The organism is Halarchaeum acidiphilum MH1-52-1 (assembly GCF_000474235.1).
Classification (GTDB): domain Archaea; phylum Halobacteriota; class Halobacteria; order Halobacteriales; family Halobacteriaceae; genus Halarchaeum; species Halarchaeum acidiphilum.
Map to the genome: position 1 here is coordinate 1 of NZ_BATA01000016.1, position 40897 is coordinate 40897.

Annotated in this window: 45 protein-coding genes, 1 tRNA gene, 2 rRNA genes and 1 pseudogene; 25 read left to right on the forward strand and 24 right to left on the reverse strand. The window is 68.0% G+C overall.

Annotation, left to right across the window (positions count from 1 at the left end):
• The first annotated feature begins 643 nt into the window (after nt 1-643).
• The 3 genes from AOZ13_RS04415 to AOZ13_RS04425 all read left to right on the forward strand — a co-directional run bounded on the left by AOZ13_RS04415 (nt 644) and on the right by AOZ13_RS04425 (nt 4000).
• Nucleotides 644-3557: ribosomal RNA gene (locus AOZ13_RS04415) — 23S ribosomal RNA — on the forward strand.
• Nucleotides 3558-3676: 119 nt separating this feature from the next.
• Nucleotides 3677-3798, forward strand: a 5S ribosomal RNA gene (rrf, locus tag AOZ13_RS04420).
• Nucleotides 3799-3924: 126 nt separating this feature from the next.
• Nucleotides 3925-4000, forward strand: a tRNA-Cys gene (locus tag AOZ13_RS04425).
• Nucleotides 4001-4231: 231 nt separating this feature from the next.
• Here the strand turns inward: AOZ13_RS04425 and AOZ13_RS04430 are convergent.
• Nucleotides 4232-4513 carry a DUF7553 family protein gene (locus tag AOZ13_RS04430; RefSeq protein ID WP_020222730.1) on the reverse strand — a complete coding sequence of 94 codons (282 nt, stop codon included), beginning with the start codon at nt 4511-4513 and terminating at the stop codon, nt 4232-4234.
• 86 nt (nt 4514-4599) lie between these two features.
• On the opposite strand from AOZ13_RS04430, the gene uvrB reads away from it, so the two are divergent.
• A complete protein-coding gene (gene uvrB / locus AOZ13_RS04435) occupies nt 4600-6660 on the forward strand; it encodes an excinuclease ABC subunit UvrB (protein WP_021779929.1) in 2061 nt (686 codons plus the stop codon).
• Here the strand turns inward: uvrB and AOZ13_RS04440 are convergent, their stop codons facing one another.
• Complete coding sequence (locus AOZ13_RS04440) at nt 6661-7776, reverse strand: SPFH domain-containing protein (RefSeq protein WP_148294559.1); 1116 nt, start codon at nt 7774-7776, stop codon at nt 6661-6663. It lies immediately after the preceding gene.
• 57 nt (nt 7777-7833) lie between these two features.
• Complete coding sequence (locus AOZ13_RS04445) at nt 7834-9624, reverse strand: excinuclease ABC subunit C (RefSeq protein ID WP_020222595.1); 1791 nt, start codon at nt 9622-9624, stop codon at nt 7834-7836.
• Between the two features lie 84 nt (nt 9625-9708).
• Between AOZ13_RS04445 and AOZ13_RS04450 the strand changes: the two genes are divergently transcribed.
• Nucleotides 9709-9969: a hypothetical protein gene (locus tag AOZ13_RS04450; RefSeq protein WP_020222594.1), complete on the forward strand. Its 261-nt coding sequence runs from the start codon at nt 9709-9711 to the stop codon at nt 9967-9969.
• A 1-nt stretch (nt 9970) separates the two neighbouring features.
• Nucleotides 9971-10432: an MPN domain-containing protein gene (locus AOZ13_RS04455; protein ID WP_021779932.1), complete on the forward strand. Its 462-nt coding sequence runs from the start codon at nt 9971-9973 to the stop codon at nt 10430-10432.
• Nucleotides 10433-10536: 104 nt separating this feature from the next.
• On the opposite strand, the gene ftsY is transcribed toward AOZ13_RS04455, so the two are convergent.
• The 5 genes from ftsY to AOZ13_RS04480 form a co-directional block, all read right to left on the reverse strand.
• Nucleotides 10537-11958: a signal recognition particle-docking protein FtsY gene (gene ftsY / locus AOZ13_RS04460; protein ID WP_020221368.1), complete on the reverse strand. Its 1422-nt coding sequence runs from the start codon at nt 11956-11958 to the stop codon at nt 10537-10539.
• 6 nt (nt 11959-11964) lie between these two features.
• Nucleotides 11965-12438, reverse strand: coding sequence for a prefoldin subunit alpha (gene pfdA / locus AOZ13_RS04465; RefSeq protein ID WP_020221369.1), 474 nt, complete (start codon nt 12436-12438; stop codon nt 11965-11967).
• A 91-nt stretch (nt 12439-12529) separates the two neighbouring features.
• The gene (locus AOZ13_RS04470; RefSeq protein ID WP_021779933.1) at nt 12530-13192 is read right to left on the reverse strand and encodes a translation initiation factor IF-6; all 663 of its coding nucleotides are present in this window, start codon (nt 13190-13192) and stop codon (nt 12530-12532) included.
• Nucleotides 13193-13199: 7 nt separating this feature from the next.
• Nucleotides 13200-13481 carry a 50S ribosomal protein L31e gene (locus AOZ13_RS04475; protein WP_020221371.1) on the reverse strand — a complete coding sequence of 94 codons (282 nt, stop codon included), beginning with the start codon at nt 13479-13481 and terminating at the stop codon, nt 13200-13202.
• Nucleotides 13482-13483: 2 nt separating this feature from the next.
• On the reverse strand, nt 13484-13636 hold the full coding sequence (locus AOZ13_RS04480; protein WP_020221372.1) for a 50S ribosomal protein L39e: 153 nt from the start codon (nt 13634-13636) through the stop codon (nt 13484-13486).
• Nucleotides 13637-13741: 105 nt separating this feature from the next.
• On the opposite strand from AOZ13_RS04480, the gene AOZ13_RS04485 reads away from it, so the two are divergent.
• Complete coding sequence (locus tag AOZ13_RS04485; RefSeq protein WP_020221373.1) at nt 13742-14182, forward strand: DUF7522 family protein; 441 nt, start codon at nt 13742-13744, stop codon at nt 14180-14182.
• Nucleotide 14183: 1 nt separating this feature from the next.
• Here the strand turns inward: AOZ13_RS04485 and thpR are convergent, their stop codons facing one another.
• Complete coding sequence (thpR, locus tag AOZ13_RS04490) at nt 14184-14744, reverse strand: RNA 2',3'-cyclic phosphodiesterase (RefSeq protein ID WP_020221374.1); 561 nt, start codon at nt 14742-14744, stop codon at nt 14184-14186.
• Nucleotides 14745-14796: 52 nt separating this feature from the next.
• On the opposite strand from thpR, the gene AOZ13_RS04495 reads away from it, so the two are divergent.
• The 4 genes from AOZ13_RS04495 to AOZ13_RS04510 all read left to right on the forward strand — a co-directional run bounded on the left by AOZ13_RS04495 (nt 14797) and on the right by AOZ13_RS04510 (nt 17607).
• On the forward strand, nt 14797-15555 hold the full coding sequence (locus AOZ13_RS04495; RefSeq protein WP_020221375.1) for a tetratricopeptide repeat protein: 759 nt from the start codon (nt 14797-14799) through the stop codon (nt 15553-15555).
• Entirely contained in the window at nt 15552-15854 is a 303-nt protein-coding gene (locus AOZ13_RS04500) for a DUF424 domain-containing protein (RefSeq protein WP_020221376.1), read from the forward strand. Before AOZ13_RS04495 ends, AOZ13_RS04500 begins: the two co-directional genes overlap by 4 nt.
• Nucleotides 15855-15957: 103 nt before the next feature.
• The gene (locus AOZ13_RS04505) at nt 15958-17205 is read left to right on the forward strand and encodes an aminotransferase class V-fold PLP-dependent enzyme (RefSeq protein WP_020221377.1); all 1248 of its coding nucleotides are present in this window, start codon (nt 15958-15960) and stop codon (nt 17203-17205) included.
• A 186-nt stretch (nt 17206-17391) separates the two neighbouring features.
• On the forward strand, nt 17392-17607 hold the full coding sequence (locus AOZ13_RS04510; protein WP_020221378.1) for a glycine zipper 2TM domain-containing protein: 216 nt from the start codon (nt 17392-17394) through the stop codon (nt 17605-17607).
• Nucleotides 17608-17610: 3 nt separating this feature from the next.
• Here the strand turns inward: AOZ13_RS04510 and AOZ13_RS04515 are convergent, their stop codons facing one another.
• Nucleotides 17611-18078, reverse strand: coding sequence for a hypothetical protein (locus AOZ13_RS04515; protein WP_020221379.1), 468 nt, complete (start codon nt 18076-18078; stop codon nt 17611-17613).
• Nucleotides 18079-18347: 269 nt separating this feature from the next.
• On the opposite strand from AOZ13_RS04515, the gene sufU reads away from it, so the two are divergent.
• Complete coding sequence (gene sufU, locus AOZ13_RS04520; RefSeq protein ID WP_044957402.1) at nt 18348-18773, forward strand: Fe-S cluster assembly sulfur transfer protein SufU; 426 nt, start codon at nt 18348-18350, stop codon at nt 18771-18773.
• Between the two features lie 179 nt (nt 18774-18952).
• On the opposite strand, the gene AOZ13_RS04525 is transcribed toward sufU, so the two are convergent.
• Complete coding sequence (locus tag AOZ13_RS04525; RefSeq protein ID WP_021779935.1) at nt 18953-19537, reverse strand: NADPH-dependent FMN reductase; 585 nt, start codon at nt 19535-19537, stop codon at nt 18953-18955.
• Nucleotides 19538-19693: 156 nt separating this feature from the next.
• Here AOZ13_RS04525 and AOZ13_RS04530 point away from each other — a divergent pair, with 156 nt between their 5' ends.
• Complete coding sequence (locus AOZ13_RS04530) at nt 19694-21073, forward strand: phosphoglucomutase/phosphomannomutase family protein (RefSeq protein ID WP_049933832.1); 1380 nt, start codon at nt 19694-19696, stop codon at nt 21071-21073.
• On the opposite strand, the gene AOZ13_RS04535 is transcribed toward AOZ13_RS04530, so the two are convergent.
• Both AOZ13_RS04535 and samp2 read right to left on the reverse strand, forming a co-directional pair.
• Nucleotides 21070-21510 carry a GNAT family N-acetyltransferase gene (locus AOZ13_RS04535; RefSeq protein ID WP_021779937.1) on the reverse strand — a complete coding sequence of 147 codons (441 nt, stop codon included), beginning with the start codon at nt 21508-21510 and terminating at the stop codon, nt 21070-21072. The two genes, AOZ13_RS04530 and AOZ13_RS04535, sit on opposite strands and share 4 nt — an antisense overlap.
• Nucleotides 21500-21697: a ubiquitin-like small modifier protein SAMP2 gene (gene samp2 / locus AOZ13_RS04540; RefSeq protein ID WP_020222148.1), complete on the reverse strand. Its 198-nt coding sequence runs from the start codon at nt 21695-21697 to the stop codon at nt 21500-21502. The genes AOZ13_RS04535 and samp2 overlap by 11 nt, the downstream gene beginning before the upstream one ends.
• 118 nt (nt 21698-21815) lie before the next feature.
• Here samp2 and AOZ13_RS04545 point away from each other — a divergent pair, with 118 nt between their 5' ends.
• Nucleotides 21816-22781, forward strand: a complete 966-nt coding sequence (locus AOZ13_RS04545; protein WP_020222149.1) for a replication factor C small subunit — start codon at nt 21816-21818, stop codon at nt 22779-22781.
• A gap of 61 nt (nt 22782-22842) precedes the next feature.
• Here the strand turns inward: AOZ13_RS04545 and AOZ13_RS04550 are convergent, their stop codons facing one another.
• Complete coding sequence (locus tag AOZ13_RS04550) at nt 22843-23028, reverse strand: hypothetical protein (RefSeq protein WP_020222150.1); 186 nt, start codon at nt 23026-23028, stop codon at nt 22843-22845.
• A 234-nt stretch (nt 23029-23262) separates the two neighbouring features.
• Between AOZ13_RS04550 and hjc the strand changes: the two genes are divergently transcribed.
• Nucleotides 23263-23754, forward strand: coding sequence for a Holliday junction resolvase Hjc (hjc, locus tag AOZ13_RS04555; RefSeq protein ID WP_020222151.1), 492 nt, complete (start codon nt 23263-23265; stop codon nt 23752-23754).
• On the opposite strand, the gene AOZ13_RS04560 is transcribed toward hjc, so the two are convergent.
• Entirely contained in the window at nt 23755-24387 is a 633-nt protein-coding gene (locus AOZ13_RS04560; protein WP_020222152.1) for an SWIM zinc finger family protein, read from the reverse strand.
• A 117-nt stretch (nt 24388-24504) separates the two neighbouring features.
• Here AOZ13_RS04560 and AOZ13_RS04565 point away from each other — a divergent pair, with 117 nt between their 5' ends.
• Nucleotides 24505-24708, forward strand: coding sequence for a DUF7472 family protein (locus tag AOZ13_RS04565; protein WP_020222153.1), 204 nt, complete (start codon nt 24505-24507; stop codon nt 24706-24708).
• A 90-nt stretch (nt 24709-24798) separates the two neighbouring features.
• Here AOZ13_RS04565 and priL read toward each other — a convergent pair whose 3' ends face one another.
• On the reverse strand, nt 24799-25863 hold the full coding sequence (priL, locus tag AOZ13_RS04570) for a DNA primase regulatory subunit PriL (RefSeq protein ID WP_021779940.1): 1065 nt from the start codon (nt 25861-25863) through the stop codon (nt 24799-24801).
• Between the two features lie 93 nt (nt 25864-25956).
• On the opposite strand from priL, the gene AOZ13_RS04575 reads away from it, so the two are divergent.
• A complete protein-coding gene (locus AOZ13_RS04575; protein ID WP_049933834.1) occupies nt 25957-26538 on the forward strand; it encodes a protein sorting system archaetidylserine decarboxylase in 582 nt (193 codons plus the stop codon).
• Here AOZ13_RS04575 and AOZ13_RS15625 read toward each other — a convergent pair.
• The 3 genes and pseudogenes from AOZ13_RS15625 to AOZ13_RS04590 all read right to left on the reverse strand — a co-directional run bounded on the left by AOZ13_RS15625 (nt 26535) and on the right by AOZ13_RS04590 (nt 28465).
• Nucleotides 26535-27224, reverse strand: a pseudogene (locus AOZ13_RS15625) (uracil-DNA glycosylase). The gene AOZ13_RS04575 and the pseudogene AOZ13_RS15625 sit on opposite strands and share 4 nt — an antisense overlap.
• Before the next feature lie 40 nt (nt 27225-27264).
• A complete protein-coding gene (locus AOZ13_RS04585; RefSeq protein WP_020221892.1) occupies nt 27265-27516 on the reverse strand; it encodes a hypothetical protein in 252 nt (83 codons plus the stop codon).
• Nucleotides 27517-27721: 205 nt separating this feature from the next.
• Nucleotides 27722-28465, reverse strand: coding sequence for a DNA polymerase sliding clamp (locus AOZ13_RS04590; RefSeq protein ID WP_020221890.1), 744 nt, complete (start codon nt 28463-28465; stop codon nt 27722-27724).
• A 351-nt stretch (nt 28466-28816) separates the two neighbouring features.
• Here AOZ13_RS04590 and AOZ13_RS04595 point away from each other — a divergent pair, with 351 nt between their 5' ends.
• Nucleotides 28817-29593, forward strand: coding sequence for a 23S rRNA (uridine(2552)-2'-O)-methyltransferase (locus AOZ13_RS04595; protein ID WP_044957725.1), 777 nt, complete (start codon nt 28817-28819; stop codon nt 29591-29593).
• 87 nt (nt 29594-29680) lie between these two features.
• Here AOZ13_RS04595 and AOZ13_RS04600 read toward each other — a convergent pair whose 3' ends face one another.
• The 3 genes from AOZ13_RS04600 to AOZ13_RS04610 are packed head-to-tail and all read right to left on the reverse strand — an operon-like array spanning nt 29681 to nt 32905.
• Nucleotides 29681-30394, reverse strand: a complete 714-nt coding sequence (locus tag AOZ13_RS04600) for a queuosine precursor transporter (protein WP_020221888.1) — start codon at nt 30392-30394, stop codon at nt 29681-29683.
• Entirely contained in the window at nt 30387-30578 is a 192-nt protein-coding gene (locus tag AOZ13_RS04605; RefSeq protein WP_020221887.1) for a ribbon-helix-helix domain-containing protein, read from the reverse strand. Before AOZ13_RS04605 ends, AOZ13_RS04600 begins: the two co-directional genes overlap by 8 nt.
• 50 nt (nt 30579-30628) lie before the next feature.
• Entirely contained in the window at nt 30629-32905 is a 2277-nt protein-coding gene (locus AOZ13_RS04610) for a twin-arginine translocase subunit TatC (RefSeq protein ID WP_020221886.1), read from the reverse strand.
• Nucleotides 32906-32997: 92 nt separating this feature from the next.
• Here AOZ13_RS04610 and tatC point away from each other — a divergent pair, with 92 nt between their 5' ends.
• A complete protein-coding gene (gene tatC, locus AOZ13_RS14810; RefSeq protein WP_021779945.1) occupies nt 32998-34152 on the forward strand; it encodes a twin-arginine translocase subunit TatC in 1155 nt (384 codons plus the stop codon).
• A 14-nt stretch (nt 34153-34166) separates the two neighbouring features.
• On the opposite strand, the gene larE is transcribed toward tatC, so the two are convergent.
• Nucleotides 34167-34994: an ATP-dependent sacrificial sulfur transferase LarE gene (larE, locus tag AOZ13_RS04620; protein WP_020222672.1), complete on the reverse strand. Its 828-nt coding sequence runs from the start codon at nt 34992-34994 to the stop codon at nt 34167-34169.
• 92 nt (nt 34995-35086) lie between these two features.
• Here larE and AOZ13_RS04625 point away from each other — a divergent pair, with 92 nt between their 5' ends.
• The 4 genes from AOZ13_RS04625 (at nt 35087) to rpiA (ending at nt 39416) form a co-directional block, all read left to right on the forward strand.
• Entirely contained in the window at nt 35087-35419 is a 333-nt protein-coding gene (locus AOZ13_RS04625; protein WP_020222673.1) for a hypothetical protein, read from the forward strand.
• A 39-nt stretch (nt 35420-35458) separates the two neighbouring features.
• Nucleotides 35459-37447 carry a MutS-related protein gene (locus tag AOZ13_RS04630; protein ID WP_021779946.1) on the forward strand — a complete coding sequence of 663 codons (1989 nt, stop codon included), beginning with the start codon at nt 35459-35461 and terminating at the stop codon, nt 37445-37447.
• An 88-nt stretch (nt 37448-37535) separates the two neighbouring features.
• On the forward strand, nt 37536-38657 hold the full coding sequence (locus tag AOZ13_RS04635; RefSeq protein WP_020222565.1) for an ORC1-type DNA replication protein: 1122 nt from the start codon (nt 37536-37538) through the stop codon (nt 38655-38657).
• A 57-nt stretch (nt 38658-38714) separates the two neighbouring features.
• Nucleotides 38715-39416 (forward strand): ribose-5-phosphate isomerase RpiA, encoded by a 702-nt coding sequence (gene rpiA / locus AOZ13_RS04640; protein ID WP_049933836.1) that lies wholly within the window; start codon nt 38715-38717, stop codon nt 39414-39416.
• Between the two features lie 22 nt (nt 39417-39438).
• On the opposite strand, the gene AOZ13_RS04645 is transcribed toward rpiA, so the two are convergent.
• Nucleotides 39439-39606 carry a DUF1931 family protein gene (locus AOZ13_RS04645; RefSeq protein WP_020222877.1) on the reverse strand — a complete coding sequence of 56 codons (168 nt, stop codon included), beginning with the start codon at nt 39604-39606 and terminating at the stop codon, nt 39439-39441.
• A 118-nt stretch (nt 39607-39724) separates the two neighbouring features.
• On the opposite strand from AOZ13_RS04645, the gene larB reads away from it, so the two are divergent.
• Together larB and AOZ13_RS04655 are read left to right on the forward strand one after the other, a co-directional pair.
• A complete protein-coding gene (gene larB, locus AOZ13_RS04650; RefSeq protein ID WP_021779949.1) occupies nt 39725-40492 on the forward strand; it encodes a nickel pincer cofactor biosynthesis protein LarB in 768 nt (255 codons plus the stop codon).
• Nucleotides 40489-40743 carry a GIY-YIG nuclease family protein gene (locus AOZ13_RS04655; RefSeq protein ID WP_021779950.1) on the forward strand — a complete coding sequence of 85 codons (255 nt, stop codon included), beginning with the start codon at nt 40489-40491 and terminating at the stop codon, nt 40741-40743. The genes larB and AOZ13_RS04655 overlap by 4 nt, the downstream gene beginning before the upstream one ends.
• Nucleotides 40744-40897: the final 154 nt, after the last annotated feature.

Consider the following 40897-nt stretch of genomic DNA (forward strand, 5'->3'; position numbering starts at 1 on the left):
CCCCCCCAATTCGCTAGAATAGATCTTTGTGGTAGTAATATGAGTATAACTCATGGCCGAGGGGAACGGGGAATCGACGCGAAGCGGCTACTGTCCGCGCTGTGACGCCGAGCGAACGATCCGCGTGACCGTTCCGTGGCAGGACGATATCTGTACTGAATGCTACAATTCGGTTCCGAGCGAATCGTGAACGGGTATCGGCCATCGATTACCTGAATTGAGGCGCTAAGCCCCCTTCCTCAACGAGCGAGCGGAGCGAGTGAGTAGGGGGGATACAGCGTTCACGAGAGCTTTGCTCTCGTGCGCGAACGAGACGCGAAGCGTCTCGTCAACGCCGCACAGTTCTCAATGCGCGTCTTCGTGATCTGTCTCATGGATGATTGCGTACACAGCGGAGTCAATTCTATCAGATCTACAACCTCACTACTCCGGATCGTGCCTCTTAAGTGTAGGCGGGCAAAACGAAGAGTTGAGTTCGATTCATGCACCAGTCCGCGAGAGCGCGACTGGGAAGGGTCGATGTACGCTCCCGCGTCACCTGCGGGACGTGCGATGACGACCGTGTGTACGTGTAATCCAGGCGCTCACTGGACTCGTCTGCCGTCGTGGCAGAGTCGAGTCTGATTGAACGTCACAACGATTGACAACGTGGCTACTGTGCCGCCTGGTGGATGGCTCGGCTCGAGTGCCGACGACGGACGTGCCAAGCTGCGATAAGCCTGAGGGAGCCGCACGGAGGCGTAGAACTCAGGATGTCCGAATGGGAATCCCTCTAACAATTGCTGTGCGCAATGGGGAACGACCGGAATTGAAACATCTTAGTACGGTCAGGAAGAGAAATCGAATGAGACGCCGTTAGTAACCGCGAGTGAAGGCGGCTCAGTCCAAACTGAAGCCTTCTGGGCGATGTGGTGTATGGGCTGACTTTCATCGAATGAACGATCGTGGGAAGTCTCCTGAAACGGAGCGCGATACAGGGTGACAGCCCCGTATAGCGATCAAGTAGTTCGTGCGTCAGTTCCAGAGTAGCGGGGACCGGAAATTCCTCGTGAATGTAGCAGGCATCGACTGCTAAGACTAAGTACTCCTCGAGACCGATAGTGAACAAGTAGCGTGAGCGAACGCTGAAAAGCATCCCGAGAAGGGAGCTGAAATAGAGCCTGAAATCAGGTGGCGATGGAGCGACTGGGCATGAAAGGCCCTCTGGAGAACGAGGCGCGTGCAAGCGCGTAGTAGGAGTCAGAGGGAGCCGATGTCCGGTCGTACGTTTTGAAAAACGAACCAGGGAGTGTGTTTGTTTGGCGAGTCTAACCCGAGTATCGGGGAAGGCATAGGGAAACCGACATGGTCGCAGCATTGCGAGGACCGCCGTCTTCAAGGGCGGGGAGTCAGACGAACACGACCCGAAACCGAGTGATCTACGCGTGGGCAAGGTGAAGCATGGCGAAAGCCATGTGGAGGCCTGTTAGGGGTGGTGTCTTACAATACCCTCCCGTGACCTACGTGTAGGGGTGAAAGGCCCATCGAACTCGGCAACAGCTGGTTCCGACCGAAACATGTCGAAGCATGACCTTCGCCGAGGTAGTTCGTGAGGTAGAGCAACCGATTGGGGAGTCCGCCTCCGAGAGGAGTCGGCCCCCCTGTCGAACTCCGAACTTACGGACGCCGTGGACGCGAGGAATCCGGTGTGCGGGGTAAGCCTGTGCACCGTAAGGGAGACAACCCAGAGTAAGGTTAAGGTCCCAAAGTACGAGCTAAGTGCGATTGAAGGTGGTCTCGAGCCCTAAACAGCCGGGAGGTGAGCTTAGAAGCAGCTATCCTCCAAGAAAAGCGTAACAGCTTACCGGCCGAGGTTCGAGGCGCCCAAAATGATCGGGGCTCAAGTTCGTCACCGAGACCTTACGGCACCCTTAAGCGGGTGATCCAGTAGGTCGGCGTTCCGTTCGGGTGGAAGCATGGGCGAGAGTTCGTGTGGACCGGATGGAAACGAAAATCCTGGTCATAGTAGCAGCGTTAGTCGGGTGTGAACCCCGACGACCGCAAGAGCAAGGGTTCCTCGGCACTGCTGTTCAGCCGAGGGTTAGTCGGTCCTAAGTCCCACCGTAATTCGAATGGGACAAATGGGAAACTGGTTAATATTCCAGTACTGTTGTGCAGTGAAAGTCGACGCCTCGGGGTATATCGAGCCGGACGATCGTCCGGTCGAATCGTCGAAATCCGTGGAAGCCGTAATGGCAGGAAGCGGACGAATGGCGAGAGAGGGAAACTCGATTCAACCTGGGGCCCGTGAAAAGACGAGCACGACATCCGTACCGAGATCCGACACAGGTGCTCTGGCTTAGAAAGCCAAGGTCTGTCGGGAACAACCGACGTCAGGGAATTCGGCAAATTGGTCCCGTAAGTTCGCGATAAGGGATGCCTGCCTCGGGATGAGGCAGGTCGCAGTGACATGGAAGCTCCGACTGTCTAGTAACAACATAGGTGACCGCAAATCCGCAAGGACTCGTACGGTCACTGAATCCTGCCCAGTGCGGGTATCTGAACACCTCGTACAAGAGGACGAAGGACCCGTTAACGGCGGGGGTAACTATGACCCTCTTAAGGTAGCGTAGTACCTTGCCGCTTCAGTAGCGGCTTGCATGAATGGATCAACGAGAGCTTCACTGTCCCGACGTTGGGCCCGGTGAACTGTACGTTCCAGTGCGGAGTCTGGAGACCCCCAAGGGGAAGCGAAGACCCTATAGAGCTTTACTGCAGGCTGTCGCTGGGACACGGTCGCTGATGTGCAGAATAGGTAGGAGGCATTACACAGGTACCCGCGCTAGCGGGCCACCGAGTCATCAGTGAAATACTACCCGTCAGTGACTGTGACCCTAACTCCGGGAGGAGGACACCGGTAGCCGGGCAGTTTGACTGGGGCGGTACGCGCTCGAAAAGATATCGAGCGCGCCCTACGTCCATCTCATCCGTGTCGGAGACGCGGAGAAGAGTGCAAGAGCATAAGATGGGCTGACAGTATTCTTCACAACGAGGGATGCTGACGCGAAAGCGTGGTCTAGCGAACCTATGAGCCTGCTTGATGCGGGCCATAGATGACAGAAAAGCTACCTTAGGGATAACAGAGTCGTCACTCGCAAGAGCACATATCGACCGAGTGGCTTGCTACCTCGATGTCGGTTCCCTCCATCCTGCCCGTGCAGAAGCGGGCAAGGGTGAGGTTGTTCGCCTATTAAAGGAGGTCGTGAGCTGGGTTTAGACCGTCGTGAGACAGGTCGGCTGCTATCTATTGGGGGTGTATTGGTGCTTGACGAGAACGTTCGTATAGTACGAGAGGAACTACGAACGGTCACCACTGGTGTACCGGTCGTTCGAGAGAGCGCGTGCCGGGCAGCTACGTGACACGGGGTAAGAGCTGAACGCATCTAAGCTCGAAACCCACTTGGAAAAGAAGCACCGGTGAGATCACTCGTAGAAGACGAGGTGGATAGACTCGGGATGTACGCGCCGAGGCAACGAGGCGTTGAGTCCGCGAGCACTAACGATCGAAGCCACACATTCATAGACTCGGGCACTGCCCGCGGCGGGCGAGTCCGGGCGTAATCTGGATTACACGTATACATGGTATCTCGAGACCGATAACTGGTGTTAGCTACGGTTCGATTCCGTAGATCGGCGTTGAGGCGGCCAGAGCGGTGAGGATACACCCGTACCCATCCCGAACACGGAAGTTAAGCTCACCTGCGTATGAGGTAGTACTGGAGTGCGCGAGCCTCTGGGAACACTGATTCGCCGCCTCGCCATTCATAGCCGGGATCGGATTCGGTCCCACGCGCGCTTTCAGACTCGAGGAGCGACGGCTCTCGCGTTCGAGTCTTCGGCGCGTACCGCTACGTTTAAGCGCGCTAGTCCGTTATCCCAATTCGTGCCAAGGTGGCAGAGTCCGGCCTAACGCAGCGGCCTGCAGAGCCGCCCACCGCCGGTTCAAATCCGGCCCTTGGCTCTCCTTCGTTCTTGATCCATACCTGTGGCCGTCGATCGCGTCGGTCGTGACATCGACGGCAGTCGGGGTGTCGTCGAACCGCTCGATAACCCGCCGAAATCGCCGCCGGCCGCCATGAGGGATGGCAGTCGCTTCCGGTGTTTGACACCGACGAACGCACACCCCGCCATCCATGTACTCTTCTGATCACCTATACTTCTGCTCGCGTCTGATCTCCTCGCTGTGCCCGGATCAGACTCCGCTGACGGTTTCTCGATAGGACCTGACGGACGCGAGGGCGTCCTCGACGGCGTTCGGGACGACGTCGTCGTCGTCGTCCGCGTCTGCGGCGATGTCGTGGAGGGCGTGCGTGTGGCGGGCGAGGCGACCGTGGTCGGGACCACGATCGCGATCGGCGAGTCCCGCGAGGGCGTCGGCCTGCTCGCGCAGTCGCCCGGATAGCTCGTCATTCTCACAGTTCGCGGCGGCGGCATCGAGCGTTTCGCTGGCGTCTCGGAGTGCATCGAGTCCCATACTCGATTCGTCGCCGAACGGACACCTAAGCGTTTCGTCGTGCGGCCGGCACGCAACTTACGTAGCTACGTCGCCAAACACGGGCAATGAGTGACGCCGGCCCGCTGCAACCGGATCGCCCGGACGCCGAACGGGAGTTCCGCGTCGACGCGCCGTTCGACCCGGCGGGGGACCAACCGGACGCTATCGAGGCGCTCGCGTCCGGCTTCGAGGCGGGAATGGACGCCCAGACGCTCCTCGGTGTGACGGGCTCGGGGAAGACGAACACGGTCTCGTGGGCGATCGAGGAAGTTCAGGAGCCGACGCTCGTCATCGCGCACAACAAGACGCTCGCGGCGCAGCTCTACGAGGAGTTGAAGAACCTCTTTCCCGAGAACGCCGTCGAGTACTTCGTCTCCTACTACGACTACTACCAGCCGGAGGCGTACGTCGAGCAGACGGACACGTACATCGACAAGGACGCCTCGGTGAACGAGGAGATCGACCGTTTGCGCCACTCGGCGACGCGCTCGCTCCTGACCCGCGACGACGTCATTGTCGTCGCCTCGGTGTCGGCCATCTACGGGCTGGGGGATCCGTCGAACTACGTGGACATGTCGCTCTCGGTCGAGCGCGGCGAGACGTTGGAGCGCGACGAACTCCTCTCGCGCCTCGTCGATCTGAACTACGAGCGCAACGACGTGGACTTCACGCAGGGGACGTTCCGGGTGCGCGGCGACACCGTGGAGGTGTACCCGATGTACGGGCGCTACGCCGTCCGCGTGGAGTTCTGGGGTGACGAGGTCGATCGGCTGACCAAGCTCGATCCGCTGGAGGGCGAGGTGGTCTCGGAGGAACCCGCCGTTCTCTTCCATCCGGCGGAGCACTACTCGATCCCGGAGGAGCGTTTGGAGAATGCGATGGCGCAGATCGAGGCGGACATGGAGGAGCGCATCGCTCACTTCGAGCGCGAGGGCGACCTGCTCGCCGCCCAGCGCATCGAGGAGCGCACGACGTTCGACTTGGAGATGCTTCAGGAGGCCGGCTACTGCTCCGGGATCGAGAACTACACGCTCTACTTCTCGGGTCGCGAGATGGGCGATGCACCCTACACCCTCCTCGATTACTTTCCGGACGACTTCCTCACCGTCATCGATGAGTCCCACCGCACCGTCCCGCAGATCAAGGGCCAACTCGCGGGCGACAAGGCGCGCAAGGAGAGTCTCGTGGACAACGGTTTCCGGCTTCCGACCGCGTACGCGAACCGTCCGCTCTCCTTCGAGGAGTTCGGGGAGAAAGCGGATCGAACGCTGTACGTCTCGGCGACGCCGGGCGACTACGAGCGCGAGCACTCCGGGCAGGTGGTCGAGCAGGTCGTCCGGCCGACGCACCTCGTCGATCCCGCGGTCGAGGTGTCGCCTGCTGACGGCCAGATCGACGACTTGCTCGCGCGCATCCAAGCGCGGGCCGAACGCGACGAGCGGACGCTCGTGACGACGCTGACGAAGCGGATGGCCGAGGATCTCACCGAATACCTCGAGGAGGCGGGCGTCGCCGTCGAGTACATGCACGACGAGACGGACACCTTAGAGCGCCACGAACTCGTTCGCGGTCTCCGACTGGGCGAGTTCGACGTCCTCGTCGGCATCAACCTCCTCCGCGAGGGACTCGACATTCCCGAGGTCTCCTTGGTCGCCGTACTCGACGCCGACCAGCAGGGGTTCTTGCGCTCGCGGACGAGCCTTATCCAGACGATGGGGCGTGCGGCGCGCAACGTGAACGGGACGGCGGTGCTCTATGCGGACGAGACGACCGACGCGATGCAGGCGGCCATCGATGAGACCGCGCGCCGCCGCGAGATCCAGCGGGCGTTCAACGAGGAGCACGGCGTCGAACCCACGACCATCGAGAAGGAGGTCTCGGACGCTAATCTCCCGGGCGCGAAGACCGACACCGGGAACGCGACGGGCGGGGAGACGCCCGCGGACGCCGAGGCCGCGGCCGAGCGGGTTACCGAACTCGAAGCGCGCATGGAGGAGGCGGCGTCGAATCTCGAGTTCGAACTCGCGGCGGACATCCGCGATCGGATCACCGACCTCCGTGAGGAACATGATCTCGACGCGGGCGACGCCGACGGCATCGCGCCGGAGGCGGACGCGGACTGGTAGTCACTCGACCTCGATCTCGACCGCGTCGGCGTCCACGGGCGTCTCGATCACGTTCGCGAGATCGAGTTCGACGAGGTCGATGTCGTTCGGATCGAGTCCGCTCTCGTCCCCGCTGACTCCGCCACCGAGGTGGTGGCCGTAGCGCCCGACGAGCGACGTGAGTTCCTGCGGAACGACGTACGTCGTCGCCGCGCCGCGCCCGACGCGTTCGAGCGCGTCGAACCCCCGATCGATGACGGCCCGTTCGCCCATCGACTCGGCGGCGCGTGCGCGGAGGACGGTCGCGGCGGCGTCGCCCTGCGCTTCGAGGATGGTCGCACGCTTGCGTCCCTCGGCGCGGAGCACCGCGGCCCGCCGCTCGCCGAGGGCGCGCTCGATCGACGCTCCTCGCGTCCCCTTCGCTTCGAGGATGGCCGCGCGCCGGTGACGCTCCGCGGCGCTCTGGCGCTCCATCGCGTGCACGACGCCGTCGCTCGGCATGACGGACTTCACCTCGACGCCTTCGACATCGACGCCCCACGCGGCGACCGTCTCGTCGAGTTCGTCGTGGATTCGGTCATTCATCGTCCCACGTTCGCTGAGCGTATCATCGAGTTCCATGTCGCCGATGACGGCGCGCAGCGATGTCTGCGCGAGGTACGCGACGGCGTCGCGATAGCCGTCGATTTCGAGGAAGGCCCTCTCGGCGTCGACGACGCTGAGGTAGACGACGGCGCTCGCGCGTACCGGCGAGTTGTCGCGCGTGATCGCCTCCTGCGTCGGCACTTCGGCGGTCTGCGTGCGCGTATCGAAAGCGTGCGTCTCAGTGACGAACGGGGGGACGACGTTGATCCCCGGACCGAGGATCCCCTTGTACGCCCCGAGGACCGTGTACGGCCGCCGCTCGTAGGCTTGTACGATCTCGACGCTCTCGACGGCGACGACGAGAACGGCGGCGACGACGAGGACGCCGAGGAGGTACGTCCACCCGTACGCGGGCGCGAACGCAGCGGTGAGGGCGACGACGCTCGCGACGAGGGCGTGCCACGGCCGGATCCGCGCGCTCGCGCGACCGAGCGTGCGGAAGAACCGCCGCATCGAATCGTCGCGCCGCATCGAATCGTCGTCCCCGGACATATGCGACTCATCCCGCCCGGCGACCTTAGCCGTTGTCCCGTCTCGCCCCTTCGCTGCTCAGAGGCGCCGGTCGAGCCGTTCGGCGATCGCGGGACCGATACCTTCGACGTCGCGGAGTTCGGCGACACTCGCCGCGCGGATCCCGTCGATGCTCCCGAAGCGCCGGAGGAGGCGGGTGCGCGTCTCGGGACCGACCCCTTCCACGTCGTCGAGCGCGGTCTCGACGCTGTCGCGCAGGCTCTGGTGGTACTGGACGGCGAAGCGGTGGGCTTCGTCGCGGACGCGCTGGAGGACGTGCAGTTGTGGGGCGTCCGACGCCCAGTCGTGCGTTCCCTCGGGCGTGACGACGACTTCCTCGCGCTTGGCGAGCGCCACCGCCGGTATGTCCCACTCCACCTCGTCGATGGCGGCTAGCGCGGCGTCCAGTTGCCCCCGCCCGCCGTCGACGAGCAGGAGGTCGGGATCGGGGCGGTCGTCGCGGCCCGAGACGGCCCGCTCCGCGCGCCACGAGACCAGCCGATACATGTTCGCGTAGTCGTCGTTCTCGTCCTCGAGTTTCTTCCGTCGGTAGTCGGACTTCTCGGCGCTCCCGTCGACGAACGTCACGTCGCTGCCGACGACAGCCGTGCCCTGTGCGTGACTGACGTCGACCCCCTCGATGCGCGTCGGTCGCCGATCGAGTCCGAGCGCGTCGCGGAGCGCCCCGAGTTCGTCGCCCCCGCCCGCGCGACGGTGGGCGTTCTTCAGCGCGAGGTCGACGAGCTTCGCCTCCCGGCCCGCGCCGGGTACGCGGACGGCGACGCCCTCCGCGCCGAGCCATTCGCGCAGGTCGTCATCGCCGGGATCCTCCGGGAGGAGCAGGGCGTCCGGGAGCGCGCGCTCGGCGTAATACTGCGGGACGAACGCCGCGAGCACGTCCGCGACGCGCTCCTCGCCCTCGGGGGCGGTGAGCGCGTGCTGGTCGCGATCGACGAGCTGGCCGCCCTCGCTGTGGAGGCGCGAGACGGTGGCGGTGTCGCCCTCGATCGCCACTCCCAGCACGTCGACGTGGCGCTCGTCGCTCTGTGCAGCGACGGCTTCCCCACCGCCGCCGTGGAACGCCCGCACGGCTTCGAGGCGGTCGCGGAGGTTCGCGGCCCGCTCGAACTCCTGCGCTTGCGCGGCGCGCTCCATCTCGCGCTCGATGGGATCGGCGAGCGCGCCCGTCTCGCCCTCGAAGAAGCGCTTCGCCGCTACCACGTTCTCCGCGTACGATTCGCTGTCGATCTCGCCCGTGCACGGCGCGGAGCAAAGCCCGATGTCGTGATCGAGACAGGGGCGTTCGCGGCCCTCGAACTTGTGATCGGAACACCCGCGCAGTCCGTACGTCTCGCGGATCGCCTTCACGACCGTCTCGACGCACTCGTGGTCGGTGTACGGGCCGTAGACCGCCGGCACGCTCACGGCTTCGCCGTTCGCCCGTTCCGAGGTGCGTCGCGCCTCGCCACTCTCCTCGGGATCGCGCGTCACCTCGATCCGTGGGAAGGCGTGAGCGGTCAGCTGCACCATCGGATAGGACTTGTCGTCCTTCAGCCGGACGTTGTACTTCGGCTGGTGGCGCTTGATGAGGTTCGCCTCCAAGAGAAGCGCCTGCGTCTCGGTGTCCGTCACCGCGAAGTCGAGTCCGTCGGCGCGCTCGACCATCCGCGCGATGCGGGCCGAGCGGGGATCGGTGTACGAGCGCACCCGCGCGCGCAGGTCGACGGCCTTCCCGACGTAGAGCGTCGTCCCGTCGTCGCGCTGGAACTGGTAGACGCCGGGATCCGTGGGGAGGGAGCCTGCGGCCTCGCGCACCGCGTCCGTATCCATCGCCGGACCTAGCGCCCGCGGCCGTTTGAACGTCGCGCTCGCGCTACCCACAGAGCCAAACGCCCGCGGGCCTACGGGCGACGTATGAGCGACGACGACACCGCCCGCGTCTGGTTCGTGGGCCGCGAGTACACCGACAAGGGGATGCTCACCATCCGCTACGCGACCCCGGACGGCGAGGAGCGCTTCGAGAAACAGCAGTCGCTGAACGCCCCGGATCCGACCGCCGCCCGCGAGGTCGATCCCGCCAAACTCGTCGCCGTCGAGGACGACGACCGCGTCGAACGCTACCGGACCGAGGTCGCGCGCGTCCGCGAGTCGAACGATCCCGACGATCCCGTGTGACGTGGCGGACGCAGACGGTACCGCGGACGCGGAACCGGTGTACGCGACGCGCGCGCTCGTTGAGGCGCTCTGCGACCTCGCCGCGGACGCCGACCCCGAGACGCTCTCCGTCGCGCTCGCGACGCGCCCCGCCGCCGACCTCGACGCCGACGACGGGACGGGAGCGCCCCTCACGGGCGTCCCCGACGACGCCGCGGTCTTCGCCGAATTCTACCTTCCGGACGCCGGCGGCGCCCTCTCCGCTGTCTTCGGCGTCGATCTCGCGACGCCGTCCGGGCGGACCCGCGGGCGCTTCCTCTCGCATCCGCGCGGCGATCCCGACCCGTCGCTGACGGACGATCTGGCGGCGCGGCTGCTCGTCGCCGTACCGCCGTGGACCGCAGAAGACGTCCGCGCGTACGACCGCCGGGGGCGACGCCGGCTCGTTCTCGTCGCGGCCGGCGCGCCCGAGGAGACGGTCTGACTCGCTCTCACTCACGGGTCCGCCGGTTCGCATTCGCGGCGTTTCACGCTGCGCCCCGCTCATCGCTCCCCGCTCGGTACGTCGCGGAGCCTGCCGGCTCCGCGCTATTCCTCCATTCCGAGGAGGTCCGCGACGAGCGCTTCGGGATCGAAGCGCGTCAGGTCGTCGTACCCCTGCCCGGTCCCGAGGAAGAGGATCGGTTTCCCGGTGACGTACGCGACGGAGATGGCGGCGCCGCCCTGCGAGTCGGCGTCCGCCTTCGTCAGGATCGCGCCGTCGATCTCCGCGGCGTCGTCGAACTCCCGCGCGCGGTTGACCGCGTCCTGTCCGGCGACGGCCTCGTCGACGAAGAGCGTCATGTCGGGATCGACGACGCGATCGATCTTCGCGAGCTGCTCCATCAGATCGGAGGAGGTGTGGAGCCGGCCCGCGGTGTCGCCGAGGACGACGTCGATATCGTTCGCCTCCGCGTACTCGACGGCGTCGTAGATGACGGCCGCCGGGTCGCCGCCCTGCTCGTGCGCGATGAGCTTCGTGTCGAGGTTCTCCGCGTGCTCGCGCACCTGCTCGTTCGCGCCCGCGCGGTACGTGTCGCCGTTCGCGATCACGGACGAGAGCCCCCGGTCTTCGAGGTATTTCGAGAGCTTCGCGATACTCGTCGTCTTCCCGACGCCGTTGATGCCGGTGAAGACGATGACGACGGGCTTCTCCGCCTCGGCGACGCGCTCGTCGAAGTCGAACTGGCCGACGCCGATGACGGAGAGCAGTGCGTCACGTAGCGCCTCGTCGACGAGGTCGCCCGTCGACTCCGTGAACTTCCGCTCCTGCCCGACGAGCTCCTCGCGGATCTGATCGAGGATGGCCTCCGCGACGCTCATCTCCACGTCGCTCTCCAAGAGCGCCATTTCGAGCTCCCAGAGCGGGTCCTCTAGGTCCTCCTCCTCGATGACGACCCGCCCGCGGACCGCGGACTTCGCCTTCTTCGCGAGACCGAACCGGGACGAGCGCTCGCCCTCCGCCTCACCCTCGTCGGCGTCGGCTTCGGCGTCGGATTCGGCGTCGACGGCGGCCTCAGATGTTGGCGCGGTGTCCGTCTCTGTTCCGGTCTCGGTTTCCGATCCGGTCGCGACGCTCGACGTTTCGATATCCGTCGGCTCCGACTCCGTCGCCGCGGCCGTCGCATCGGCGGATTCGGCGCCCAATTCGGCTTCGCTCGTCGGCGCTTCGGTCTCAGCGCCTTCGGGCGGCGACGGCGGTTCGCCCGCCGGTTCGCTCGCCACCGATGCTCCGGTTTCGGGCGCTTCCGACGGCTCGGCTTCTTCCGACGATTCGCCCTCCGTCGACGACTCGGGTTCGGTGGCCGCGTCGGCCGGCGCCGACTCGACGTCCGCCGTCTCTTCGCTCGGTTCCGCGGCCTCGGCTTCGGACTCCGCGTCTTCCGCTTCGACCTCTTCCGCGTTCTCCTCTGCGACTTCCTCGGCGTCCTTGCGGAACCGACCGAGCTTCTCCTTCAGCCCGTCGAACATGCGGGGTTACTCGTCGCCGTCGCCCTGCTGTTGGGACTGCTGCATCTGCTGTTGCATCATCTGTTGTTGGGCCTGCTGGGCCTGCTGTTCGAGCTGCGCGCTCTCCTCCTCGACTTCGGTGATCTCCTCGCGCACCTCGTCGATGCGCTCGTCGACCGTCCCCTTCTTCGTCTCCAGACTCTCGACGGCGCCCTCCTCGGTGCGCTCGGCCGCGTAGTCCGCGCCGAGATCGACGATGACCTCGTCGATGTCCTCGACTTCCGCGCGGACGTACGCGCCGCCGCCGACCGGCACCTGCACCATCGAGCCGGTCTCGATGGTGCCGAGCGCCTCGATTGCCTCGTCGATCTCTCGCTTCTCCGCCTGCAGATCCTCGACCTCGGCCTCGAGTTCCGCCTGTTCCTCCTCGAGAGCCTGAATCTGCTGGGAGAGTTCCTGTAGCTGCTGTCGACCGCCGCCGCCGCCGCCTCCGAGACTCATGCGTGAAACCGGGGCCGCGAGCGGGAAGTATCTTCGGATCCCCGGAGAAAGCGGCGGCGCAGGCCCGCGAGAACGAAAGGCGGAGAGAAGTCTAGATGTAGCCGAGGGCGTCCTCGATGCGACCGAGTTCGGGACCGGTCGTGTCCTCACCGACCACGTAGCCGTGCGCGTTGGCGACGAGACCGGAGCCGACGAGCGGGGCGCCGTAGTTGATCGTGCCGATGTCGGCGGGGACGCCGAGAACGTCCTCGAGCGCGTCTAGCTCGTCGTCGGTCGTCTTCGGGTGACAGAGGACGCCGTCGTTCGTCGCGACGGCGGCCGTTCCGACGGTCTCGACGTCCGCGATGCGTCCACGCGTCACGGGGACGTCGAGGGTGTCCTTTACGACCTGCACGGCCTCGCGGTCGAGGTCCGGGTGGACGTAGGCGCCCGTGTCGTTCGCGAGGACGACGTTGCCGGCGGCGTTGACGCGTCCCGGGAGCGATCCGACGCGCAGGCCGGTCTCCTCGGCGATGCGCTCGCGCTCCCGGTCGCGGACGCGGCCGCTGACGAGGAGTCCCGACCCGTTGCCGGCGGCGAGCGAGCCGACGGTGCTCGATCCGCCGATCGTCGTGCGGACCGCGGGCACCGCCAACTCGTCCGCGACCGAGTCGACGAGCTCGTCGCCGAGGTCTGGACGGACGAGCACGCAGTCGTCGGTCGCACGAGCGAACACGCCCACGTACGGCGATCCGGAGAACGAAGCGCGAAGCAAGGCGGGGTTACTCGTCGGCGTGCTCGGCCTCGACGACCGTCTCGCCCTCCTCCTCGAAGCGAGCGGCGCGCACGCGGAGCTTTCGCGGCGGGTTCTTGTTCGAGCGCGACCAGATGGCCTCGTTGATGGAGGGATCGAGGCGGACTTCGTCCTCGTCGGCGGCGAAGTGCTTCGCGAGGTGCTCGCGGACGAGCGTCGCGGCCTTCCCGGCGCGCTCGTGCTTCGCTACGGCCTGCAGATCGCGCAGCGGGACGGTGACGATGCGCTCCTCGAAGTCGCTGGCGCTCATCGTTACTCGTCCGTGTCGCTACGCCGCCAGTGGCGGCGCTTCGGGTTTCGCTGCACGTCGCGGTCCGTCTTCATCATGACCCACGCCGGGACGCGACTGTTCTGGCGCTCCAGCTTCGCCAGCCGCTTCTTCTTCGCCTTGGACTTCTTGCCCATAGTGGTACGAACGTTCAGCCGCCGCACTTAAAACGTTGTTCTTCTCGCCCGGCCTCTCGGGGGGTCGCCCGACCAGTTAAGGGCCTGTGCGCGGACACCCCGTGTATGGCCAACGAAGACGCCGAACTGGAACACGATCTGCTCTCCGACGAGGCTCGCGAGCGCCTGCGCATCATCGCCCGCACCGCGCTCGGCGACAGCCTCCGCTCGGTGACGTACTTCAACCACACCGACTACGAGCAGGTCTATCTCCGCTCGGATCTCCAGCGCGACGCCGACCTCTCCGCGTTCATCGGCGCCGAGTGGCAGTCCTTTCAGCTCACGCAGGACGCCTACGAGGGTAGCGAACTCGGGGAGTACGACTACACCATCCGCGCGTTCACCAACGGCTACCTCCTGCGCGTCACCACCGATCGCGAGGGGGTCTTCCTCACGACGGACGGCCTGACGATGACGGACGTCGAGTCCTGCGCGACCGCGCTCGAGGAGACCCTCGAACACTGGCGCGAGGGGAACCTCGGCGAGATCGAGGACGCAGCGGAGTAGCTCAGCGCCCGAGCTCGAATCGCGCTCGTGTCTCGTATTTTGGACCCTCGTTCGTGAGCGTGCTCTCCGTCAGCCGGATCGCCTCGACGCGCATCGTCCCCACTTCCGGGTCGCGTTCGCGCACGAGACGCTGCACCAGTTCCTTCCCGCCACCGTGTTTCATCCGCGCGAGCGTGACGTGCGGCGTGAACTCGTTCTCCGCGGGATCGAAGCCGGCGGCGACGGACTCGCGTTCGACCGCCTCGTGGAGCGCCGCGAGTTCGACCGCGCCCTCGCCGATTCCCGCCCAGAGCACGCTGATGTAGTCGAGACTCGGGAAGACGCCGAGTCCGCCGACCGTCGCGTCGAACGGGCCGACGCGTGAAGAGTCGACGGCGCGGTCGAGCGCGGCGACGGTCTCGTCGTACTCGTCCTCGCTCACGTCACCGAGGAACTTCAGCGTCACGTGCGTTCGCGCGGGATCGACGAAGTCGAGACCGTCCGCGCCCGCGAACCCGGTCTGTACCGCGCGGACCGCGTCGGCGAGCGATTCGGGGAGGTCGACGCTGACGAAGAGCCGCATGGGCCGCATTCGGGCGGCGTAGCCTTAACCCCGCGGGCCACCAAACTCGCCCATGACCGACCGCGAGCCGCGCGAGAGTGCGGACCACCGATTCTCCGAGGGGCAGGGGTTCGATGACCCCTACGAGGGGTTCGACCTCGATCCCCCCGAACTCGACGTCGACCCGACGGAGGTCGATCCCGTGGACGACCGCGTGCTCGTCGACCTGCTCGACGACGCGAACATCGCCGCGGACCGAGTGGACGCCGACTCGCTCATCGACGTCGGGCTGAGCTACATGGGCATCAACCGCTTCGAGGAGGCCGTCGACTCCTTCGAGCGCGCCGCCCGCTTCGCCGACGACGAGACGGACGAGCAGGAGGCGCGGGTGAATCAGGGCGTCGCGCACGCCGAACTCGAGGAGTGGGACGCCGCGGCGAGCGCCCATCAGGAGGCGCTCCACGTCGACGAGGACGGCCCGTTCGCCGCCGAAGCGCAGACGAATCTCGCGTATGCCCTCTGGGAGTACGGCAAGACCGAGGAAGCCTACCAACACGCGGAGGACGCCGTGCGCAAGGACAAGCGCCTCCCGCACGGCTGGTACAATCTCGGCTTCATGGAGAACGAGCAGGGGCGCCACGAGCAGGCGCTCGACGCCCTCGACAACGCGATCCGTCTCGGCTTCAAGCAGGCGGACGTCTACGAGGAGAAGTCCCGCGCGCTCGACGAACTCGGGCGCGAGGAGGAGGCGACGGACGTCGTCGAGCACGCGGAGGAGATCCGCGAACGTCAGGAGGAGCGGCTCGTCGAGCAGGAACGCCAGCGCGAATGAGCGTTCGTCTCACCGAGCGTCGAACCGACCGCGGGCTGCTCGTCGCCGCCGCCGATACGGGGATCGTCGGCGAGACGTACGACAACGGCACCGTCTCCGTCACCGTCGAAGCGTCGTTCTACGGCGACGCGGACGCGGAGACGACCGCCGACGAACTCACGGAGAGCCTCGGGCGCGCGAGCGTCGCGAACCTCGTCGGTGACGTCGCCGTCACCACCGCCGTCGACGCCGGCTACGTCGACGAGGCGACCGTCGTCGACCTCGGCGGCGTCCCGCACGCCCAGTACCTCCGAATGTAGGGGATCGCGGACGCGACCCACCCGTTTCGCCCGTCCCAGACGCCGGCAACGTGCCGCCTTTTCCGAAGCTACCAAACGTCCACGCTCCCTAGCCGAGTACAATATGGGGACGCAGGAACAGAGCCCGCTCGACGTCGAGTCGCTGCGCGCTGACTTCCCGATTCTGGAACGCGAGGTCGCCGACGGCGTGCCGCTCGTCTACTTCGACAACGCCGCGACGACCCAGACGCCGACGCGGGTCGTCGAGTCCATCACGGACTACTACTACGAGTACAACTCGAACGTCCACCGGGGCATTCACCAACTGAGCCAAGAGGCCTCCATCGCCTACGAGGAGGCGCACGACCGCATCGCCGAGTTCGTCGGCGCGTCCGGCGAGCGCGAGGAGATCGTCTTCACGAAGAACACCACGGAGTCGTTCAACCTCGTCGCCTACGCGTGGGGGCTGAACGAACTCGGAGAGGGGGATACGGTCGTTCTCACGGAGATGGAGCATCACGCCTCGCTCGTCACGTGGCAGCAGATCGCGAAGAAGACGGGTGCGTCGGTGGAATACATCCCCATCGAGGACGATGGCACGCTCGACATGGACGCCGCCGGCGACCTCATCGACGACGATACCGCGATGGTCTCCGTCGTCCACGCCTCGAACGTCCTCGGGACGATCAACCCCGTGAGCGAACTCGCGGACATGGCTCACGAGCGGGACGCGCTGATCTTCGTCGACGGCGCGCAGGCCGTCCCGAACCGCCCCGTCGACGTCGAGGCCATCGACGCTGACTTCTACGCCTTCAGCGGGCACAAGATGGCCGGACCAACGGGTATCGGCGCGCTCTACGGCAAGCAGCACCTCCTCGAAGCGATGGATCCCTACCTCTACGGGGGCGAGATGATCAAGAAGGTCACTTACGAGGACGCGACGTGGAACGACCTCCCGTGGAAGTTCGAGGCCGGGACGCCCAGCATCTCCGAGGGCATCGCGTTCGCCGAGGCCGCCGACTACGTCGACGAGATCGGCTTGGAGCGCATCAACGCCCACGAGGACCACGTCACCGAGTACGCCTACGACGAGCTCTCGAAGCTCGACGACGTCGAGATCTACGGCCCGCCCGCGGATCGGCGCGGCGGTCTCGTCGCGTTCAACGTCGAGGGCATCCACGCTCACGACCTCTCCAGCATCCTCAACGACTACGGCGTCGCCGTCCGCGCCGGCGACCACTGCACGCAACCCCTCCACGACACCCTCGGCGTCCCCGCCAGCATCCGCGCGTCCTTCTACCTCTACAACACCCGCGACGAGGTCGACACCCTCATCGAGGGCGTCGAGGGGGCCATCGACATCTTCGCCTGACCCGTGCTGTGGCGCGGCGCACGCGTTCGCAACAGCACATCTGTCCGCCTTCGGCGGTCTTCGCGCCTCGCGGTGGCTTTGCGAGCGCGCCGCGCCTCGTTCTCCTCTCAATCCTCGTCCGACTCGGTCACCGCCGAATCCTCACGGACCCCGACCTTTATGCTCCCCCGAGTATTACGTCCTCTCGTGAAGGACGTAATTACGCGCGCCGTCAACCGCGCCAAGTACGCGGCGGTCGGGGCGGCGCTCGGTGCGGGCATCGGTGGTCTGGTCAGTCGGAGCGCGGCGAGCACGGGCGGCGCCGTCGGCGCCCTCGTCGGCGCGTTCGTCGGTGAGACGAGCGTCGGCGCGAAGAGCGCGTACGCGAAGGTCGCCTCACGATTCGCCGAGACCGAGGAGTGACGCCTACTCGGTTTCACCGTCACCGTCGCCGTCGCGTTTCGCCTCGTTGAGGTCGAGACAGCGCTCACCGATGGTCTCCTCGATGAGCAGGAGGAGGCTGTATCCGACGGTGGCGACGAAGCCGACGACGCCGAAGCCGAGGGGTTCGTACACCCCGAAGACGTGCTCGACCTGCATCACGGCGAGGGCGAGCAGCAGATTGCAGAACGTCGCGAAGAGGTGGACCATCTCGACGGCCGACTTGACCGAGCGTCCGTCGCGTTCGACGTCGACGAGGAGGCCGCCGAAGCTGTACCACGTGAGCGCCGCGAAGCCCAAGAGCGACCCCGTGACGTAGCCGAGGACGCCGAGGTGACTGGGGACGCCGTATTCGGCGATGAGGAACGCGCCGGCCCCCCAGATCGTGAGCGTGTAGCCGTACGCCCACGACTCGTCGAGCAGGGTTCGCGCGAGCCGATCCCGGTGGCTCATACGTCGCGTTTTCGGGTACCACGACCGTCAAGCCCCGGGGCATTCTCCTCGACCCCCTGTAAAGCTCGTCGACCACGCGACGCCGCACAGTGCGGCGTCGCGGAAGTGCGAACGGCGAGAGCCGTGAGCCGCGCGGTTCGCCGCGGGTCCACCACGAGCGCCGCGACGGATCGAACCGCACGGCCGTCGGGTCCCAGCCACACGACGAACCGCCCGAGAACGCCGGCGACGGAACGCTTTTCCGCCGTACGTCCGTACACGCAGACATCATGAGCATGGGTTCGGACATGTACCGCCAGCAGATCCTCGACCACTATCGCAATCCGCGCAACCACGGGGAACTCGACGACCCCACGTTCAGTCACGAGGGGTTCAACCCCTCCTGTGGCGACGAAATCGAGTTCGACGTCGAACTCGCGGCGGACGGCGAGACGGTCGAGGACGTCGCGTTCCACGGCGACGGCTGCGCGATCAGTCAGGCCTCGGCCAGCCTGCTCTCGCAGGAACTCCCCGGGATGACGCTCGACGAGATCGACGACCTCGATCGGGACGACGTCCTCGAACTGCTCGGCGTCGAGGTGACGCCGATGCGGATCAAGTGCGCGGTGCTCGCGGAGAAGGTCGTGCAGGACGGGGCGGACATCTACCGCGGCGAGAAGGAACTCGAGGCGACGTCGACCGAGGACGACGCGTAGGACTCCGCGAAGACCCCGACGCGACACCCGACAGCGGCGTCGAGACCACGCTGTCCTCTCCTTCCGACACCGGGCGGACGGACGATCGCCGGAGCGATATCGTTTCCCCGATATGAGGCCCGATTCTCCCATGATCGGTCCATCGGGCTGTCGGGACCGCCGTCCCCCGTGGACGCCCGTCAGTCGTCCGCGGGATCGGCGAGCGTCGCGGCGTCAGCACTCCGAGTGCGGTCGGCGCGCGCGACGAGGCTCTCGGCGAAGGCGGTGGCCCGCTCCGCGAGCGACTCGTCGGCGAACGCCCCCCGGTCGTCGAAGGCGCCATCAACGTTCGCGATCCCGAGCTGTTCGGGGATGCAGTTCCCGTGGACGCTCCGGATCGTCGCGCGCATGTGTTCGAGCGTCGCGCCGTAGGAGGCGCCGCCGGCGACGGCGAGGAGGCCGATCGCGGTGTCCTCGTACTCGTCGTAGCCGCAGTAGTCGTGGAAGTTCTTCAGCGTCGAGGAGATCGTTCCGTGATACACCGGCGATCCGAAGACGACGCCGTCGGCGGCCTCGACCCGCGCGATGAGGGCGGCGGCCTCGCCCCGTTCGTCCGCCTCCCGGTCGGGGTGGTAGAGCGGGAGGGAGACGTCGCCGAGCGCGAGCAGGTCCGTCTCGGCGCCCGCGGTCTCGCAGGCGTCGAGGACGCGTTCGACGGCGGTTCTGGTGTGACTCCCGTCGCGTCGGCTTCCGGCGACGCCGACGATGAGTGGTCCGTCCGTCATGGTCATCGTTTCGCTTCCGGGCGACTTACGGGCATTGATCGATCGGCCGCGTGCGGCCCGAACGACGCCGATATCAGTCGGGTTTCTTGATTCGTTTCGCGGGTCCGGATTCGTCCGACCACAGTCGTTTTGCCGCCGGCGGCGGGAGTGTGCGCTATGGACGACGCTATCGCGTTCGGCACGGACGGCTGGCGTGCGACGCTCGACGTGTTCACGACGCCGCGGGTGCGCGCGGTCGCGCAGGCGACCGCCGACCACCTCGCCGACGTCGGGCACGCGGGCGAGACGGTCGCGGTCGGCTACGACGCCCGGCCCACGTCGCGGGAGTTCGCCGAGGAGATCGCGGACGTCCTCGCCGCGAACGGCCACGACGTCGTCCTCCCCGAGCGCGACTGCCCGACGCCGCTCGTCGCGCACGCCATCACCGAACGCGACCTCGCCGGCGCGCTCGTCGTGACGGCGTCGCACAACCCCCCGGAGTACAACGGCGTGAAGTTCATTCCGGACGACGGCGCGCCCGCGCTCCCGCACGTCACCGAATCCATCGAGACCCACCTCCGACCGCCGGAGGCGGACCCCGACGCCGAACGCGGACGAATCGAGGAGGTCGACCTCGTGACGCCGCACGCCGAGCATTGCCGCGATCTCGTCGAGACGGACCTCGACGGGCTCTCCGTCGTCTACGACGCGATGCACGGGAGCGGGCGCGGCGTCACCGACGCCCTGCTCGAATCGGCGGGCGCGGACGTCGAACGCCACCGCTGCGAGCGCGACGCCGACTTCGGCGGGACGCCCCCCGAACCCGACTACGCGAACCTGCAAGCGCTCGCGCTCGCCGTACAGGAGCACGACGCCGACCTCGGCATCGCGAACGACGGCGACGCCGACCGCATCGCCGTCGTCACGCCCGCCAGAGGGTTCCTCGACGAGAACCTCTTCTTCGCCGCGACGTACGACTACCTCCTCGAGGAGCGTTCGGGACCCGCGATTCGCACCGTCTCGACGAGCTTCCTCGTCGACCGCGTCACCGCGGCCCGCGGCGAGGAGACCTACGAGACCGCGGTCGGCTTCAAGTGGGTCGCCGAGGAGATGGGCGAGCGCGACGCGCTGATGGGCGGCGAGGAGTCCGGCGGATTCAGCATCCGCGGGCACGTCCGCGAGAAGGACGGCGTCCTGATGGCGCTCGTCGCCGCCGCCGCGGCGAGCGAGGAGTCATATGATCGCCGGGTCGATCGGCTCCTCGCCGAGCACGGCGAGGTCCACCAGTCGAAAATCTCGGTGGACTGTCCCGAAGACCGGAAGGCCGCGGTCGTCGCCGACCTCGCCGACGCGCTCCCCGACGAGATCGCGGGCGTGGACGTGGAGCGCGTGAACGACGCGGACGGCTTCAAAGCCCTCCTCGAAGACGGTTCGTGGCTCCTCGTCCGCCCGAGCGGGACCGAACCGAAGATGCGGGTGTACGCGGAGGCATCGAGCGAGGCGCGCGTCGAGGAACTCTTAGCGGCGGGCCGCGACCTCGTCGAACCGCTCGTCTAGTCCAGTCGCCCCCGATAGCGCCCGTCTCCCGCGTCCCGGATCTCGAATCCCACTCTCACGTAGAAGGGCCGCACCGCGTCGTCGAAATCGGCGCTCAGCGGGCGCCAGCGCGCCGCGGCGGCCTCAACGAGCGCGGTGCCGATTCCCCGCCCCCGACGACGCCGCCGGACCGCGATCGCTTCGACGTGCCCGCCGGCGTCGCCGCGATCACTACTGACTTCGATGGCGCCGACGACGCGCTCGGGGCTCGCCTCGGCACTCGTGTCGTCCTCCGTGCCGTCGCCCGGTCCGCCCGCGACGGCGACGAGCACGCGCCCGTCGGCGATGCGCTCGGCGATCACCTCGGCGTCGGTCTCCAGCATCGCGGCGTCGAGCACGCCGAGGACGGCGACGCGCTCGTCGGCCCGCGCCGGGCGGACCCGAACGTCAGCCGCCACGGACGAGGCGGAGAACGGTCACGTGGTCGCTCTCGACGGGCTGGTCCTCGGGGACGGGTCGGCCGTCGACCATCACGGACACCTCGTGGGGACTGAGGTCCACGCGCTTCAGGAGGTCAGCGTAGGACGCCCCCTCGACGTCGAACTCGTGGACGTCCTCGCCGACGACTTCGACGGTGACGCGCATACGTGTGCGTGGACGCCGGCGCGTATGAGCGTGTCGCCACACCGATGGCCGCGGTCGCTCGGGACCGCCGATCCCCCGCTTCGGGGTGCTTATGGGACGCCGGCGTCTTCGCACGGACATGGCAGACGCGGGGCGACAGGAAATCTGGGTCGAGAAGTACCGGCCGGAGACGCTCGACGACATCGTCGGCCACGAGGACGTCGTCTCGCGCTTGGAGAGCTACGTCGCCGAGGACGACCTGCCGAACCTCCTCTTCGCGGGACCGGCGGGCACCGGGAAGACGACCGCGGCGACGGCCATCGCGCGCGAACTCTACGGGGACGACTGGCGGGAGAACTTCCTCGAACTGAACGCCTCCGACGAGCGCGGTATCGACGTCGTCCGCGATCGCATCAAGAACTTCGCGCGGGCCTCCTTTGGCGGCTACGACTACCGCGTGATCTTCCTCGACGAGGCCGACGCGCTCACGAGCGACGCGCAGAGCGCGCTCCGCCGGACGATGGAGCAGTTCTCGAACAACGTTCGGTTCATCCTCTCCTGCAACTACTCCTCGCAGATCATCGATCCCATCCAGTCCCGCTGCGCGGTCTTCCGATTCGCCGGCCTGAAGGGCGAGGCGGTCGCGGAACGCATCCGAACCGTCGCGGAGGCCGAGGGCGTCGACTACACCGAGGACGGCGTGGACGCGCTCGTCTACGCCGCGGACGGCGACATGCGTCGCGCGATCAACGCCCTGCAGGCCGCGGCGGCCACGGGTGAAGCCGTCACCGAGGAGACGGTGTACGCAATCACGAGCACCGCGCGCCCCGAGGAGATCGAGTCGATGGTGACCGAGGCCATCGGCGGCGAGTTCGTCGCCGCGCGCGCGACCCTCGACGACCTCCTCACCGAACGCGGTCTCGCCGGCGGCGACATCATCGATCAACTGCACCGCTCCGTCTGGGAGTTCGACCTCTCGGAGACCCAAGCGGTCCGTCTCATGGACCGCATCGGCGAGGCCGACTATCGGATCGCCGAGGGCGCCAACGAGCAGGTGCAACTCGAAGCGCTGTTGGCGTCGGTGGCGTTGGAGAGCGAGACGTAGGGCGAATTCCACCGAAAGCGCGAACGCCGAGGTCGCGAGTCCGCGTCCGCGTCCGAGTCCGCTACTCCCCCGTCTCTTCCGCTTCGCCGAGCGCCGCGAACGTCTCGTTTCCACAGACGCACGCTCCGTCGGTGCCGATCGGGCGGAGTTCGCCGTCAGCGTCGCTCCGGACGGGATAGACGCGGCCGCACGCCGTGCACTCGGCGACGTGCTCGGGGCGCCCGCCAGTGTCGGGTGTCTCCGCCATCGTCCGATCGATCGCGGTGCGAGGAGATAGCGGTTTCGGAGGTCCCGGCCCACTCGCCCCGCGGACGACGTGGCCGTACTTGAGGGGAGCGACGAAGGCGGTGCCGTCGCCGGAACGCGAAGCGTTCCGACACCGGCGCTGTCGCCTCCCTGCGTCGGCGTTCACCGGTCCCGCGGGTACTCCCGATCCCGGTCGCATCGCCCGGTTTATCCCGGGTGAGCGGGGAGTAGCGATATGGTGCGAAACGAGAAGGGCGACCGACGGGAGCGCGAACTCGTCAACCGCCTCGACGAGGCCGGCTTCGCGGTGATGCGCGCGCCCGCCTCGGGATCCGCGACGACGCGCGACCTCCCGGACGTCCTCGCGGGCGACGGGACGGTCTTCTACGCCGTCGAGGCGAAATCATCGGCGGGCGATCCGATCTATCTCACCGGCGAGGAGGTCGAAGCGCTCGTCTACTTCTCGCAGCACTTCGGCGCTAGGCCCAAGATCGGCGTCCGCTTCGACCGGGAGGACTGGTATTTCTTCCACCCGAGCGATCTCTACGTCACCGACGGCGGGAACTACCGCGTGAAGAAGGAGACGGCCCTCGACGATGGCGATACCATCGCGGAGCTGAAAGCCGCCGGCGAGTCGGACGACGACGGTGCGGACGTCGAGGGCGTCCTTCAGGCCGTCGCGCAGGGCGTACTGAGCGTCGAGGAGGCCGCGGAGATGTTGACGTAGCTACCGCGAGAGGGGTTCGAGGCGGCCCCGCGGGAAAGCGTACGTGCGGACGCCGCGCTCGCGGAGGCGCTCCGGTGTCGCGGCCCGATGCGGATAGACGGTCTCGACGACGGCGTCGTCGGAGTCGTATCCGTCGTTCGTCGGGTGAGTGGCGACGGTGTGATCGCCGATCGCGACGTGGCGCGCCCGATCGGGCGACGTCTCCACGACGACGAGGACGTCACCGCGCTCTCGATCGCGGACGATATCCCCGGCGTCGAGCGTACAGTCGTCACAGTAGACCGGCTCGGGCGTCTCGGCGTCGGCGAACAGCGGGTCGCCGCAGGCCGCACAAACGGTATCGCGCTCGTCCGGTGCCGGGACGTAGCGTTCCGTGACGTCGATGGCGACCCGCCGGAGGTGCTTGCAGCGCCGGCCGCGGTAGGCGTGATCCGGGCAGGTACAGGTCCCGGTGACGAGGTCGACCGTGTAGGCCGCGCCGCCGCGAACGACGACGTCGTATCGACCGTCGCCGAGGGCGACGACGGCCATCGGCTCGCTGCGCGCGCGAGCGGCGCGGCTGTCCGTCGGCCCACCCGGATCGAGGGGCGCGAGACCGGGATTCGTGGTGCTGGTGGATTTCGTAGACACCATACGAGCTATTAGGTGGCGAGGAGCCAAAAGGCCATCTCCGCCCGCGGAGCGACTGATACGGGCGATACGGCGTCGTCGGACCGCCACGCTTTTGCTGGCACTCCGGAAACGTGGGGTATGCTCATGGAACGCGAGACCGCTGTCGAGGCGGGCATCACGCTCTGCGCCGTCGCCCTCTTCGTCGTCATCGTCGTCGCCGGCGGCGAGGTGAGTTCGGCCGGACTCACCGAGAGCGGCGCGTACGCCGTCATCGCCGCTATCGTCGCCTTCGTCGTCGTGATGGCCGCAGCGGGCTACTATCTCTCCACGAAACAGGAGTGACGACGCGAGCGTGTCGACGTACCGTCTGTTGAGCCGACCGCATCGGTCTCGCCGCTCCCGCCGCTCACGGATCGCTTCGTGATCCGATCGCTACTCCGCGGTCCCTTCCGTGCCCCGCTCTTCCCGCCAGTCCTCCAGTTCCTCCTCGTCCGCGTCGTCGAGTTTCGCCTCGTAGTAGGAGAGCGGGTGGCTGATGTGCTCGCAGAGGGCGTCCGGATTCACGCAGTCGCCGTACGCCTGCATCGTCGCGCACGACGGCGCGGTGTACTCCGTCGGACTCGACTCGCCCTTGATGTGATCGGTCTGGTAGCGCGTCATCTCCTCGCCGAACCCCGGGTTCACCTCGTAGAGTTCGACGATCTCGTCCGTCGAGAGTCCGATATTGCCCAAGAAGGCCGTGAGCGCGAAGCGCGAGTGGTGCGCGAGGTGGTCGCCGCGCTGAACGGCGTCGAGGAGGTGTTGCATGCAGGGCGGGAAGAGATCGGGGACGACGGTGTCGATCTCACGCGTGAGATCGAGATCGGCGAGCGTCTCGCGGATCGCCGCCACTTCCGCGTCGAGCGCGTCACCGATGGCGTCCGGGACAGATAGGGGAAGGCCCTCCCTCACGCGCTCCTCGACGGCTTCGCGGAGCAAGTCGTCGAGTTCGGGTTCGCTCACGGGGACGTCACCGCGATCGAGCGCGCGATTGGCGAGGCGCCACTCGTCGCCGCGCAGCGAGGACGCGTGGCGGAGGTAAGCCGCGACGCCGACCGCGAATCCGCCGTCGCGCCGTGGTGTGACGGCAGCGCCGAGGTCGAACTCGCGGAGGACGGCGGTCCGCGTGATCGCGGCGCGCCCGTCCTCGCGCCCGAAGTCCTCGCGGAAGCGATCGGCCGCCCGCGACGCCTCGGCTTCGGCGTAGTAGCGCGTGCAGACGTTCTCGTCGACGATCGAGACGATGACGCGCGCGACCGGATAGGAGAGGAGTTCGACCCGGTCCGAGTGGGCGGACTCGCCGACGTCGCGCTCGGTGATGGCGGACTCGACGCGCTCGGCCGCGCGCTCGACGACGGCGTCCTCCGCGCGGACGACCTCGACGAGATCCACGCCCGCCTCCTGAACGGCGCGACGGGCGTCACCGAGGAACGGGTATCGGGCGTGGCGGCGTTCCATACGAAACGTGGGTGGGGGCGGACGCCGATAAACCGCCCGGTCTCCCGCGTCCGGACCGCAAGAGGGTTCCCCGCGCCCACCGCACCGTCGGGTATGCGCCTCGCGTCCGGCGCGCGGCGGTACGCCGTCCCGCCGCTCGCGCTCGCCGTCCCGCTACTGTTCGTCTTCGCACCCGCCGGTCTCGCGTGCGCCGCGGTCGGCTTCTTCACCCTTTGGTTCCACCGCGATCCCGAGCGCGAGATCGCGGACTCGGGCGTCGTCGCTCCCGCCGACGGCCGGGTGAGCGTGTGCAGAACCGAGAGCGGTCGCGTCCGCGTCGGCGTCTTCATGAACGTCTCCGACGTCCATGTGAACCGCGCGCCGCTGGGGGGGGTCGTCGCGTCCGTCGATCACCGCCTCGGCGCTCACCGTCCCGCGTTCTCGAAGGACTCGGAGAAGAACGAACGCGTCCGAATCACCACCGATAGCTACGAGCTCGATCTGATCGCGGGCGCGTTCGCCCGCCGCATCCACCCGTCCGTCGAACCCGGTGACACCGTCGCGCGCGGCGAACGCGTCGGCCACATCTCCTTCGGGTCCCGCGTCGACGTCCTCCTCCCGCCCGAATACGGCCGCGAGGACGTCGACGTCGCCGTCGGCGAACAGGTGACGGCCGGCGAGACCGTGATCGCCTAACGGTAGTCGTCGATCAGCCGACCGAGTTCGCTCGCGTACTCTTCGCAGTCGTAGCCGAGCCGCGAGAGCCACATGTGCTGGTAGGCGGGGTGGAGAACCGGGACGACCGTCACGCCGAGAGACGGACCCGAAACGGGATCGAGGACGGCCTCGATGAAGCCATCGAGGTCGCGACCCGCCGCGTCGAAGAGCACCGACGTCGCGCGTCTGCCGATCGTGACGACGACTGCGGGGTCCACGGCGTCGAGTTCGGTTTCGAGGTGCGAGAAGCAGTTCGTCAGTTCGTCCGCGCGCGGCTCGCGATTCGGGCCCTCGCCGTCCGGCGGGAAGCACTTCACGGCGTTCGTGTGAACCTGCCCCGAGGTCAAGCCTCGGGGTCAAGCCCCGAGGCACTCTCCCTTGATACTGTAGAAGCCCTCATCGTGGCCGCTGTCCGCGAACAGCTCGCGGACGATCCTGCCCGAGTGGCGCGCCGTGTACGCCATCCCCGTCCAGTTGCCGCCCTTCCAGAGTCCCTCCTCGGGCGTGCCCGCGCCCGGCGCTTCGCCGACCGCGACGACGTCCGCGTCGAGGGGGCCGTTCCCCCACGCGATGTGCTCGCGGGCCTCGACGAGGGCGGGACAGCGCGCACACCCCGGTTCGACCGGGTAGGCGTCGTCGGCGTCGGGGAAGGCGGGATCGCTCATGAGCGGGGAGAGGTGCCGCGCGTGAAAGAGCCGTGCGATCTCAGCGCTCGTCGGCCGGCAGGCCGCCCGCGAACAGCGACGCGAGCGCGAAGACGAACGCGAGGACGCCGGTCCCGGAGAGCACAAGCGAGACGAGATACCGGAGGTCGGGCGCGAACGCCGCCGCGTCGCCACCCATCGGCGTGTGCCCGAGGACGTTCGCCTCCGGGACCGCTACGACGTAGAGGGGATTGGCGAGGCAGGCGACGGCGACGACGAAGAGGGCGCCGGCGAGCGCGTACGAACGGTGCACGGGGACAGGTAGAGGGTAGGGATACGTGGCGTTGTCGGGTGTCAGTGCGCGCGTTCGTCGCCGATCTCGCGGCGGGTCTCGATGAGGACGTCGGGATCCAAGTCGAGCCCGTACTCGTGGTACGACCCACGGCAGGCTCTCCGAATCCATCGAAGATACGCGAGAGTGAGAAACAGCAAAACCACTAAACGCCCCGTTTCAGGCCTTATTCCGACTGGATTCGAGGAGCTAGCATGAAGCTGACAGATCCCAACCCTTCCGCGAAGTCGAAGTGCATCTTGACGGGGAACTCCTCGCCGAGTTCGAGGGTGATTTCGGCGTCCTTCGAGAGCGCCTTGTTCATGTCCTTGAGGTAGTCGAGGCTGAAGAGCGAACGCGCGTCGCCGGCCTCGAGGTCGATGAGGTCCTCGCGTTCGAGTTCGAGGTGGACGTCGTCGGTGTCGCCCTCGGCGTCGACGTAGAAGAGTTCGCGTTCGGCGTCGACGCCGAGCGCGATGTGGTCGGAGACCATGTCGGCGGCGCGGACGGCGCGGTCGATGTCCGCGCCCTCGACGACGACCTGTGCGGGGAGGTCGAGGTCGGGGAGGTCGGGTTCCTGTCGGATACTGTCGGGGTCGATGAGCGCGAGGGTGTATTCGAGACCTTCGATCTGGATGTGGAGCTTCCGGGTCTCCTCGTCCAGTTCGAATTGGACGAGCTGGCCGGCGTCGGCCATCCCGGCGATGTCCTCCAGCCGCGAGAGATCGACGCCGATGAGTCCGCCGTCGGCCTCGTAGGACTCGAAGGCGTCCGCGGAGAGGGTCAGGTCCACCATCCCCACGTTCGCGGGGTCGACGGCGCGAATCTCGATGCCGTCGTCGTTGAGGTGGATCTTACACTCGTCCACCAGCACGCTCACGGAGTCGAGCGTGTCCCGGAGCGTGTCGGCGCTCACGATCGCCTTGAACATCTTGCCCGTCGGTAGGACTGGCCCGCATAATAAACCCCCGGATGCGCGCGCACGCGTGAAGGCGAACGTCGCGGCGGGTGGTGCGACGGGACGGCGTCCGGCTTGGAACGCGACGGCGAGTCGGCTCTCGGCGTCGAACACGCCGACGGAGAGAGCGTGGACGGGCAATCCGCCGTCGCTGGAGATCGTGGTAGCGCACCTCTAGCACGAGTTGACGGACCCCGGAAGACACGCTGGATCCCGGTCCGAATCCGTCCGACGTACCTTTCCCCTTCGGTCCCGTTCTCGGGGGTATGAACGCGGACACGACGCCCCGCCCCGGGGCGCGAGACGGAACGAGTGGTGAGCGCGATGGCCGGTAAGGACGAATACTACAACCGGGCGAAACAGCAGGGGTATCGCGCGCGCTCGGCGTACAAGCTGAAGCAGCTCGATCGGGAGTTCGATCTCATCGGGCACGGCGACACGGTGGTCGACCTCGGCGCGGCGCCGGGCGGGTGGCTCCAAGTCGCCGCGGAGGAGGCGGGTCGACACGGTCGCGTGATCGGCGTCGACTTCCAGCGCATCGACGCCGTCGAGCGCGGCGACGCGCCCGTCGAGACGATCCGTGGCGACATGACGGAGGACGAGACGAAGGCGGCGATCGCCGAGGCCGCGGACGGCCGCGTCGACACCGTCATCTCGGACATGGCGCCGAACATGACCGGCGAGTACAACCTCGATCACGCTCGATCCGTCCACCTCGCGCGCCAAGCCCTCGAAACCGCGACCGACCTCCTCGGCGAGGGCGGGAACTTCGCGGTGAAGGTCTTTCAGGGGCAGGACCTCGACGGCTTCGAGGACGACGTCGCGCGCGAGTTCGCGTTCTCCCGGCGGACGAGTCCCGACGCCTCGCGGGAGTCCTCCTCCGAGGTGTACGTCGTCGGGAAGAACAGGCTCACCGGGCCGGTTCGCGTCGGCGACGTGCGCGACGTCGAGATCACGGGCGTCGGCGAGGAGGGCGACGGCATCGCGAAGGTCGAGGGGTTCACGCTGTTCGTCGCGGGCGTCGAGGAAGGCGACGAGGTCCGCGTCGAGGTGACGGACGTGAAGCCGCGTTTCGGCTTCGCGGAGCCGATCGAGGAGTAGGCTTTTTTCACTCCGCCGGGTGGGCGGGGAACGGACAGCGCGAGCGGCGATCACCGAGAGCTGTGAGTCCCGAGAGCGGACGGGACGCTACTTCGCCGGACTGATTCGACCCGTATCCACGCGTTCGCCGAGATAGCCGACGACGGCGTAGACGAACGGCGTGTCGCAGAGGGCGATGAGGAGCTTGAGGAGATACTGACCGACCATCAGCGACGCGAGGACGGCGCCGGGGAGGGGATGGCCGCCGAGGAGGGAGGGTGCGAGCCAGAAGCCGACGCCGACGAAGATGACGGTGTCGATGGCCTGACTCGTGGCCGTCGAGCCGATGTTGCGCAGCCAGAGGTGCGCGCCGTCGGTGCGGCGCCGCAACGCGTGGAAGACGACGACGTCCCAGTTCTGACTGACGAGGAACGCACAGAGCGAGCCGGCGACGATGCTCGTCGAGGAGCCGAGGACGGTCGCGAACGTCTCCGGGTCGACGGAGGATGACGCGGCGGGCGCGTAGATGGTCGACCAGACGAGCGCGAGCAGGACGAAGTTCATCGCGAAGCCCGTGTTGACGACGACGGTGGCGGCCCGCCGGCCGTAGAGTTCGCTGTAGCAGTCGGTCGCGAAGTAGGTGACGGCGTAGGCGAGCGCCGCACCCGGCATCACGAGCGTGCTGCCGGTGACGGGGAGCGAGACGGGGACGTGGAAGGCGAGGATCTTCGAGGCCGTCAACTGCGAGGTGACGAGCGCGGTGACGAAGAGCGCGACGAGGACGACGCGACCGGCCGCGAGCGAGGACTCGCCGTCACGCATCGTCGTCCCGCCGCTCGTCGTCGAGGCGCCCGTGGCGGGCGTCGATGTCGTCGAGGACGTCGAGGGTCTTGCGCAGCGAGGCCCGAACGGCGTCCGATCGGTTCACGAACTTCCCGTCGTCGCCGACGTGCTCGTCGAGGTCGTCGAGGAGCTCTTGGGGCACGTCGACGGATATCTTCGGCATATCGGGATGTTTGCGGGCGAATAGTTAAACGACGCGTTCGTTCGCGCCGCTCAGACGGGGCGCTCCTCGGTCTCGGCGTCGGTGGATGTCGCGCCGCCGCCGCCGCGACGGCCGCCGAGCGTCACGATCCAGAGACCGGCGAGACCGACGAAGAACGCGATGGCGATCGGCGCGCCGACGACGACCATCGTGTAGAGGCTGTCGGGCGTGACGAGCGCGGCGAACGCGAACGCCCCGAGGACGAAGACGCGCCAGCGGCGGCGCATCGGGTTGTATCCGATGACGCCCGACCAGTGCGAGAGCCACATCGTCACCGGCACGGCGGCGAGGAGACCGATGCCAGCGGTCGTGAGGAACACCAGCCACAGGAAGTCGCTGATCCGGTAGCTGATGACGACGTTCGCCTGCAGGGCGTCCCGGACGAGATAGGAGATGATCGACGGCGCGACGTAGAGGTACCCGAGGACGCTCCCGGCGACGATCGTGACGGCGATGGCGCCCGCCCAGACGCTGACGACGCCGCGGCGCGCCGAGATGAATCCCCGCTCGCGCAGCGCCGGCCAGAGGAAGAAGAGCACGAGCGGGAACGTGGCGACGACGGCGATGACGGTCGAGAGCTTCACGGAGAAGATCAGCGCCTCGACGGGATGGAGTGCGACCGGCCAGCCGAGCGCGTCCGGGTTCTGTCGGAGGACCTGCTCGGGAATGCGCCCGATGAAGTCGTTGCGCACGAAGCCGAGTCCGCCCTGATAGAGGAACGCGAAGACGCCCGCGAGGACGACCATGAACCACCCGACCAGCCAGAAGAGCCGCGAGCGCAGGCTCGCGACGATGAACCGGATGTCGTGGTAGTAGCCGCCGATGTCCTCCTCGGTCGTCTCTTCCTCCGTGAACGCGTCGAGCATCCCCGCGCTCGTCCGGGAGAAGACGCTCCCCGACTCCGATTCGCCCTCCGCGGTCTCCCCTTCGGCGCCCTCGCCGGCCGCGTGCTCGTCCGATTCATCCTCTCCCTCCTCCTCGCTCTCCGTCGCTTCGCGGCGTTCTTCGGCCTCGTCGAAGCGATCGAGGATCGCGCCCGCCTTCTCCTTCTCGCCGGTCTCCATCGCCTCGTTCGCGAGTTCGAGGGCCTCCTCCTCGTCCATCGCGTCGAAACGCGCGTCGGGGGCGGCGCGCACGCCCGCGGCGTCGAGGACGTCGAGATTCAGGTTCTCCGGCTTCGGCGCCTGCCCGCCGTAGACGGCCGACTCCGCCCGCGCGGCCGTCGCGATGGCGTCGTAGACGGCGTAGCAGAGCGCGATCACGAGCGCGACGAGAGCGAAGACGGCGCCGCAGAGCGCGAGCGAGGCGTCGGGACCGAGGCCGACGAGCCGGGTGGCGGACGGCACGCTGTACGCGGAGAATCGGCCGATCGTCCGATTCAGGAGGGTGACGCCGCCGTAGCCGAAGAACGCGTAGCCGACGAGGAAGCCGACGACGGCCGATCCGGCGAGGACGTTCCATCGCCCGCGCAGTTCGCCCCGGAGGTCGATGCGTTCGCTCCCGCGGCGGGCGAGCGTCACGAGCTTCGCGAGGTAGAGGCTGACCGCGTAGAGGAAGAGCAGCGGCACCGCCCACATGATCTGCGTGAACGGGTCCGGCGGGGAGAACACCGCGCCGAAGACGAAGATGAGGACGACCGCGTGCTTCCAGTACGCGCGGAACGTCTCGTAGGGGACGACTTCGAGGTAGGAGAGCGCGGTCATCACGAGCGGGAGCTGGGCGGCGACGCCGAACGAGATGGCGAGCACGAGGATGAACTGCGTCCACGCGACGATGGAGTACATCGGCTTGATGTTCGCGCTCATCGCGTTCCCCGCGAGGAACTTGAACATCAGCGGGAAGAACAGCTCGTAGGCGTAGGCGATGCCGACGACGGCGAGGCCGATCGCGACGACGGCGGCTCCGACGAGATGCCGGATCGACACCGAGACGTCCGGAACGATGTCGCGTTCGGCCAGCGGCGCCTTCGCGTAGTAGAGCAGGATCGGGAGCGCGAGGATGACGCCGACCACCATCCCGATCTTCACCTGCAAGAGAATGACGTCGAACGGCGTCTGAAAGATGACCTCGACGCTCGACCCGAGACCGAGTTGCCTGATGAGATCGCGTTTCAGCGCCGGCCAGACGAACCAGCGCATCGCCATGATCCCGCCGAAGAGGCCGACGACGAACGCGATGAAGACGACTTGGAGGCGCTTGCGGGCCGCCCCGATGAAGACGCCGAGCGTCTCCCGGCCGGTGTCGACGGCGCGGGCCGTGTCCTCACTGATGACCCCCGAGTCGCTCATTTGTGTCCGGTAACCGGTTTCACGTTATCAATCTTCTCGTCGCTACCCAAAAGAAAGCCTATAACGCCCGCGTCGCCAACCGTAGGCAGAGAATGGGAGACGGAGACGCACCGGACGGCGCCGACGGCGAGGGCGACGCCCCCGCGGACGACGAGGACGTCACCCGTTCGGAGTCGATCGACGCAGATCCCGTCGAACCCGCCGTCACGGACGTCGATACGGCCGACGACGGTCCCGACAGCAGCGATGAAGCCGACGTCGCAGTCGACGCGGACGCCGACGCGGCCGGTGACGCCGCGGCCGACGAAGCGGACGCCACCGACGAGACCGCGGCCGACGAAGCGGACGCCACCGACGGCGGATACGCCGACCCGCCGGACGCCGTCCCCGACACCGGCGAGCCGTCCGTCCCGGACGAGGGTCCGACGGTCGACGACGACCGCGCGCTCGTCGACGAGGACGCCGTCGACGACCCGTTCGTGGAGGAGGACGCGGGGATCGGAATGGGGGACGGCCCGGCCAGCGACGAGGAGCAACCCATCGCGGTTCACGTCGAGGAGATGGTGCGTCGCCTCGGCATCGTCGTCCTCATCGCCGGCATCGTCAGCGTCCTCTGCTTCCCGTTCGGTGACACCCTCATCACGGTCATCTGGGACGGCGTCCTCCCCGCGAGTTCGACCGCCCAGCCGCACATCTACGCGCCGCTCGAACTCATCGTCACGCAGTTCAAGGTCGCGTCCATCGCCGGCGTCGTCGTCGCGCTCCCCGTCATCGTCTACGAGACGTACGCGTTCATGCGGCCCGGTCTCTACCCCCACGAGCGGCGCTACTACCTCGCCGCCATCCCGACCAGCCTCGTCCTCGCCGTCGTCGGCGTCGTCTTCGCCTACTTCGTCGTCGTCCCGAGCGTGATGTCGTACTTCCTCTACTACTCCACGGGCGTCGCGAACGCCGCGCTCGCGCTCGGATCGACGTTCAACCTCATCCTCGTCCTGATGGCCTACCTCGCCATCGTCTTCCAGATCCCGCTGTTCGTCATGCTCGCGATCATGATGGGACTGACGTCGCGGCGGTGGCTCGCCGACCGGCGCCTCCTCTTCTGGGGCGCGTTCGCCGGTCTCTCCTTCATCGCCACCCCCGACCCCACCGGCGTCGCGCCCGTCGTCGTCGCCGCCACGATGATCGTCCTCTTCGAGGGGACGTTGTTCCTCCTCCGGTGGACGGAGCGCTCCCCGACGCCGAGCTAGACGTCGGCCTCGCCTCAGTCGTCCGCGTCCGCTGTCTCGTCCGCCGGCGAGACGCTCCCCGTCCGGTAGCCGTGCAGGTCGAGCGTCACGTGGTCGAAGCCGACGTCCGAGAGGTGTTCGCGCGCGGCCTCCGCGAACGCGGGCGTGAGCGCGACCTCCAGTTCCTCCGGCGCGACCTCGATGCGCGCGAGACCGTCATGATCGCGGACGCGGAACTGCTCGAAGCCCCACGTGCGGAGCAGCGTCTCAGCCTTCTCGACGCGCGAGAGCTTTTCTTCGGTGACCTCGATCCCGGTCGGGATGCGCGAGGAGAGACACGCCATCGAGGGCTTCTCGGCGACGCTCAGACCGTACCGATCGGCGATCTCGCGGACTTCGTCCTTCGTGATATCGTGCTCCAAGAGGGGGGAGTAGGCGTCGAGTTCGTCGACGGCCTGCAAGCCGGGGCGATGACCCTCGCCGGGATCGGAGGCGTTCGTACCGTCGCAGACCGTGGCGATGCCGAGGTCGCGGGCGGCCTCGAACATCTCGGAGAGGCGCATCGTTCGACAGTGATAACACCGCTCGTCGCCGTTCTCGACGAAATCGGGATCGTCCAGCTCGCTGAATTCGACGAGCTCGTGGCGGATGCCGATCTCGTCGGCGACGCGCTTCGCGTCCGCGAGTTCGGCCTCGGGGAGCGTCTCGCTCTTCGCGGTGCAGGCGACGGCGTCGTCGCCCAGCGCGTCGTGCGCGATGGCGGCGACGACGGCGGAATCGACCCCACCGCTGAACGCGACGAGCACGCCGTCGCGCTCCGCGAGGGCGTCGCGGGCCGCGTCGAGTTTGGTCTCGACGGTCATACCCCATGTGTTCGCGCGCCGGCGCCTTCCGTGTACCGATCGCACGAACCGTGACGGGCGTTTTAAGCCGCACGGGCGCGTCGGAACGCCCGATGTGGGACATCGAGGACGTCGCGCGCTGGGTCGCCGGCCGCGCCGTCTGGTGGACGTTCGCGGCGCTCGCACTGCTCGTCCTGACGCACGCGCTCGTCGGCACGAGTGGCTCGCTCGGGATCCTCGGCGTTCCCGGGTCGCCGCTCGTCCGGGTGGCCGGGGAGGCGTTCGCCGCATTCGGTCTCGCGACACGCGGCGCGCGCTGGGCGCTCGGTCTCGTGATCGCCTGCTATCTCCCCGCGCTCGTCGTCGGGGCGATCATCCGGGCGGTCGCCGCGGCGTGGCGCTGGCGGAAGGGCCTGCTCTACCCGGAGCGCTACTCGCACTTCTGAGGGCGAGGCTTTTTTCGGAGGGCGCCCAAGTCGGAGGCGATGGAGTTGGAGGACGTGCCCGGCGTCGGCGCGAAGACGGCCGAGCGGCTCCGCGAGCTGGACGAACCCGTGGAGACGCTCCGGCGCGGGGACGTCGCCGCCGTCGCGTCGCTCCCCGGTATCTCGACGGGACGGGCGGCCCGCATCGTCCGCGGCGCGATCCGCGCGCGACACGACGACCCCGGCGGGTTCCTCGCGACCGACCGCGCTCGGGAGGTGTCCGACGCGGTGCTCGGGCTTCTCCAAGAGCGGGCCGTGACGACGCACGCGAAACGCCGCCTCGCGACCCTCTACCCGACGGCGTCGGCCTCGCGTATCGCGGAGGTGTCCGCGTTCGCCGAGCGGGCGCGCGAGCGGGAAATCGATCCGGCGGTGCTGGACGCGCTCGCCGACGTCTCGCCGGTCGAACGCCCCGGTGACGTCACCGTTCGAGACCGCTGTCTCGCGACGGCGGACGCGGAGACGTACCGGGAGGCGCAGGCGGCGTTCCCCGAACTCTCCGTCGAAGTCGTCGAGGACGCGCGCGGCCTCGCGGACCTCGCGCGCGGCTACGCCTCCGTCGTGGCGCTCGACGAGGCGTTCGCGGGCGTCGCCGTGGAGGGCGACGTCACGGTGGATCCACGGGCCGTCGAGCACCCCGAGGAGCACGTCCCGGAGCGGACGCTCGCGTTCTTCGCGACGAATCGTGCGTCGCTGCGCGCGGCCGCCGCCGTCCACCGGCGCGCGGGCGTGGAGGCACCGATCGAGCTCGACACTCTCGAGGACGCCCTCGACGATCTCGCGGCGGACGGGAGCGTCGCGGGCGACGAGGAACTCGGACGGCTGAGCACCGCTGTCGACGACCTCGACGCCGCGGTCTCGACGGCCGAGTCCGTGGCGAACGACGCGCTTCGCGGAGCCATCGAGGAGCGCGACGTCACCATCGAGGGCGCCGATCTGCTCTCGCTCGTCGAGCGCGGCGCGGGCGTCGACTCGCTGCTCTCGCGCGAGCTGGCGGACGAGTACGCCGCGGCGATCGGGGCGGCGCGCGAGCACGTCGCGGACGCGCTCGCGCTCCGGGACGACGAGATCGAGATCGCGACGCGGATCTTCGGCGACGAACCCACGTATCCCGTCGAGCGCCGCGAGGAGGCGGTGTCGCGACTCCGCGAGGAACTCGTCGCCGAGCGGGACCGACGCGCCGCGAAACGCAAGCGGGATCTCGCCGGGCGCCTCGCGGACCTCCGGGCGGGCGCGACCGACCTCGTGCGCGACGCGCTCGAACTCGACGTCGAACTCGCCGTCGCGCGATTCTGCGAGGAGTACGACTGTACGGCCGCGGAGCGCGCCGGGACGGGCTTCGAGATCGAGGGCGGTCGCTCGCCGCTGCTCGACGTGGCGTTCGACGAGGTCGAGCCGGTCGACTACGGAGTCGATGGCGTCGCGCTCCTCTCGGGGGTGAACTCGGGCGGGAAGACGAGTACGCTCGACCTCGTCGCCGTCGTCGTCGTGCTCGCGCACATGGGGCTGCCGGTGCCCGCCGAATCGGCGCGCGTCCCCGCCGTCGAGGAACTGCACTACCACGCGAAGAGTCAGGGGACGCTGGACGCCGGCGCGTTCGAGTCGACACTCCGGGATTTCGCGGCGCTCGCTGGCGGCGCGGACGCGAAGTGCGTGCTCGTGGACGAACTGGAGTCCATCACCGAACCCGGGGCGTCGGCGAAGATCGTCGCCGGGATCCTCGAAGCGCTCCACGGCGCGGGCGCGACCGGCGTCTTCGTCTCCCACCTCGCGGGCGAGATCCGGGGCGCGGCCGACTACGACGTCGACGTCGATGGCATCCGCGCCGTCGGTCTCGAAGGCGGCGAGCTCGTCGTGGAGCGCTCCCCCGAGAAGGACCTGCTCGCGCGCTCGACCCCGGAGCTGATCGTCGAGAAGCTCGCCGGCGAGAGCGACGATCCGGGGTTCTACGAGGACTTACTGGAGAAGTTCGGGGCCGACGGGACGTAGGGCCGCGTCGGCCCGCGAGGGCGGCGCGTACGGTCGTCGCGGGCGGGGCGGCGAAGGCTTATGTGGCGTGCGACCCCACGTCTCGGCGATGGCCGACGACTCCGGCGGGATGCTGTCGTGGGACGAGTCGGTGTTCCGCGACGAGCACGTCTTCGAGATCGACTACGTGCCCGAGGCGTTCCGCCACCGCGAGTCCCAACTCCAGACCCTCCAGTACGCCCTCCGTCCGGCCGTCCGCGGAAATCGGCCGCTGAACGCGATGGTGCGCGGGCCGCCCGGAACGGGGAAGACGACGGCCGTCCAGAAGCTCTTCGGCGAACTCGGGAGCCAGCCGGGCGTCCGGGCCGTCCGCGTCAACTGTCAGGTGGACGCGACGCGATACGGGGTCTTCTCGCGGGTGTTCCAGTCGATTTTCGACTACGAACCGCCCTCATCGGGCGTGTCGTTCAAGAAGCTCTTCGGACAGGTCGCGGACCGCCTCGTCGACGAGGAGGAAGTCCTCGTGGTGGCGCTCGACGACGTGAACTACCTCTTCTACGAGAACGAGGCCTCCGACACCCTCTACTCGCTGTTGCGCGCTCACGAGACGCATCCGGGCGCGAAGGTCGGCGTCGTCCTCGTCTCCTCGGACACCGGCCTCGACGTCGTGGAGGCCCTCGATGGGCGCGTCCAGTCCGTCTTCCGACCGGAGGAAGCCTACTTCCCGGTCTACGACCGCGAGGAGGTCGCGGACATTCTCGGCGAGCGCGTCCGCATCGGGTTCCGCGACGGCGCGCTCCCGATGGCCGTTCTCGACCGCGTGGCCGAGCAGACGGCCGACGCCGGCGACCTCCGGGTCGGCATCGACATGCTCCGGCGCGCCGGTCTCCACGCGGAGTCGCGAGCCTCCACGACTGTCGAGGTGGAGGACGTCGAGGCGGTGAGCGATCGCGCGCGGAACCTCCGCCTCGCCCGCGACATCGAGGCGTTGACCGACGTCGAACGCGAGTTGCTCCGGACGGTCGCCGAACGCGACGGCGAGCGAGCGGGCGACGTCTACGACGCGTTCGCCGAGCGAACGGACCTCGGCTACACCCGCTACACCGAACTCGTGAACAAACTCGACCGACTCGACCTCATCGACGCGCGCTACGAGAGCCTCGACGGCCGCGGTCGCTCGCGGACGCTGACGCTCGCGCACGACGCCGAAACCGTGGAGCGTCGGCTGTAGGTGGAGAACGGGGCTGTCTCCGCGTCGTTTTTGGCGCGTCGGATACAGGTGGCGGGTATGAAACGCAGCGGCGGGAGCGAGACGGCGAAGCGACGCGCCGGCGAGCGGGCGGTCGACGCGGTGGACGACGGCGACGTCGTCGGACTCGGAACGGGGAGCACGGCGGCGCACGCGATCCGCGCGCTCGGGCGGCGCGTGGACGCCGGTCTCGACGTGTCGGGCGTGGCGACGAGCCTCCAGTCGCGCGAGCTCGCCCGTGAAGCCGGCATTCCGCTGACGTCGCTGGACGCGGTCGGGAGCGTCGACGTGGCCATCGACGGGACCGATCAGTTCGATCGAGAGACCGGCGCGCTGATCAAGGGCGGCGGCGCGGCGCACGCCCGCGAGAAGGTGGTGGACGCCTCCGCGGATCGGTTCCTCGTCGTCGCGGATCCCTCGAAGGCCGCGCGCGGGCTGGACGCGTCGGTACCGGTCGAGCTACTGCCGGCGGCCCGCCGACCCGTCGAGAGCGCGGTGCGCGATCTCGGCGGCGAACCGACGCTTCGGGCCGCGGAGCGCAAGGACGGACCCGTGGTGACCGACAACGGGAACCTCGTGCTCGACTGCGCGTTCGGCGCGCTCTCGAACCCCGGAGCGCTCGCGACCGACCTCGCGCGCGTTCCCGGAGTCGTCGCGCACGGACTGTTCGTCGACCTCGCCGACGCGGTGCTCGTCGGTACCGAGGACGGCGTCGAGACGCGCAGCTACGGGTCGGAATAAACGGGAGAGAGAGGGAGGTGCCTTACAGGTCGCGCGGCTGGACGGTCTTGCGACCGTTCTCTTCGGCGCGGCGGGCGGCGTCGTCGAGGAGATCCTCGACCTTCTCGTCGAGCGCGTCGTAGAAGTCGGATGCGACGTTCTTCTCCTCGAGCGCTTCCTTCACAGCGGCCTTAACGATGAGGTCTGCCATACGGCGTTTGCTTTACTGGCCTCGTTAATAAGGCTTCCCATAAATTGACGTGAGAGGGCCGTCTATCGGGGCCTCGGGAAGCGAAACCCATCTGTATTTGGGGGTCGACATCCCGTTTATGCGAGACGTGCTCGAACGGGTGGCCGCCGGCGAGCTTTCGGTCGCGGAGGCCGAGGCGGCGCTCGCGGGATACGCGACGACGGATGCCGGGCGGTTCGACGCCGCCCGCGAGACGCGCCGCGGCGTCCCGGAGGCGATACTCGCCGAGGGGAAGACCGCGGCCGAAGTCGGGGCGCTCGCCGCGACGGCGGTCGAGACGACGGGCCGCGCGCTCGTCACGCGCGCCGACGACGAACGGCGGGCCGCGGTCCGGGCGGCGATGGCGGAAGACCACCCGGACGCCGACGTCACGGTCGACGAGCGTTCGCGCCTCGTCGTCGTTCACGGACCGGCGTTCGAGGCGCCCGAACTCGACGCGACCGTCGGTCTCGTTTCGGCGGGGACGAGCGACGCCGTCCCGTTAGGCGAGGCTGACGCCGTCGCGACGGAGATGGGCGCGCGGACCGAGCGCGTCGAGGACGTCGGCGTCGCCAGTATCGCGCGCCTCCTCGACCGCGTGGACGACCTTCGGGCGTGCGACGTCGTCGTCGTCGCCGCCGGGCGCGAGGGGGCGCTCCCCACCGTCGTCGCCGGCCTGCTCGACGCGCCCGTGATCGGTCTCCCCGTCTCCACGGGATACGGGCACGGCGGGAACGGCGAGGCCGCGATGCTCGGGATACTCCAGTCCTGCACGGTCCTCTCGGCCGTGAACGTCGACGCGGGGTTCGTCGCGGGCGCGCAGGCCGGCCTGATCGCTCGCCGAATCGGAGCCGCACGCGGTGAGTGACGGGCGTGCACCACGTCTACGTCCTCGAGTGTGCCGACGGCACGTACTACACGGGCTACACGACGGACGTCGAGCGGCGGGTGCGCGAGCACGACGCGGGCGAGGGGGCGAAGTACACGCGCGGGCGGACGCCGGTCGAACTCGTCCACACGGAGTCCTACGCGTCGAAGAGCGAGGCGATGAGCCGGGAGTACGAGATCAAACAGTTCTCGCGGGCGCGAAAGGAGCGACTCGTCGCGGGCGAGACGTAGCGCATCGCCTCGCGAGTCCTGCGTGCGCACGCATCGCGAGGTATCGGCGTTTCGCCCCGCGTTCACGTTCGCACTCGCGGATCCACGATGCGGGGGATGGAGACCGCTATTCGGGCTTCAGACCGCCGTCCTGCACGCGCATCACGGCTTCGCC

Coding starts and splice junctions, on each gene's coding strand:
- AOZ13_RS04610 (WP_020221886.1), bottom strand. CDS start 32,905: ATGAGCGACTCGGGGGTCATCAGTGAGGACACGGCCCGCGCCGTCGAC.
- AOZ13_RS04515 (WP_020221379.1), bottom strand. CDS start 18,078: ATGAGCCACCGGGATCGGCTCGCGCGAACCCTGCTCGACGAGTCGTGG.
- AOZ13_RS04505 (WP_020221377.1), top strand. CDS start 15,958: ATGGGGACGCAGGAACAGAGCCCGCTCGACGTCGAGTCGCTGCGCGCT.
- larE (WP_020222672.1), bottom strand. CDS start 34,994: ATGACCGTCGAGACCAAACTCGACGCGGCCCGCGACGCCCTCGCGGAG.
- AOZ13_RS04545 (WP_020222149.1), top strand. CDS start 21,816: ATGGCAGACGCGGGGCGACAGGAAATCTGGGTCGAGAAGTACCGGCCG.
- AOZ13_RS04480 (WP_020221372.1), bottom strand. CDS start 13,636: ATGGGCAAGAAGTCCAAGGCGAAGAAGAAGCGGCTGGCGAAGCTGGAG.
- AOZ13_RS04575 (WP_049933834.1), top strand. CDS start 25,957: ATGCGCCTCGCGTCCGGCGCGCGGCGGTACGCCGTCCCGCCGCTCGCG.
- sufU (WP_044957402.1), top strand. CDS start 18,348: ATGAGCATGGGTTCGGACATGTACCGCCAGCAGATCCTCGACCACTAT.
- rpiA (WP_049933836.1), top strand. CDS start 38,715: ATGAAACGCAGCGGCGGGAGCGAGACGGCGAAGCGACGCGCCGGCGAG.
- AOZ13_RS04500 (WP_020221376.1), top strand. CDS start 15,552: ATGAGCGTTCGTCTCACCGAGCGTCGAACCGACCGCGGGCTGCTCGTC.
- AOZ13_RS04450 (WP_020222594.1), top strand. CDS start 9,709: ATGAGCGACGACGACACCGCCCGCGTCTGGTTCGTGGGCCGCGAGTAC.
- AOZ13_RS04495 (WP_020221375.1), top strand. CDS start 14,797: ATGACCGACCGCGAGCCGCGCGAGAGTGCGGACCACCGATTCTCCGAG.
- AOZ13_RS04430 (WP_020222730.1), bottom strand. CDS start 4,513: ATGGGACTCGATGCACTCCGAGACGCCAGCGAAACGCTCGATGCCGCC.
- AOZ13_RS04550 (WP_020222150.1), bottom strand. CDS start 23,028: ATGGCGGAGACACCCGACACTGGCGGGCGCCCCGAGCACGTCGCCGAG.
- pfdA (WP_020221369.1), bottom strand. CDS start 12,438: ATGAGTCTCGGAGGCGGCGGCGGCGGCGGTCGACAGCAGCTACAGGAA.
- AOZ13_RS04635 (WP_020222565.1), top strand. CDS start 37,536: ATGGCCGACGACTCCGGCGGGATGCTGTCGTGGGACGAGTCGGTGTTC.
- tatC (WP_021779945.1), top strand. CDS start 32,998: ATGGGAGACGGAGACGCACCGGACGGCGCCGACGGCGAGGGCGACGCC.
- AOZ13_RS04445 (WP_020222595.1), bottom strand. CDS start 9,624: ATGGATACGGACGCGGTGCGCGAGGCCGCAGGCTCCCTCCCCACGGAT.
- ftsY (WP_020221368.1), bottom strand. CDS start 11,958: ATGTTCGACGGGCTGAAGGAGAAGCTCGGTCGGTTCCGCAAGGACGCC.
- AOZ13_RS04565 (WP_020222153.1), top strand. CDS start 24,505: ATGCTCATGGAACGCGAGACCGCTGTCGAGGCGGGCATCACGCTCTGC.
- hjc (WP_020222151.1), top strand. CDS start 23,263: ATGGTGCGAAACGAGAAGGGCGACCGACGGGAGCGCGAACTCGTCAAC.
- AOZ13_RS04530 (WP_049933832.1), top strand. CDS start 19,694: ATGGACGACGCTATCGCGTTCGGCACGGACGGCTGGCGTGCGACGCTC.
- AOZ13_RS04595 (WP_044957725.1), top strand. CDS start 28,817: ATGGCCGGTAAGGACGAATACTACAACCGGGCGAAACAGCAGGGGTAT.
- AOZ13_RS04475 (WP_020221371.1), bottom strand. CDS start 13,481: ATGAGCGCCAGCGACTTCGAGGAGCGCATCGTCACCGTCCCGCTGCGC.
- larB (WP_021779949.1), top strand. CDS start 39,725: ATGCGAGACGTGCTCGAACGGGTGGCCGCCGGCGAGCTTTCGGTCGCG.
- AOZ13_RS04630 (WP_021779946.1), top strand. CDS start 35,459: ATGGAGTTGGAGGACGTGCCCGGCGTCGGCGCGAAGACGGCCGAGCGG.
- AOZ13_RS04525 (WP_021779935.1), bottom strand. CDS start 19,537: ATGACGGACGGACCACTCATCGTCGGCGTCGCCGGAAGCCGACGCGAC.
- AOZ13_RS04625 (WP_020222673.1), top strand. CDS start 35,087: ATGTGGGACATCGAGGACGTCGCGCGCTGGGTCGCCGGCCGCGCCGTC.
- AOZ13_RS04590 (WP_020221890.1), bottom strand. CDS start 28,465: ATGTTCAAGGCGATCGTGAGCGCCGACACGCTCCGGGACACGCTCGAC.
- AOZ13_RS04645 (WP_020222877.1), bottom strand. CDS start 39,606: ATGGCAGACCTCATCGTTAAGGCCGCTGTGAAGGAAGCGCTCGAGGAG.
- AOZ13_RS04605 (WP_020221887.1), bottom strand. CDS start 30,578: ATGCCGAAGATATCCGTCGACGTGCCCCAAGAGCTCCTCGACGACCTC.
- thpR (WP_020221374.1), bottom strand. CDS start 14,744: ATGCGGCTCTTCGTCAGCGTCGACCTCCCCGAATCGCTCGCCGACGCG.
- samp2 (WP_020222148.1), bottom strand. CDS start 21,697: ATGCGCGTCACCGTCGAAGTCGTCGGCGAGGACGTCCACGAGTTCGAC.
- AOZ13_RS04560 (WP_020222152.1), bottom strand. CDS start 24,387: ATGGTGTCTACGAAATCCACCAGCACCACGAATCCCGGTCTCGCGCCC.
- AOZ13_RS04440 (WP_148294559.1), bottom strand. CDS start 7,776: ATGTCCGGGGACGACGATTCGATGCGGCGCGACGATTCGATGCGGCGG.
- priL (WP_021779940.1), bottom strand. CDS start 25,863: ATGGAACGCCGCCACGCCCGATACCCGTTCCTCGGTGACGCCCGTCGC.
- uvrB (WP_021779929.1), top strand. CDS start 4,600: ATGAGTGACGCCGGCCCGCTGCAACCGGATCGCCCGGACGCCGAACGG.
- AOZ13_RS04600 (WP_020221888.1), bottom strand. CDS start 30,394: ATGCGTGACGGCGAGTCCTCGCTCGCGGCCGGTCGCGTCGTCCTCGTC.
- AOZ13_RS04485 (WP_020221373.1), top strand. CDS start 13,742: ATGGCCAACGAAGACGCCGAACTGGAACACGATCTGCTCTCCGACGAG.